Genomic DNA, 55,407 nt, shown 5'->3' on the forward strand with positions numbered 1-55,407 from the left:
CGGACGATCTGGCAGCCGGACGCCGTCAGCTCGGCGATCTGCTGGAGGGTCGCGCCGATGTCGGACGTACGGGTCGTCGTCATCGACTGCACCGACACCGGGGCCCCGCCCCCGACCGCCACCGGCCCGACCTGGATCCGCCGCGACCGGCGGCGCGGCGCGACGGGGCGGGCCGGCACCTCGGGAAGCCCCAGGGAAACGGCGGTCATCGCCTCACTCCCGGTTCCCGGTGACGGTCTCGCGCATGGCCCGCAGCGACTCCTTCAGGGAGCCCATGGTGGCGAGGACGGCGGTGGGCTCGTAACCGCAGTGCGCCATGCAGTTCGCGCAGCGCGGGTCCTTGCCCCGGCCGTACTTGTCCCAGTCGGTCTCCTCCACCAGCTCCCGGTACGTCGGCACGTACCCGTCGCTCATCAGATAGCAGGGGCGCTGCCAGCCGAAGAGCGAGTAGTTCGGGATCGCCCACGCCGTGCACGGGAAGTCGACCTTGCCCTCCAGGAAGTCCAGGAAGAGCGGGGAGTGGTTGAGCCGCCACTTCTTGCGGTTGCCGCCCGCGAAGGCCTTCTTGAACAGCTCGCGGGTCTGTTCGACGCCCAGGAAGTGCTCCTGGTCGGGTGCCTTCTCGTAGGCGTAGGCGGGCGAGATCATCATCTCGTCGACCTTGAGGTCGTCGTTGAGGTAGTTGAGCACCTCGACGACGGTCTGCGGGGTGTCGGTGTTGAAGAAGGTGGAGTTGGTCGTCACCCGGAAGCCCCGGCGTTTGGCCTCCTTGATGGCCTCCACCGCCTCGTCGAACACGCCCTCCTTCGCCACGGACTCGTCGTGCCGCTCGCGCAGCCCGTCGATGTGCACCGCGAAGGCGAAGTACGGCGAGGGGGTGAACTTGTCCATCTTCTTGCGCAGCAGCATGGCGTTGGTGCACAGGAAGACGTACTTCCGCTTCGCCACCAACTGCCGCACGATCTCGTCGATCTGGGGATGCATCAGGGGTTCGCCGCCGGCGATGGAGACCATCGGCGCGCCGGACTCCAGTACCGCGCCCACGGCCTGGGCGACCGGCATGCGCTGCTTGAGCACACCGGCGGGGTGCTGGATCTTGCCGCAGCCCTCGCACTTGAGGTTGCAGGCGAACAGTGGCTCAAGCTCGACGATGAGCGGGAACTTGTCCCGCTTGCGGAGCTTCTGTTCGGCCAGGTATGTAGCGACCTTGATGGATTGACGCAACGGCATGGCCATCTGGCTCACCTCCGAGGGAGCGACAAAGAACGGTGCCATTCGAAAAAAGCGGGAAGAACGGACCGGAGAACGCGGAAGGCCGTCATGCCGCCGCGCACTGTGCCGATCCGGACGAGTTCGTGTTCAGGGGCGTCCACGACCACCCGTACGGCCGCCACCGGGCGCCCGCCCGCGCGGTCGGCGGCCAGGAGCGTGGCCGCGGACTCCATGTCGACCGCGATCGCGCCGGTCGCGCCCAGGGCGGACCGTTCGGTGCCACGGACCACGTGGTCGGAGCCGGTGAGCGGACCGGTGTGGACCGTGCGCCCGGGCAGCAGGCGCGCGAGTTCCTTGACCAGCAGCTCGCTGCCCACGCACGGGACGGTCCCGCGCGGGTCCCGGGTCTCCTCGGCGACGACGAGGTCACCGGGGTGCATGCCGGGGACGAGTCCGGCGCAGAAGCCGGTGGCCAGCACGGCGGCCCCGGCCAGGGCGGGAACCGCCAGCCGGGCGGTGAGGCAGCGTTCCGCCGCCCTCGGGCCCATGCCCGTACGGACGACGGTGTACGGCCCGCCGGCACCGCCGCGGTCGCCGGTGCGCAGGGCGAGGTGCTCGATGCCGAGCGCGCAGGCGATCAGCAGCGGGGCCGAAGCGGGCTGGGTGGTCACATCAGGCTCCCTCGGCCCGCGAGGTCGCCTTCTCGGTCCGGGTGAGCAGCTTGCGCTCGAAGGGGTCGCCGTGCAGATACCGGCCGAGCGCGGTGAGCGGGAACACCTGCCGGTAGAGGTGGTAGTTGATGGAGAAGTCCCAGGGGAAGCCGGTGCCGGTGAAGTACGGCTCGTCCCAGGTGCCGTCCGGGCGCTGGGTCTCGGCCAGCCAGCGAACCCCGCGCTCGACGACCTTGGAGCCCGTCTCCCCCGCCGCGAGCAGCGCCATCAGCGCCCAGGCGGTCTGCGAGGCGGTGGAGGCGCCGCGACCGCTCCATTGCCCGGCGTCCCGGTAGGAGCGCAGATCCTCGCCCCAGCCGCCGTCGTCGTTCTGGACGCTCTCCAGCCAGCTCACCGCCCGCCGGATCGCCGGGTGGGAGCCGGGCAGGCCGGCCGCGGTGAGCGCGGGCACCACCGAGCCGGTGCCGTAGATGTAGTTGACGCCCCAGCGGCCGAACCACGAGCCGTCGGGCTCCTGTTCGGCCAGCAGCCACTCGATGCCGCGGCGGGTGCGCGGGTCGTTGGCGAGGCCCTCGGCGGCGAGCATCTCGACCACGTGCGCGGTGACGTCCGCGGACGGCGGGTCGATCACCTCGCCGAAGTCGCAGAAGGGCAGCCGGTTGGGGAACGGGCTGGTGTTGTCGACGTCGAAGGCCCCCCAGGCGCCGTTCTTCGACTGCATCCCGAGGTTCCAGCGCACCGCCCGCCCGATGGAGCGGTCCACGCGCTCGGGGTCGTGATGCCTGACCCGGCGCAGCGCGAGGGCGACCTCGGCGGTGTCGTCGATGTCCGGGTAGTTGTCGTTGTGGAACTCGAACGCCCAGCCGCCGGGCGGCAGATGGGGCCGCTTCACCGCCCAGTCGCCGGGACGGACGATCTCCTCGCCGAGCATCCAGTCGGCCGCTCTGACCAGTTGAGGATGGTCGACGGGCAGGCCCGCGTCGACCAGCGCGATGGTGGCGAGGCAGGTGTCCCACACCGGGGACTGGCAGGCCTCGATCATCCGGGCGCCGTCCTCGCGCCAGATGGCGAAACGGTCCAGCGAGGCGAGGCCCTCGCGCATGACGGGGTGCTGGAGATCGTAGCCGAGCAGGTGCAGGGCGATGATCGAGTACACGGCCGGGGGCTGGATGCCGCCCCAGCAGCCGTCGTTCTCCTGCCGCTCGATGATCCAGCGGGCGGCGGCGTTCATCGCGGCCTTGCGCAGTCGGCGGGGCGCGACCTTGCGCAGCTGGTGCAGCGCCTTGTCCAGTCGCTGGAAGGCGCCGTCCCAACTGGCCACCGGGGCGAGCGGTTTGGGCGGGTTGGGCTGGGCCGGGTCGGTGTGCAGCTCGTCCAGCGCGAAGGGCGCCGGGCGGACCGGGCGCTTGGCCGACACGATGGTGAGCGGCACGATGGTCTGCCGGGCCCAGCAACCGAAGTCGTAGATGTTCAGCGGCATCCAGGTCGGGAACCAGATGAGTTCCGGCGGCAGTTCGGGCAGGTCCTCCCACTTCCACCAGCCGAACAGGGCGAGCCAGATCCGGGTGAAGACCCGTGCCGCGGCGATGCCCCCGCGTTCGCGGACCCAGGCCGACGCCCGTGCCATGTGCGGGGCGTCGGGGGCGTCGCCGGCCAGGCGCAGGGCGACGTACGCCTCGATGGTGGCGGACAGGTCACCCGGTCCGCCGTAGAAGGTGGCCCAGGTGCCGTCCTCGCGCTGCTCGCCGCGGACGAACCGGGCGGCGGCCTCGGCGGTCGCCTCGTCGAGGATGCCCAGGAACTGACGGAGCAGCAGGTCCTCGGCGTCCATGGTGACGTTGGTCTCCAGGTCGCCCTTCCACCAGCCCTGCGCGTCCTGCCGGGCCAGCAGGAAGTCGGTGGCGCGTCTCGCCGCGTGGGCGGCGGCTTCTTGTACCCCGGCCGCCTCGGGGGTGGTGAGGGTGGTGTCGGTGTCGCTGGCCGCGGCAGCCCTGGACGGCAAGGTCGCCCCGGTGCTTCCGTCGGTCGTCGCTGTCATGGCTTCCCCTTCGTGCAGTCGTGCGAGTCGTGCTGCTGTGGGTCCGCCGTCGGCCGGTGTCCTGTGTCCCGGAGCCCCTCGGATGGAACCGAGGGCGCGGAGCGGACACCGGCCGGCGACTACGCGAGGTTCGTTGGGCCGATAGTGATCATCTCTTCCGTACGACGACGAAGTCGGCGAGTGCCGTGAAGGAGGCCCGCACCCGGTCGGGCATGTCGACGGTGTCGAGTGCTTCGAGGGCGACGGTGTACTGACGACGCGCCTCCTCCGCCGTCCACTCGCGTCCGCCGGCCTCCTCGATGAGGGCGGCGCGGGCCGCGAACTCCTCCTCGGAGAAGTTCTCGAAGTCGCTGCTCTTGGCGTCGGCGGCGAGGATCTCCGCGAGCTGCTCGGAGGCGGGGCCGCCGGCCGCGAGGGCGGCGACCACCGGCAGGGACTTCTTGCGCTGGCGCAGGTCGCTCCAGGTCTGCTTGCCGGTGGCCTCCGGGTCGCCCCAGATGCCGAGGAGGTCGTCGACGGCCTGGAAGGACAGGCCGAGGTGGTGGCCGTATCGTTCCAGCGCGTCGGCGGTGGCGTCGTCCGCGCCGCCGAGGACGGCGCCGATGGAGGAGGCGCAGGCGAGCAGAGCGCCGGTCTTGTTGCCCTCCATCTCCAGGCACTCCTCGACGCTGACACGGTCGCGGTGCTCGTAGGAGATGTCCTGCGCCTGGCCGTCGATCAGGGCGCGGGTGGCGACGGTCAGCCGGCGGGTGGCGCGGCCGGCCTCGACGGTGCCCAGCTCCAGCAGGACCTCGCCCGCGAGGGCGAACAGGGCGTCACCGACCAGGATGGCCTGGGCGGGCCCGTGCACCTTCCAGACGGTGTCGCGGTGCCGCCGCTGCTCGTCGCCGTCCATCAGGTCGTCGTGCAGCAGGGAGAAGTTGTGGACGAGTTCGACGGCGACCGCGCCGGGGATGCCGGTCTCGGGAGCGGCGCCGGTGACCTCGGCGGAGAGCAGGGCGAGCGCGGGGCGCACGGCCTTGCCGCCGTCGGCGTCGGCGGGGTTGCCCGCGGCGTCGATCCAGCCGAAGTGGTAGGCGGCGACGGTGTCCATGGGAGGCGCCAGGCGGTCGACGGCCGCACGCAGGACCGGTGTGGCCAGGGTCCGGCCGCGCTCCAGCAGCGCGGTCACCTCCACCGCGGCCCGTGGAGCGGGCGTCGAGGCCGGGGGCACAGTGGGCACAGTCTCTCCTCTTGTTGCGGTACCGGGGGTGCGGGGACCTGCCACGCGCTGATCCGGCATCAGGCCGCCTCCTCGAACGCGAAGAGTCGGCTCGGGCGGGGCCGGCCCAGGGCGTTCAGCACGGCGTCGGCCGCGCTCACCCCGCTGCGGACCGCACCCTCCATGGTCGCGGGCCACCCGGTGGCGGTCCACGCTCCGGCCAGGTACAGGCCGGGGGCCTCGGTGCGGGCGCCGGGCCGCAGCCGCCCGACGCCGGGGGTGGGGGCGAACGTTGCGGTGCGCTCCCGGGTCACGAAGAAGTCCCGCACTTCGGCCGCGCGGGTGGCCGGGATGAGCCGTTCCAGCTCGGCCAGATAGCGCTCACGAAGGTCGGCGACCGGCGTGTCGATCTCCTCTTGCGCGGCCGACTGGGACAGTGCGAGGTACTGGCCCTCCCGCAGTCCGGAGGCGTCGGTGCGGTCGAAGACCCACTGCACGGGCGTGCCGAGGGCCGCGAAGAAGGGCTTAGCGAGCACCTTGCGGTCGTAGACGACGTGGATGTTGAGGATCGGCGCGGTACCGATCTCCAGCAGTCGTCCGGGTTCCCGCAGGGCGCCGGGCGGCAGCAGGTCGTGGGTCTCGCGCTGGGGTACGGCGAGGACGACCGCGTCGGTGTGGAGTCGTTCACCGGGAACCTGAACGCTCCAGCCCCCGTTCTCGTTGTGGAGGACGGAGGTGACGCGTGTACGGACCTCGGTACGCACGCCCGCGGAGTCGAGCGCCTTGCGGGCCAGCCGGTCGTGCAGTTCGCCCAGCGGGACGCGGGCCCAGCCGATGTCGGCCGCGCCCGGGTCGGACAGCAGACCGGTCTTGAACACCATCGCGGCGAGCCCCAGCGAGGCGTCGCCCGCGACCGCGTTGAGGGTGGCGACCCCGACCAGGTCCCAGAGGGCCTCGATGGCGCGCGCGGACTGGCCGTGTGCGGCCAGCCAGCTGCCGAAGTCCTGTGTGTCCAGGGCCGGATCGGCGAGGTCGAGCCCCCTGAGCGCGAGCGCGGCCCGCCCGACGGCGGCTCGCTCGGCGAGCGAGAGGTGCGGATAGCGGGCCAGGCCGCGTGCCAGGTGAAGGGGGACGGGCAGCGGGTCGCGCCGCAGCCGGCCGAGCCGTCGGCCCTCGGGCTTGGCGACGTCGACGACGGGCACGTCCAGGCGGTCCTGCAGCGGTGCCAGCGCCGCGCCCTCGATCCGGTCGAGGAACCAGCGGTAGGCGGTGCAGCAGCGCAAGTACACGTGCTGGCCGTTGTCGACGGTCAGTTCGCCGCGCTGGAAGGAGAAGGCGAGGCCGCCCAGCCTGGGCCTGCCTTCGAGCAGCGTCACCCGGACGCCGGCGTCGGCGAGGGCGAGGGCCGCGGTGATGCCGGCGAGTCCGCCGCCGACCACCACGGCGCTGCGGCCCGCGGGCCGCGGGGTGCCAGCGTTCGCCCCCGGGGGGCGTGAGCCGTCGCTCATCGTGCGTCCTTCCGTGCGTGCCGAACGTGCTGGTTGAACGGTGCACGCCCGGCCGTCGCAGTCAGGGACGCCACGCCGCAGCGAAGGGTTGCCTGCCGTGTGCCGGCCGGTTCGGACGGGTGCATCAGACGCGCCTCCTGACGGACCGCCGGGAGACGTGCCGGGTGTCGAGGCCGGACAGGCCGCGCACGGCGACGTACGCCTTCTCGTGTCCGGGCAGTGAGACCCGGCCGCGCAGCACGGCCTCCGGGTCGCGCTCGATGCGGTCCAGCAGCCGGCGGTAGATGCCGGCCATGGCGGCCACGCAGGCGCCGCTGCGCCGGTCGAGCATCGGCAGCAGCCGGTAGCCCTCGGCGAAGAGGGCGCGGGCCCGCCGTACCTCGAAGTGCACCAGGCCCGCGAAGTCGGAGCCCTGGGGCGGAGTCGGCCCGTCGAACCCGGACGAGCAGCCGAACTTGGCGAGGTCGTCGGCGGGCAGGTAGGTACGGCCGCCCTCGGCGTCCTCGCGGACGTCGCGCAGGATGTTGGTGAGTTGCAGCGCGAGACCGAGCGTGTCGGCGTACTCGGACGCGCGTTCGGCGCCGCGCGCCCCCGGTTCGGTGCCGAACACGCCGAGCGAGAGGCGGCCGATGGCCCCGGCGACACACCGGCAGTAGACCTTCAGGTCGTCCCAGGTCTCGTAGGCCTCCCCGCGCACGTCCATCTGGACGCCGTCGATCAGTTCGTCCAGCCCTTCGAGCGGGATCGGGAAGACGCGGGCGGCGTGGGTGAGGGCGACGGCCACCGGGTCGGTGTCGTCCTCCTCGACGCCGCCCTCCCGGATCCGGGCGAGCAGCGCCCGGGTGTCCGCCAGCCGTGCCGCCTTGAGCTCGTCGGCCAGGTCACCGTCGCCGATGTCGTCCACGCGCCGGGAGAACGCGTACAGCGCCGACATGGCGCGGCGCTTGGACGTCGGCAGCAGCCGGATGCCGTACGCGAAGTTACGGGCCTGCTGCCCGGTGACGGCCTCGCAGTAGCTGTAGGCGGCGAGTACCGGTGCGGACACGTGCGGCGGAGAATCCACGGTCCGGATCACCCCTCTCCTCGCAGGATCACGCCCGCCTCACGCAGCAACTGGACCTTGCCGGGTTTGGGCGGGCCGGGAAGTACGTCGTATTCGGCGGCGGCGATCGCCCGGATCGCCGCCCTCCCCCCCGCCACGAACCCCGCGAGCAGCAGCTTCAACCTGCCGTGGACGCTACCCACCAGGGGGGCGCCTTCATTCAGCAGATCGCCGGCGCGTTGTGCCTCGTATGCAACCAGGGCGCGCACCGATGCGCCCGCGGTTTTCCGGGCGAGATCCGTTTCCCGCACGTGGAAGCGCTTCATGTCCTCGGCGGGCAGGTAGACGCGGTCGCGGCGGAGGTCCTCGGCGACGTCCTGGAGGTGTTCCACGATCTGCAGGGCCGTGCAGATCGCGTCGGACAGCCGGATCCGCTCGGGGGTGGAGGTTCCGGTGACGCCGAGGACGAGCCGGCCGACGGGGTTGGCCGAGAGTTCGCAGTAGGCGAGGAGGTCGTCGTAGGTCTCGTAGCGGGTGACGAGCTGGTCCTGGCGGTTGGCGGCGATCAGGCCGAGGAAGGGCTCGGGGGTGAGGCCGCGGCGGCGGACGGTGGGCCGCAGACGGCGCAGCAGCGGGTGGCGCGGGGTGCCGTCGAACACGCGGCGCAGGTCGGTCTCGAAGGCGTCGAGGAGGACCAGTCGGTCTTCGGCCTCGGTGGCCGACACGCCGAGCACGCGGGCGTCGGCGCCGCCGGGGGCGAGGTCGCCGTCGCCGATGTCGTCGACCAGGCGGGCGAATCCGTAGACGGCCATGAGGTCGTCGCGCCAGTCCTTGGGCAGGAAGAAGGGGGCCACGGGGAAGTTCTCGCTCGCGGCCTTGTCCAGTGTGGCGCGTTCCAGGTCCGGCGCTTCGGCGGCCGTCATCGGGCGCTGCCCGGGGCGGGGACGGCACATGCTGCGTTGAGCTGGGGAGTTTCCGTAGCCATTGCCGTCACATCTCCCGTTCTACACTGCCGACCCAATACACACTATTTCGGACACGCCGCCCGGCAATACGAGGGGCCGCCCCGTCCGAGGGTGTCGCGCATTATCGCCCCACTTGCCGCTTTCCGGCACCGGTACAGCTTACGTTGTACAACGCAGCAAGGATCGTCGGGGTGTCCCGCACATCACAACAACACACCGATTGGCTCCAAGATTCCTTGGAGAGACCGGAGTTGACGCTTCCTTTGCGGACGCGGGGCCCCGCCGGACGGTTTCCGGCGGGGCCCTGGCGCGAAATGGGCTACTTGCCCGTGAACTTCTCGTATTCCTTCAGGACCTCTTCGGTCGGTCCGTCCATACGCAACTCGCCGCGTTCCAGCCACAGCACACGGTTGCAGGTGTCGCGGATCGACTTGTTGTTGTGACTGACCAGAAAAACCGTTCCCGCCTCCTTGCGCAGTTCCCTGATGCGCTCCTCGGAGCGCTTCTGGAAGGAGCGGTCACCGGTGGCCAGCGCCTCGTCGATCATGAGGACGTCGTGATCCTTGGCCGCGGCGATGGAGAACCGCAGGCGCGCCGCCATACCGGAGGAGTAGGTGCGCATCGGCAGGGTGATGAAATCGCCCTTCTCGTTGATGCCGGAGAAGTCGACGATGGCCTGGTAGCGCTCCTTGACCTGTTCCCGGGACATCCCCATGGCGAGTCCGCCGAGGATGACGTTGCGCTCACCGGTGAGGTCGTTCATCAGGGCCGCGTTGACACCGAGCAGGGAGGGCTGGCCGTCGGTGTAGACCTTGCCCTTCTCGGCGGGCAGCAGCCCGGCGATGGCGCGCAGCAGGGTGGACTTGCCGGAGCCGTTGGAGCCGATGAGGCCGATCGCCTCGCCGCGGTAGGCCACGAAGGAGACACCGCGCACGGCGTGCACCTTGCGCACCCCGCGCTCCTCGCCCCGCTTCAGGATCCGGCTGAGGGCGGCCGTCGCGCTGCCCTTGCCCGTCTTGGCGCCGTTGACCCGGTAGACGATGTGGAGATCGTCCGCGATGACCGTCGGGCGGCGGTCCTGGTTGCTCTGCTCAGCCACGGCCGTACCGCTCCTCCGCCTTCCAGAAGTACACGAAGCCGCCGGCGAAGACGGCGACCGCCCAGAAGAGGGCGATGGCCCACACGTGCGGCGGCAGGTTCGAGGCGCCGTATCCGTCGATCAGCGCGAACCGCATCAGGTCCATGTAGACCGCGGCCGGGTTGACCTGGAGCGCCCGGACGATCCACTCGGGACGCCCTTCCAGCATCTTGCCGATCGAGAACATGACCCCGGAGGCGTACATCCACGTGCGCAGGATGAACGGCATCAGCTGCGCCAGGTCCGGCGTCTTGGCGCCCATGCGCGCCAGGATCAGCGCGAGCCCGGTGTTGAACAGGAACTGCAGCGCCAGCACCGGAAGGATCAGCAGCCAGGAGGCGCTCGGGTAGCTGCCGAACCCGATCACCACCAGGAACAGCACGACCATCGAGAACAGCAGCTGCTGGAGCTGCTGCAGCGAGAAGGAGACGGGCAGCGAGGCGCGCGGGAAGTGCAGGGCGCGCACCAGTCCGAGGTTGCCGGAGATCGCGCGGACACCCGACATGATCGAACTCTGCGTGAAGGTGAACACGAAGACGCCCGTGACCAGGAACGGGATGTACACGTCCTGGGACATACCCCGGCTGGCGTGCAGGATCAGCCCGAAGATGAAGTAGTAGACGGCCGCGTTCAGCAGCGGCGTGGCCACCTGCCAGAGCTGGCCCAGCTTGGCCTGGCTGTACTGCGCCGTCAGCTTCGCCTGGGAGAAGGCGAGGGTGAAGTGGCGCCGTCCCCACAGCTGCCGGACGTACTCCACGAGCGAGGGCCGGGCACCGCTCACGGAGAGCCCGTACCTGGCGGCGAGTTCGGCCGCCGTCAGTCTCTCGTCGGGCGACGGGGCGGTGGTCACCGCCACCGTGCCGTCGTGCGTGGTCTCACTCACAGGGGGAAACTCTCGTCTTCGGATCGTCTTCGGATTCGTCTGCCGCGCGGCCGCCGCGACGGCCGCGCGCGTGCGCGAGCTGTTCGACAGTCGCGACCTCTCGGGTCGAGCTTGTCAGATCACCGGAGGCCGGCCCAGTCGGGTGAGTCGCCACACGGTGCGCCACCGCATGGGCCGGCGGGGCCCGCACGGTGTCGCCCAGCCCTCCCTGAAGCCTCCGAACCACGCCCGCAGGGCCGGCCGGGAGGGGCGGCGCACCAGCGTGAGCAGCATCCATACCCCGAGGTAGACCGGGACCAGGAGGGCGGGCAGGTTGCGGCGGGCGAGCCAGACACGGTTGCGGGCGACCATGCGGTGGTAGACCGCGTGCCGCGAGGGAGCGGTCGTGGGGTGGTACAGCACCATGTCGGACCGGTAGTCGATCATCCAGCCCGCGTCGAGGGCCCGCCATGCCAGGTCGGTTTCCTCGTGGGCGTAGAAGAATGCGTCCGGAAGGCCGCCGACTTCCGCGAAGACGCGGGTGCGGACGGCGTTGGCGCCGCCGAGGAACGTGGTGACCCGGGAGGAGCGCATCGGGTCGGCGGCGCGCAGCCGCGGTACGTGCCGGCGCTGGGTCTCACCGGTCTCGGGGTCGGCGATGCGGAAGCTGATGATGCCGAGTTCCGGATCGGCCGCGAAGGCCTCGCGGCACAGCTCGGCGGTGTCGTGCCGGGCGAGCAGGCCGTCGTCGTCGAGGAACAGCAAGATGTCGACATCGCGGCCGCCGGGGCCGAAGGCCTCTATGCCCACGTTGCGACCACCGGGGATGCCCAGGTTCTCGGGCAGTTCCACGGTCCGCACGCCCTCGGGGACGTCCGGGACGGGCGAGCCGTTGCCGACGACGACCACCTCGACCCGGTCGCCGTCCTGCTTGGCGACGGAGTCGAGCAGGGCCCGCAGCTCCTCGGGCCGGTTGCCCATGGTGATGACGACGGCGCCGACGCGCGGGGCCGCGCTCATCGCAGCCTGCTGGAGGCGAGGATGGACACCAGGTGCAGCAGGGTCTGCAGCAGGGCGATGCCGGCGAGGACGGCGGTGCCGAGCCGGGTGAAGAACAGGTCGCCGCGCACCTGGTCCGCGATCGCGAGGACCACGATCAGCAGCGAGGCCTCGATGCCGAGGATGAGCCGGTGGAACTTGAGCGCGGCGGCGGCCCGGCGGGCCAGCGCCATACCGGAGGAGCGCGGCTCGGCGGCCGACTCCTGCACCGGCGGCTTGCCGGTCTGGTGGCGGGCGACGCCGACCAGGTCGGTCTCGGCCTTGATCAGGATGGCACCGAGCGCGGCGAGGGTACCGAGGAACGCCCACAGCCAGTCGACGCGGCCCCCGCCCCACAGGTCGGCGGCGCGCAGGCCGAGGCCGACCAGGACGGCGGCGTCGGTCAGATAGGCGCCGACCCGGTCCAGGTAGACCCCGGCCAGCGAGTACTGCTTGCGCCAGCGGGCGATCTCGCCGTCGACGCAGTCCAGCAGGAGGTACAGCTGGGTGGCGACCACCCCGAGCACGGCGCCCCAGATCCCCGGCACCAGCAGGGCCGGGGCCGCGAGCACGCCGCATATGGTCATCAGGTACGTGAGCTGGTTGGGCGTGACCTTGGTGTTCACCAGGTAGCGGTCGACGCGCAGGGACACCTCGCGCATGTAGAGGCGTCCCGCCCAGTGCTCACCGCTGCGCCGGTCCTTCACCCCCGCGGGGTGGACGACCGGACGGAGTTCAGCTACCGATGGCCTTGACATAGTCGGCGTAGATGTCCTTGATCTGGTTCGTCTTGAGGTCGAGGTGTTCGAGGATCGTGTAGCGGCCGGGCCTGGTCTCCGGGGCGAACTCCACGGCGCGGACGAACTCGTCCACGCTGAAGCCGATCTCCTCCGGCAGCACCGGGAGCCCGTGCCGGCGCAGCACCTCGGCCGTGTGGGCCGACTCCTCGTGCGCTCCGCGCAGATACATCGCGAAGGCCGCGCCGAGTCCGCACTGCTCGCCATGGGCGGCCGCCCGCTTGGGGAAGAGCAGGTCGAAGGCGTGGTTGATCTCGTGGCAGGAGCCGGAGGAGGGGCGGGAGTCGCCGGACACCGACATCGCGATACCGCTGAGCACCAGCGCCTCGGCCAGCACCTGGAGGAAGTCGTTGTCGCCGATGCCGCCGGGGTGCCGGAGCACCGCCTCGCCGGCCTGCCGGGCCATGGCGGCGGCCAGACCGTCGATCTTCTCGCCGTTGACCCGGTTGGCCAGCTCCCAGTCCGCGATCGCGTTGATGTTGGAGATGGCGTCGCCGATACCGGCGCGTACGTAGCGGGCCGGGGCCTCGCGGATCACGTCCAGGTCGATGACGACGGCGATCGGGTTCGGCACGCCGTAGGAGCCGCGGCCCGCGTCGTTGTCGAGGGTCGCGACCGGTGAGCACAGGCCGTCGTGCGCGAGGTTCGTGGGCACGGCGACCAGGGGCAGGCCGACCCGGGCCGCGGCGAACTTGGCGCAGTCGATGATCTTGCCACCGCCGAGGCCCACGACCGCGTCGTAGCGGCCGGACTTCATCTCGCCGGCCAGCCGGACCGCGTCGTCCAGGGTGCCGCCGCCGACCTCGTACCAGGTCGCCCCCGGCAGCGAGGGCGCCAGGCGCTCGCGCAGCCGGGCGCCGGAGCCGCCGCTGACGGCGACGGCCAGCCGGCCCGAGTGCGAGACCCGCTCGTCGGCGAGGACGCCCGCCAGGTCGTCCAGGGCGCCCGCGCGGATGTCGACGACGACCGGCGTGGGGATCAGCCGGGTCAGTACTGGCATGCGATCTCCCGGCCGCGTGCGAGGTCGTCGTGGTTGTCGATCTCGACCCAGCTGACCTCGCCGATCGGCGCCACGTCCACCTTGAAGCCGCGGTTGACCAGCTCCTGGTAGCCGTCCTCGTAGTACAGCTGCGGGTCGCGCTCGAACGTCGTCCGCAGCGCGTCGCCCAGCTCCTCGGCCGCCTCGCCCTCGATCAGCGTGACGCCGATGTACTCGCCCGTCGCCTCGGCCGGGTCCATCAGCTTGGTGATCCGCTGGACGCCCTTGTCCGGGTCGACGACGACCTTCATCTCCTCGTCGGCGAGGGACTTCACGGTGTCCAGCGCCAGGATGATCCGCTTGCCCTCGCCGCGCGCGGCCAGCAGCGTCTTCTCCACCGACACCGGGTGCACGGTGTCACCGTTGGCGAGGATCACGCCGTCCTTCAGCGCGTCACGCCCGCACCACAGGGAGTAGGCGTTGTTCCACTCCTCGGCCTTGTCGTTGTCGATCAGCGTGAGCTTCACGCCGTACTTCTGCTCCAGGGCCGCCTTGCGCTCGTACACCGCCTCCTTGCGGTACCCGACGATGACCGCGACCTCGGTCAGGCCCACCTCGGCGAAGTTGCCCAGGGTGAGGTCCAGCACGGTGAGCGAGTCCTCCGCGCCCTCGGGACCCACCGGCACCAGAGCCTTGGGCAGAGTGTCGGTGTAGGGACGCAGACGCCGCCCGGCGCCGGCCGCCAGCACGAGGCCGATCATGCGGTTTCTCCTTCATCGTGTACGGCGGGTGCCCCAGCGGACACCCAGAAGCGGATGCTCTCTGCGAGCACCAGCGCGGCGACGGCCACGGCGAGAACCGTGAGCGCGACCTTGAACTGAGAAGCGGTGAGCAACGCGGCGAGGACGGCGATCAGCAGCGTCCGCCCCTCGTGCCCTCCGATGGCGCGCACCAGCCAGGCCGGGGGCGCTCCGGCGTTGCCGCGGATGCGGTACACCGTGTCGTAGTGATGGTAGGCGACGGCGGCCACCAGGCCGAAAGCCGCAGGAAGGGCACCGTTTACCCCGGCTTTGCCGGCCAGGGCGAGGACGGTGCCGTACTCGGCGGCCCGGAAGAAGGGCGGCACGAGCCAGTCGAGGGCGCCCTTGAGGGGGCGGGCGACGGCCAGGGCCGAGGTCAGGACGTACACCAGGGCGCCGATGACCGGCAGCACTCCGCCGAAGCCGGTCAGGGCCGAGCAGGCCACGACCGCGGCGCCGCCCAGCAGCGCCACCACGGGCACGGCCAGGCCGGGCAGGCCCCGGCCGGCGACGCGCCGGACCGCCTCGGCCAGCGGACCGGAGTCGGCGAGGTCGGCGAGGGCCTCGGCGGCCCGGTCGGTGCGCCGCGCCCTGCGGGTCAGCGACCGCAGCACCCGGCCCGCGGTGGTGTAGGTGGCGGCGAAGGCGCAGCCGACGAGCAGCGCGTAGAAGGTGATCCGCGGGGTCGTGACCGCGGTGAGGACCGCGATCATCGCCCAGCGCTCGCCGATCGGCAGCACGATCATGCGGCGCACCCAGACCGTCCAGCCGACGCTGTCGAGCTTGTCGGAGAGCGCGGCGGTGGGGCTGGTGTTGGCCGTGGCGTCGTGGTTGGCCTCGTTGAAGGAGAAGTCGACCACGTGCCGGCAGGTCTGCAGGATCATCGCGCCGAGCGCCAGGGCCCACACGTCGTCGCCGCCGCGGGCGGCGCCGAGGGCGAGGCCCGCGTAGTAGGCGTACTCCTTGGCGCGGTCGAAGGTGGCGTCCAGCCAGGCGCCGAGCGTGGAGTACTTCAGGGCGTAGCGGGCGAGCTGGCCGTCGGTGCAGTCCAGCACGAAGGAGGCGATCAGCAGCACGCCGGCCGCGACGAAGCCGCCGCGGGTGCCGGTGGCCGCGCAGCCGGCCGCGATCAGCGCGGTGAGTAGCGAGGCCGTGGTGACCTGGTTCGGGGTCAGGCCGCGGCGGGCGCACCAGCGGGCGAGGTAGCGCGAGTAGGGGCTGATGAAGAACGTGGTGAAGAACCCGTCGCGCCCCTTGACGGCCGACTTCAGGCGGACGGCCTCCTCGTCCACGGCGGCGGCGGACTGCCGGGCCTCGTTGCGGGCCTGGGGGTCGGCGGGGACGGCGGCGACCAGGCTGCCCAGCTCGGGCCGGTGCACGTCGTCGCCGTCGGCGTCCAGGGCGGTGACGACCCGGTCGGCCAGGCTGTCCACGGCCAGTGCCGTGCCGCCGCCCTCGGAGGTCTCCCGGGCCAGCGCGCGGGTCAGCGCCTGCCGGGCGGCCGGCTGGGCGGTGACGGCGCCGGGGACGGCGGCGAGCGGGAAGCGCGGGTCGGTCAGGCCGAGGCGCAGGGCGTGCAGATGGCCGACGAAGCGGGCGTCCACCAGGGCCACGCGGTCGGCGGCGGGGACGGCGGCGAGCAGGGTCTCGGTCGCGGTGGCGTCCGCCGCCATCCGGACGTCGAAGCCGAGCGAGCGCAGATCGTTCTCGAGCGACGATCCGGGGACCGGCAGGCCGGTGACGATGGCGGTCGGCAACCGAACTCACTCCCTGGGTGCCGGCGCGCGGGCACCGGTCTTCGTGCGTGGTGGGGCGCCCCTGCCTGCGGCACCCGGGCGGCATGTCGGCAGAGGCTATCGGATGGTTCGAGGGCGGTGTTCACCGCCCGTTCACGGGCCGGTCCACGACGGCTGCCCCGGCCTTTGCCGCGATCATCATCGGTGATCGCGGGCCCGGCGGACAAACCCGGGGAGCAGACCCGGGCAACCGGGACACCGCCGGGGCCGCGCATAGGGTGGACGACCATGACGTGGTTGATCACCGGCGGAGCCGGTTACATCGGGGCGCACGTGGCGCGGGCCATGGCGGGGGCCGGGGAGAGCGTCGTGGCGCTGGACGACCTGTCGGCCGCCGTGCCCGCCCGGCTGCCGGCCGGGATCCCGCTCGTCGAGGGCTCGACGCTGGACGGGGGCCTGCTGAAGCGGGTCCTCGCCGAGTACGGCGTGACGGGTGTGGTGCACCTCGCGGCGCGCAAGCAGGTCGCGGAGTCGGTGGCGCAGCCCATCCGCTACTACCGGGAGAACGTCGGCGGTCTGGGCACGCTGCTGGACGCGGTCGCCGAGGCGGGCGTCGGCCGGCTGGTGTTCTCCTCGTCGGCGGCCGTGTACGGCAACCCGGACGTGGACCTGATCACCGAGGACACCCCGTGCGCGCCGGTGAATCCCTACGGCGAGACGAAGCTGGCCGGGGAGTGGCTGGTGCGGGCGGCGGGCCGGGCGCACGGGATCTCGACGGTGTGCCTGCGCTACTTCAACGTCGCGGGCGCCGCCGGGCCGGAACTCGCGGACACCGGGGTGTTCAACATCGTGCCGATGGTCTTCGACCGGCTGACCCGTGACGAGGCCCCGCGGATCTTCGGCGACGACTATCCGACGCCGGACGGCACCTGCGTCCGGGACTACATCCACGTGGCCGACCTCGCCGAGGCACATCTGGCGGCGGCCCGGCGCCTGGCCGCGGGGGACCTGTCCGGGGATCTGACGCTGAACATCGGCCGGGGCGAGGGTGTCTCGGTGCGGGAGCTCATCGAGGTCGTCGGCGAGGTCACCGGGGACCGCAGGGCGCCCGTGGTGGAGGGGCGCCGCCCGGGTGACGCCCCGCGCGCGGTCGCCTCGGCAAAGCGGGCCGCCGAGGAGCTGGGCTGGCGGGCCCGGCGCGGGGTGCGGGAGATGGTCGACTCGGCGTGGCAGGGCTGGCGCGCGCACCACGGCGGGTAGCCCGGCGCCATGACGGGCAGGCGTCGGCAGGGCGCTGACCTGCGGATCGTTTGCGCAGGTCAGGGCATATGACAACGGTGTTCAGTGCCGCGTTGCCGGATACCCCCCGCCCGTAGTTCACTGGCTGCCTGAGGCACCGGAAAGGGTGGTAGTCATGGGGGCAGGGCACGACCACGGGCACTCGCACGCGCCGCCCGGGGGTACGGCCACGGCGGCGTACCGGGGCCGGCTGCGGATCACGCTCGGCATCACGCTCGCGGTCATGGTGGTCGAGGTCGTCGGCGGACTGGTCGCGGACTCGCTCGCACTGATCGCGGACGCGGCGCACATGGCGACCGACGCGGTGGGCCTCGGCATGGCCCTGCTGGCGATCCACTTCGCCAACCGCCCGGCGAGCACCAACCGCACCTTCGGCCACGCCCGCGCCGAGATCCTGGCCGCGCTCGCCAACTGTCTGCTGCTGCTCGGGGTCGGCGGGTACGTCCTCGTCGAGGCGGTGGAGCGGTTCGTCACGCCCGCGGACACCCGGGGCGGCCAGATGATCGTGTTCGGTCTGATCGGTCTGGTCGCCAACATGGTCTCGCTGACCCTGCTGATGCGCGGGCAGAAGGAGAGTCTGAACGTGCGCGGCGCCTTCCTGGAGGTGGCCGCGGACGCGCTCGGTTCGTTGGCGGTACTGGTCTCGGCGGTGGTGATCCTCGCCACGGGCTGGCAGCCGGCCGACCCCATCGCCTCGCTGGTGATCGGGCTGATGATCGTCCCGAGGACCCTCAAGCTGCTGCGCGAGACGTTGGACGTGCTGCTGGAGGCGGCCCCCAAGGACGTCGACATGGCGCAGGTCCGGGCGCACATCCTGGCGCTGGACGGCGTGGAGGACGTCCACGACCTGCACGCCTGGACGATCACCTCCGGGATGCCCGTGCTGTCCGCGCACGTGGTGGTCACCTCCGAGGTACTGAACGCCATCGGCAACGAGAAGATGCTGCACGAGTTGCAGGGCTGTCTCGGCGACCACTTCGACGTGGAGCACTGCACCTTCCAGCTGGAGCCCGGGGGGCACGCGGAGCACGAGGCGAGGTTGTGCCACTGACCGTACGCACAGGCGTTCGGTACCGCCCGGCGGTTCCCGGTCGCGAATGCCGGGCACGATGATCTACCGGGTCCCCCAGCCGGTGCCGCGCCGCGCGCAGACGTGCCGGGAAGTGCCGGGAGTGCCGGATTCGTACGGCAGACTTGGGGTGCGAAGACCGAGGCGAAGGATGGGTATGCCGATCACACCTGGCACCGCGACGCACAGCACGTCGAACGGCACCGCAGAGGCGATTTTGCTGGAACTGGTCGACGAGAAGGGTGTGACGATCGGGACGGCGGAGAAGCTCTCCGCCCACCAGCCGCCGGGACGGCTGCACCGCGCGTTCTCGGTGTTCCTCTTCGACGAGCAGGGGCGGCTGCTGCTCCAGCAGCGGGCCCTCGGCAAGTACCACTCCCCCGGCGTGTGGTCCAACACCTGTTGCGGGCACCCCTACCCGGGCGAGGCGCCGTTCGCGGCGGCGGCCCGGCGCACCTTCGAGGAGCTGGGGGTGTCCCCCTCGCTGCTGGCGGCGGCCGGCACCGTCCGGTACAACCACCCGGACCCGGCCTCGGGCCTGGTGGAGCAGGAGTACAACCACCTGTTCATCGGCCTGGTGCAGACGACGCCGGCGCCGGACGAGGACGAGGTCGCCTCGACCGCCTTCGTGACCGCCGCCGAGCTGGCCGAGCGGCACGCCCGGGACCCGTTCTCGGCCTGGTTCATGACCGTGCTGGACGCGGCCCGCCCGGCCGTCCGCGAACTGACCGGACCGTCCGCCGGCTGGTAGGACCCAGGGCCGCTCTTCCGGATCCTGCCGGGGTCGGCTCCGCTCGGGCAGGCCATGCGGTGCCCCCTGTCCCGGCCGGCCTGAACCGAAGGAAGGAACCTGGGGCCTGTCGTCACATCCACGTCGTCGCCCGGGGCAGACGGGAACGTGACGACGGGGCCCCAGGTCCTGTCGCGCGTCAGACGCGAATCGTCGGACAGGGCCTAGGCGAGGGTGGCGGGCTTGAGCGGCAGGGCGGCCCAGATCACCTTGCCGCCCCCTGCCGTGTGCTCCACGTCGATCACCCCGCCCGCCTCGCGGGCCACCTCGCGGACCAGGAGCAGTCCTCGGCCGCCCGTCTGGCCGTGGTCGGCCTCCAGGGCGGTCGGGCGGTAGGGGTGGTTGTCCTCCACGGACACCCGAACCCACTCGGCCCCGACGGCCACCTCGACGGCCAGCGTCGGCGACAGCAGCGCCGCGTGCCTGACCGCGTTGGTGACCAGCTCGGAGACGATCAGCAACAGTCCGTGCACCAGATCGTCGGACACCGGGACGCCCTGGCGCAGCAGCAGGTCGCGTACCGCGCGCCGTGCCTGCGGGACCGATACGTCCACGGCGGGCGCGGTGAAGCGCCAGACTCCTTCGTACGGCAGTGGGCCGGGCGCCCGCTCGGCGCCCCCCGCTGGGCGTGGGCCGTCCCCACGCCCGTGGTCGTCCATCGTCCGGTCGCCACCCTCGCGCTCGATTGTCACCACACGTCGAGTGTTGGTAACGATCCGCCGCGGCCCGTCGCACTGAACAGAAGTCAGCGGGTATCGAACGGTTTCTGACCGAGTGCGTATGACATGGGCACGTGTGGGACTGTTTCCTGTCCTCCGGACGCCGGTTCGCGAACTCTTCGGGTTGTACGGGTTCCGGCCGGCCGAGGCGTCCGCGGTGACCTGGGGCGGACCGGGCCGACGGCCGGGCTGCCGCTACGATCCGGCGCATGGAGCCTCAGCTGTCGCATCGGGTCGCCGACTCCGTCGCCACCGTGGTCATCCGTCATCCGGCCAAGCGCAACGCCATGACGGCCGCGATGTGGCGCGCGCTGCCGCCGCTGCTGGACCGGTTCGCGCGCGACCGGGACGTGCGGGCGCTGGTGCTGACCGGCGAGGGCGGGACGTTCTGCGCGGGCGCGGACATCGGCACGCTCCGGGAGTCGCCGCACCAGGCGCAGGCGCTCGCGGTGGCGGCCGAGGAGGCTCTCGCCGCGTTCCCGAAGCCGACCCTCGCCGCGGTGCGCGGACACTGCGTCGGCGGCGGGGCGCAGCTCGCGGCGGCCTGCGATCTGCGACTGGCGCAGGAGGGCGCGCTGTTCGGGGTGACCCCGGCGCGGCTGGGCATCGTCTACCCGGCGTCCTCCACCCGGCGGCTGGTGTCGCTGGTGGGGCCGGCCACGGCCAAGTACCTGCTGTTCACCGCCGAGTTGATCGACGCCGGGCGGGCGTTGCGCACCGGACTCGTGGACGAGGTGCTGCCGGAGGGCGACCTGGACAAGCGGGTCGCCGAACTGACCGGGATCCTGGCGTCCCGCTCCCAGCTCACCCAGGCCGCCGCCAAGGAGTTCGCGAACGGCCGGACCGACCGGGACGAGCACTGGGCGGAGCAGGCGCGCGGCGGCGGCGACACCGCGGAGGGGGTCGCCGCGTTCCTGGAGCGCAGGCAGCCGCGCTTCACCTGGAGCGTGCCTACGACAGGATGAAGCGGCTGCGCCCGCGCAGTTCGGCAACCACGTGCGCGGGAGCCTTCCGCGGGGAGCCGGCGTCGTAGGGCGGCTGCGGGTCGTACTCGGTGGCGAGCTGGACGGCCTGGGCGTAGTCGTCGCCGGCGATCCGGCCCAGCAGGGTGAGGCCCATGTCGATGCCGGCGGAGACCCCGGCCGCGGTGACGTACTTGCCGTCGGTCACGACCCGTTCGCCCGTCGGCAGCGCGCCGTGGCGCTCCAGCTCGTCCAGGGCCAGCCAGTGCGAGGTGGCGCGCCGGCCGGTGAGCAGGCCGGCGGCGGCCAGCAGCAGGGAGCCGGTGCACACGGACGTGGTCCAGGTGCTGGTGGCGTCGGCGGCACGCAGCCAGTCCAGCAGCGGGGCGTGTTCCATCAGGCCCTGCTGCCCGGGGCCGCCCGGTACGACGACGATGTCCGGGGACGGCACCTCGGCGAGCGGCAGGTCGGCGGTGATGGCGAGGCTGCCGGTGTCCGCGCGGACCGGCCCGCTCTCCTCGGCGACGAACACCGTCCGGGCGTCCGGCAGCCGGCCGAGGGACTCGTAGGGGCCCACGACGTCGAGGGCGGTGAAACGGTCGAACAGGACGAAGGCGATCTGCATGCCGTGCTCCTTGGTCGCAAGGGTGGGCGAGGGTCAGGTGACGGGTGCCGGACGGAACCGGCGCCGGTACTCGGCCGGAGCGGCGCCGAGCGCGCGCACGAAGGCCCGGCGCATGGCCTCCGGGGTGCCGTAGCCGCTGGCGCGGGATATCTCCTCGACGCCGTCGGCGGTGTCCTCCAGCAGGCGGCGGGCGTGTTCGAGGCGGACCCGGTCGACGTAACGGCCGGGGGTCGTGCCGGTCTCGGCCTGGAAGGCGCGGGTGAAGTGACGTGGTGACAGGGCGGCGCGGGCGGCCAGCGCCTCGACACCGAGGTCGGCCTCCGGATGCTCGGTGATCCACTGCTGGACGTCGCGCAGGGGTGCGCGCCGTGCCGTCTGGGCGGCCAGCTGGGCGCTGAACTGGGCCTGGTTGCCGGGTCTGCGCAGGAACACCACGAGATGGCGGGCGATGGTCAGCGCGGTGTCCCGGCCGAGGTCCTCCTCGACCAGCGCCAGCGCGAGATCGATGCCCGCGGTGACCCCGGCCGAGGTGGCCACCGTGCCGTCCCGGACGAAGATCGGGTCGGGGTCGACCCGCACGGCGGGATGGTCCCGGGCCAGCTCCTCGCAGTAGGCCCAGTGCGTCGTGGCCCGGCGGCCGTCCAGGAGACCGGCACGGGCGAGCAGGACCGCCCCGGTGCAGACGGCGACCAGGCGCCGGGCGCGCGGGCCGTGCACCCGCAGCCAGTCCACCAGCCGCGGGTCGTGGTCGCGGGTGCCCTCGCCGCCGGGCACCACCAGGGTGTGCGGGACGGCCGCGTCCTCCAGGGAGCCGTCCGGTACGAGGGTCAGCCCGCTGGTGGTGCGTACCGGGCGGCCTGCCGGGGACGCCGTGCGGATGCGGTAGGAGCCGGGGGTGTGCCGCTCGGCTCCGGCGAAGACCTCCAGGGGGCCGGTGACGTCGAGGCTCTGGACGCCGTCGAACAGGGCGATCAGGACGGTTTGCTTCGCCATGCCCCCGATTCTGGGCGGCCCCGGGCATGGCCGCAACGACGGATTTCCCACCTTTTCCGCCATGGCGGTTCAGGTCCTCGCGCGCAGGTACCCGGGCCGCGCCCGGTCACCGTGGCCCGGCGGGCGGGAGACGGCACCGCGTCGTGTGCCCGGGGCCCGGCGCCCCGCCGCGTGCCGCCCTGACGCCCGGTTGTCGGCGTCACCTGCCACAATTGCCGCGCAACCTCAGTGGAGAAGGCGGTACGGGATCGTGACGACACCCGGGTCCATCGAAGTAGGGTCCATCGAAAGCAGGATCGCCGAGGAGCTCGGCGTACGGGAGCGGCAGGTGAAGGCCGCGGTGGAGCTGCTCGACGGCGGTTCGACGGTGCCCTTCATCGCCCGCTACCGCAAGGAAGCGACCGAGATGCTCGACGACGCGCAACTGCGCACGCTCGAGGAACGGCTCCGCTATCTGCGGGAGCTGGAGGAGCGGCGGTCCGCGATCCTGGAGTCGGTGCGCGAGCAGGGCAAGCTGACCGGGGAGCTGGAGGCGCGGATCCGCGGGGCCGAGACCAAGGCGCGGCTGGAGGACGTCTACCTCCCCTACAAGCCCAAGCGGCGCACCAAGGCGCAGATCGCTCGCGAGGCCGGTCTCGGACCGCTCGCGGAGGGCCTGCTGGGCGATCCGTCCGTCGAACCGCTCGCGGCCGCCGCCGCGTTCGTGGACGCCGACAAGGGTGTCGCCGATCCGCAGGCCGCGTTGGACGGTGCGCGGGCGATCCTGACCGAGCGGTTCTCCGAGGACGCCGACCTGATCGGCGAGGTGCGCGAGCGCATGTGGGTGCGCGGGCGGCTGGCCGCCAAGGTGCGGGAGGGCAAGGAGGAGGCGGGCGCCAAGTTCGCCGACTACTTCGACTTCGCCGAGCCGTTCACCGAGCTGCCCTCGCACCGGATCCTGGCGATGCTGCGCGGCGAGAAGGAGGAGGTCCTGGATCTCGTCCTGGAGCCCGAGGAGCCGGCCGACACCCCGTCGGCGCCGTCCTCGTACGAGGCGATCATCGCCCGGCGTTTCCAGATCGCCGACCGGGGCCGCCCGGGCGACAAGTGGCTCCTCGACACGGTCCGCTGGGCCTGGCGCACCCGCATCCTCGTCCACCTCGGCATCGACCTGCGGCTGAGGCTGCGCACGGCGGCCGAGGACGAGGCGGTGAACGTCTTCGCCGCGAACCTGCGCGATCTGCTGCTGGCGGCGCCCGCCGGCACGCGCGCGACACTGGGGCTCGACCCCGGGTTCCGCACCGGTGTGAAGGTCGCCGTGGTCGACGCCACCGGCAAGGTCGTCGCCACGGACGTGATCTACCCGCACGTCCCGGCCAACAAGTGGGACCAGGCGATCGCCACACTGGCGCGGCTCGCCAAGGAGCACGCGGTCGAGCTGATCGCGATCGGCAACGGCACCGCCTCCCGCGAGACCGACAAGCTCGCCGGTGAACTCATCACCCGGCATCCGGAGTTGAAGCTCACCAAGGTGATGGTGTCCGAGGCGGGCGCGTCGGTGTACTCGGCGTCGCAGTACGCCTCGCAGGAACTGCCGGACATGGACGTCTCGTTGCGCGGCGCGGTGTCCATCGCCCGGCGGCTGCAGGACCCGCTGGCCGAGCTGGTGAAGATCGACCCGAAGTCGATCGGGGTCGGCCAGTACCAGCACGACCTGTCCGAGGTGAAGCTGTCCCGTTCGCTGGACACGGTCGTGGAGGACTGTGTGAACGGCGTCGGCGTGGACGTCAACACCGCCTCGGTGCCGTTGCTTTCGCGGGTGTCCGGCATCTCCGCGGGCCTCGCCGAGAACATCGTCGCGCACCGGGACGCCAACGGCCCGTTCCGCTCGCGCTCGCAGCTGAAGAAGGTCGCGCGGCTCGGCCCGAAGGCGTTCGAGCAGTGCGCGGGCTTCCTGCGCATCCGCGGCGGTGACGACCCGCTGGACGCCTCCAGCGTGCACCCCGAGGCCTACCCGGTGGTGCGCCGGATGGTGAAGACCACCGGCCAGGAGGTGGCCTCCCTCGTCGGCAACACCGGCGTGCTGCGCTCACTGCGGGCCGCCGACTTCGTCGACGACACCTTCGGTCTGCCGACCGTCTCCGACATCCTCGGGGAACTGGAGAAGCCGGGCCGCGACCCGCGCCCGGCCTTCAAGACGGCCACGTTCAAGGAGGGTGTGGAGAAGATCTCCGACCTGTCCGCCGGGATGGTCCTGGAGGGGGTGGTCACGAACGTGGCGGCCTTCGGCGCGTTCGTGGACATCGGCGTCCACCAGGACGGTTTGGTGCACGTGTCGGCGATGTCGAAGACGTTCGTCAAGGACCCGCGGGACGTCGCCAAGCCGGGTGACATCGTCAAGGTGAAGGTGCTCGACGTGGACATCCCGCGCAAGCGGATCGCGCTCACGCTGCGCCTGGACGACGAGGCCGCCCCCCAGGGGCAGGGCGGCGGCCGGCAGCAGCGCGGTGGAGGCGGCACCCGGCCGCCCCAGCAGCGCCAGGGCCGCCAGGACGGTCAGGGCGGTCAGGGCGGTTCGGGCCGGGAGCAGGGCGGCCGGCGACAGGGCGGCCAGGGGCAGCGGCAGGGGCGTGGCGGCGCCGACCGGGGCGGACGGCAGGCGCCGGCTCCGGCCAACGGGGCGATGGCGGACGCGCTGCGCCGCGCGGGGCTGCTGGACCCGAAGAAGCGCTGAGCGGAAGGGACACCGCCGCAAAAGAGGCGGCCGGAGACGCGGGTGCGTCTGTGGCCGCCTCTTCCGCGCGCGGGGACGGCGGCGCCCCGCGGGCGGGGCTGGGCGCGAGCGCCGCGCTAGCGGAGCGGGATGTCGGCGCCGTGTTCCGCCTCGGGGCGGGGGCCGTGGATGCGCCGGTCGGCCTCGGCGATGGCGAGGTCGTCGATGCTCGCCTCGCGGCGGCTCATCAGACCGTGCTCGTCGAACTCCCACAGCTCGTTGCCGTAGCTGCGCCACCACTGGCCCGCCGCGTCCCGGCACTCGTACTGGAAGCGGACGGCGATCCGGTTCCCGTCGAACGCCCAGAGGCTCTTGCGCAGCGCGTAGTCCCGCTCGCGCGCCCACTTCCGGGTCAGGAAGGCGACGATCTCCTCTCGGCCGGCGACGAAGGTGTCCCGGTTGCGCCAGACCGAGTCCGGCGTGTACGCCGACGCCACCCGCTCGGGGTCACGGGTGTTCCACGCGTCCTCGGCGGCCTGGACCTTCCGCAGGGCGCTCTCCCGGGTGAACGGTGGAAACGGCGGGCGGTCTTCGGGCACGGCGGCCTCCTCAAGTCGAGAACGTACGTTCTCCATCGGTGCGCCCTAAAGTAGGGAACGATCGTTCTCGACGTCAAGGAGGGCCGATGCCCGCGCCGATCACCGAGGAGCGCAACCGCCTGGACCGGGAGGCCCTGCTCGACGCGGCGGAGCGGCTGTTCTACGCGCGAGGCGTCCAGGCCGTCGGCATGGACGAGGTCCGCGCGGCCTGCGGCCTGCCGCTCAAGCGGATCTACCGGTTCTTCCCGGCGAAGGAGGACCTGGTCGTGGCGGTGCTCCGCCGCCGTGACCGCCGCTGGAGAGGAGAGCTGGCCGCTCATGTCGAAGCGGTCCCGGATCCCCGGGACCGCGTGCTGGCGCTCTTCGACTGGCTCGCCGAGTGGTTCGCGCGGCCGGGGTTCCGCGGCTGCGCCTGGATCAACGCCTACGGCGAACTCGGCTCGTCGTCGGAGGCGGTGCTGGCCGAAGTCCGCGCGCACAAGCGGGCGTTCCACGACCAGATAGCCGTGTGGAGCCGGGCCGCCGGGGTGCTGGCGGCCGAGCCGGTCTGTCTGCTCGCCGAAGGCGCCATCGTGACCGCCGCCATCAGCGGCGACCCGGCCCCGGCCGCACACGCCCGCAGGGCCGCCGCCACGCTGCTCGGGGCGCCCTGACCGCCTGACGCCGTGGTGCGCTGAACGCCGTGATCCCGGGCGCCCTGGTTCTCCGGCGCACCGGTCGTCGGCAGGGATCCGGTGCCTAGCGCTCCGTCACCTTGCCCGCCGCCACCTCCAGGCGCCGGGTGAGCCGGACCGCGTCCAGCATGCGCCGGTCGTGGGTGACCAGCAGCAGGGTGCCCTCGTAGGCGTCGAGAGCCGACTCCAGCTGCTCGATGGCCGGCAGGTCGAGGTGGTTCGTCGGCTCGTCCAGAACCAGGAGGTTGACGCCCCGGCCCTGGAGCAGCGCGAGCGCGGCGCGGGTGCGCTCGCCCGGGGAGAGGGTCGCCGCCGGACGCAGCACATGTTCCGCTTTCAGGCCGAACTTGGCGAGCAGCGTGCGGACCTCGGCCGGTTCGGTGTCGGGGACGGCCGCGCGAAAGGCCTCGAACAGCGCCTCCGGGCCGTGGAAGAGCCCCCGGGCCTGGTCGACCTCGCCGACCAGGACGCCCGAGCCGAGGGCGGCGTGCCCGAAGTCCAGCGGTACGCGGCCGAGCAGCGCGCCGAGCAGGGTGGACTTCCCGGCGCCGTTGGCTCCGGTGACGGCCACCCGGTCGGCCCAGTCGATCTGCAGGGACACGGGCCCGAAGGTGAAGTCGCCGCGCCGGACCTCGGCGTCCCGCAGGGTCGCCACGACCGCGCCCGAGCGGGGGGCCGACGCGATCTCCATCCGAAGCTCCCACTCCTTGCGGGGCTCCTCCACCGTCTCCAGGCGCTCGATCATGCGCTGGGTCTGCCGGGCCTTGGCGGCCTGCTTCTCGCTGGCCTCGCTGCGGAACTTGCGGCCGATCTTGTCGTTGTCGTTGCCGGCCTTGCGGCGGGCGTTCTTCACGCCCTTGTCCATCCAGGTTCGCTGCATCTGGGCGCGGTCCTGCAGCGCGGCCCGCTTGTCGGCGTACTCCTCGTAGTCCTCGCGAGCGTGCCGGCGAGCCACGTCCCGCTCCTCCAGGTAGGCCTCGTAGCCGCCGCCGTAGAGGTTGATCTGCCGCTGGGCGAGGTCGAGTTCGAGGACCTTGGTGACGGTGCGGGCGAGGAACTCACGGTCGTGGCTGACGACGACCGTGCCCGCGCGCAGACCGGTGACGAAGCGTTCCAGGCGCTCCAGGCCGTCGAGGTCGAGGTCGTTGGTCGGCTCGTCGAGCAGGAAGACGTCGTAGCGGGACAACAGCAGGGAGGCGAGTCCGGCGCGGGCGGCCTGGCCACCGGACAGGGAGGTCATGGGCCGGCCCAGGTCCACGGCGAGACCGAGGGAGTCGGCGACCTCCTCCGCCCGCTCGTCGAGGTCGGCGCCGCCGAGGCCGAGCCAGCGCTCCAGCGCGGTCGCGTAGGCGTCGTCGGCGCCGGGCGCGCCGTCGACCAGCGCCTGGGTGGCCTCGTCCATCACGCGCTGCGCCTCGGCGACGCCGGTGCGGCGGGCCAGGAACTCACCGACGGTCTCCCCCGGCCTGCGATCGGGCTCCTGCGGCAGGTGGCCGACGGTCGCGGTCGGCGGGGACAGCCGCAGTTCGCCCTGCTCGGGCGAGGCCAGCCCGGCGAGCAGGCGGAGCAGGGTGGACTTGCCCGCCCCGTTGGACCCGACCAGCCCGATCACGTCACCGGGGGCGACGACGAGGTCGAGCCCGGCGAAGAGGGAGCGGTCGCCGTGCCCGGCGGCGAGGTTCTTGGCAACGAGGGTGGCAGTCATCAGGACGCCGATTTTAATGGCCGCGGACCGGCGCTCGCCTCCACGGCCGGACCGTCGCCGTGGGAACACCTCCGGGCGGGAAGGACCTATCGTGCTCGCGTGGACAGCGAGCCGAGTGACGAAGTGATCGTGGTCGGGGGCGGGGTCGCCGGGCTGACGACGGCCCTGGTGCTGGCCGAGTCCGGACGGCGGGTGCGGGTGTGGGCGCGGGAGTCCCCCGAGCGTACGACCTCGGCGGTCGCCGGCGGCCTGTGGTGGCCGTACCGCATCGAACCGGAGCCACTGGTCGGCGCCTGGGCGCTGGAATCACTGGCGGTGTACGAGGAGCTGGCGGCGCGGCCGCGGGAGACGGGCGTCCGGCTGGTCGACGGTGTCCATCAGGGAGCCCGGCTGGACGAGCTGGGCGCGTGGGCGGGCCAGGTGCCGGGGCTGCGGGCGGTGGCCGGCGGGCTGGCGGCGCGGTTGCCCGTGATCGACATGCCGGCGCATCTGGCGTGGCTGCGGGAGCGGCTGGTGAGGGCGGGGGTGACGGTGGAGGAGCGTGAGGTGACCGATCTGACCGCGGTGCCCGCCGCGGTGGTGGTCAACTGCACCGCCCTCGGGGCGCGTTCGCTGGTGCCGGATCCGAGGGTGCGTCCGGTGCGCGGTCAACTGGTCGTGGTGGCGAACCCGGGCGTCACCACCTGGTACACCTCCGTCGACCACTCCTCGGCGGCGTCCGTCTACTTCATCCCGCAGCCGGGCGGACTTCTGCTCGGTGGTACGGCCGAGGAGGACGACTGGTCCCTGGAGCCCGACCCGGAGACCGCCGCGGCGATCGTCGCCCGCTGCGCGGTGGTCCGGCCGGAGATAGCCGGGGCGCGGGTGCTCGCCCACCGGGTGGGGCTACGGCCGGCCCGCGACGCGGTACGGCTGGAACGGCAGCCCCTCCCCGACGGCCGGCTGCTCGTACACAACTACGGCCACGGCGGCGCCGGAATCACCGTGGCCTGGGGCTGCGCCAGAGAGACGGCACGCTTGACCCTCCCACCCGGTTGAGGCGCCCCGGCGCCGGCCCGCTGTGGCGCCCTGGCCGGGAGACGAGCCGACCGGGCCGTAGCCCGCCGGGGCGCCTCCCGGGCGGGCGTCAGCCGGACCGGGAGGCTGTCGGCCGACGCTTTCGCCCGGCCCGGCCCGCCGACCGATGCCTCGGAAGGCCTGAACGCCCTGCCGACCGTTGCCCCGGCCGGAACGGACACCGTCGGCCGGAGCAGCGCCCCGCCCGGACGCCCACCGGCCGGAGCAGCGCCCGGCCCGGGCGCTCCCCGTGTCACCCGGCCGGAACGTGCAGGGCCGGAGCCTGGGGGTGGAGGCCGGTGAAGGGGGTGGGGGCGAGGGGGGTGCGGGCGTGGGCGGAGGTGGCGTCGGCGAAGGCTGTCGTGCCGCCTACCAGGGGGAGCCGCGCGCGGGTGCCGGACAGGGCGACGGTGAGGGTCGGCCGGGTGGACGGCGGGTCGATGAGGTCCTTGTCCGTGCCGGCGACGATCAAAGCCAGCCGGTGCCCCTTGGGGACGACGTGGTCGGTGGCCGCGAGGTCGAGGGTCATCGTGTAGGCCTTGCCGGGGGTGAGCGGGACGCCCTTGCCGAGGGAGGCGGCGTGACCGAGGTCGCCCCAGCCGCGGCTGAACACCGTGTAGTCGACGGCTGCCGTCTTGGCCCTGGTCTCCTTGAAGCAGGCGCTGTCCCCGGCCGTGCTCGCACCCCAGCAGGTGCGGTCGGTGAGCGTCGTGATGCCCTCGGCGCTGTCGGCGTAGTCCCGGATGGTGGCGGGGCCGAGGTCCACCAGGACGGCCGTCAGGTGCGCCGAGGCCGTGGTCGGGGTGGCGGTGACGGTCACCTCGGAGGAACCCGACAGCCGCAGGTCGCGGGTGAGCGGTGCCGTGAGGAAGCCGGCCTTCTCCGGGGTGGACGTGGTGAGGTGGGCCGCCCAGTCGGTCTCGCTCAGCTGCGGGTCGTCGGTGAGGGTCTCGGTGCCGCGGGCGGGACGCAGGCCGAGGGTGCCGACGCCAGCCCGGGCGCCGGACGCGGGGTGCAGGGTGGTGACGCGGGTGCCCTGCGGCGGCCAAGTCCGGGAGGTCACCCACTGGTCGGGGTGGCGTTCGACGTCGGCGGCCGGCTCGCGGTCGATGCCGTTGTCGTAGCCGAGGAGTTCGTGGTCGAACCAGCGGTGCAGGGTGTCGACCCAGGCTCCGCGCCGGTAGTCGAACGGGTCGACGTGCCCGGTCTGGGACAGCCAGATCTTGCGCTGGACGCCGTGCCGCGCGAGGGCGTCCCACCACTGGCCGAAGTTCTTGGTGCGCACGTTGAGGTCCTGCATGCCGTGCACGACGAACACGCTGGCGCGCACCTTGGCCGCGTCCTTGACGTAGTCCCGTTCGGTCCACAGCGGGGTCCAGTCGCCACTGCGCGGGCTGCCGTCGGCGAGCCTTCGCTGCACTGCGGCGCAGTGGGCCTGCGCGTCCGCGCTCTCGACGTAGCCGGCCAGTTCGTCGGGGCCGCCGTCGTAGAGCGGCGCTCCCTGCGCGAAGTAGTAGTCGTACCAGGAGGAGATGGCGCTGATCGGGACGATGGTCTTCAGGCCCTTGACGCCGGTGGCGGCGACGCCGTTGGCGATCGTGCCGTCCCAGCTCTTGCCGATCATACCGGTGCGGCCGTTGGTCCAGCCGGCCTTGACCGGTGTGCCGCCGGTGCGGCTGGTGTACGCCCTGGCGCGGCCGTTCAGCCAGTCGACGACGGCCTTCGCGGACCGGATGTCGGAGCGGCCACCGACGTCGACGCAGCCGTCGGAACGGTTGGTGCCCGTGAGGTCGACGCCGACGACGGCATAGCCGCGCGGCACGAAGTAGTTGTCGTAGAACAGCGGCATCCGGACGATGCGGCCGCTCGCGTCGTACGTCTTGAGCTGGCTCTCGTTGCCGCGCCCGCAGCAGGAGTAGTAGGGGCTGGCGTCCATGATGACCGGTACCTTGCGGCCCTCCCGGGCCGGTTCGGCGGGCCGGACGATGTCGGCGGCGACGCGGTCGCTCCTGCCGTCGCCGTCCCCGTCCAGGCCGGTGTCCACCCAGACGGACTCGCGGACGGCGTCGGCGTAGGAGTAGACGGGCCGGCTCTCGCGCGGGGGCGCGGCGTGTGCGGCGACCGGGGTGAGGAAGAGCGCCGTCAGGATGGCGACGGCCGCTGTCGCGAGCGTTCTCCAGATCGTGAAGCGCGTGCGTGTCGGCATGCGCGGACGGTACTCCGGTCAACTCCCGGGCAAAAGAGGGCAGCTGGGTGACGCGAGGGCTCTCGTGACGGCCGAATGGCGATCGTGTGACAGGAGGGGTCATGGACAGGTCAGGGGTCACAGGGACTGAATAGGCTCCGAACAGACTTCCTGTCCCGACGACTTGGAGCTGACGTGCACCGCAGAATCATCGCGCCGGGGGCACTCGCGGCGGCCTCCCTCCTGCTGGCGATCCCGGCATCGGCCGCGAGCTACTCCCCGGGCGCGCCGGGAATCGGCGACCCCTACTACCCGTACTACGGCAACGGCGGCTACGACGTCTCGCACTACGACCTGAGGCTGCAGTACCAGCCGAAGACGGACGAGTTGCAGGGCACGGCGACGATCCTGGCGACGGCCACCCAGGACCTGTCCAGCTTCGACCTGGACTTCCTGCTGGACGTCGGCGAGGTGCGGGTCGACGGCGCCAAGGCGGCGTTCACCACGTCCGGCCAGCACGAACTGGTCGTCACCCCGAAGAAGCCGATCGCGAAGGGCACCTCGGTGACGGTGGTCGTCCGCTACAGCGGGGTGCCGTCGACGAAGAGCGCGTACGGCTTCACCACCTGGCATCGCACGCCGGACGGCGCGATCGCGGCCGACGAGCCCGAGTCCGCCTGGTGGTGGTACCCGAGCAACGACCATCCGAGCGACAAGGCGACCTACGACGTGTCCGTGGCCGTGCCGGACGGCACCCAGGCCATCTCCAACGGCACCCTGCGGTCCACCAGCTCCAAGCTCGGCTGGACCCGCTACAACTGGCGGCAGGACAAGCCCCAGGCGACCTATCTGACCACGCTCGCCGTGGGCCGGTTCGACATCACCACCGGCACCTCCGAGGGGGGTGTGCCCGTCGTCAACGCCTACAGCAAGGATCTCGGCGAGAACGACGGCGCCGCACGGGCGAGCGTGGAGCGCACCGGTGAACTGGTGGACTGGCTGAGCGGCTACTTCGGGCCGTATCCGTTCGGCTCGGCCGGCGGGTATGTGCCGAACACCACCACCGGGTACGCGCTGGAGACCCAGACCCGGATCTACTACAGCCCCAAGCAGTTCGCGAGCGGCTCCAACACCTCGGTGGTCGTGCACGAGCTGGCCCACCAGTGGTACGGCGACGACGTGTCGCTGAAGCGCTGGAAGGACATCTGGATCAACGAGGGCTTCGCGCGGTACGCGCAGTGGCTGTGGTCCGAGCACGAGGGCGAGGGCACCGCCCAGGAACTCGCCGACTACGTCTACGCCTCGCATCCGGCCGACGACCCGTTCTGGACCGTCGCGCCCGGAGACCCCGGGGCGGACGGCCAGTTCGACGCCGCGGTGTACGACCGGGGCGCGGCCGCCATCCAGGCGCTGCGCGACGAGATCGGCGACGACGCGTTCTTCGCCGTGCTGAAGGGCTGGCCGCGGGAGCACGCGTACGGCAACGCCTCGGTGGCCGACTTCCAGCGGTACGCGGAGCAGGTGTCCGGCAAGCCGCTGGCCGCGCTGTTCGACACCTGGCTGTTCCAGCCGTCGAAGCCGACCGCGGCGGCCGCCCGGTCCCTGGTGAAGTCGGTCGAGGTCGCGCGGCCGAAGTCGTGGAAGAAGATCGAGGCCACGAACGACGTCCACGGGGACTGATCGGGCGGCCACCGGCTGCGAGCCGGCCTCCGGGACGGCCCGGCCGGCCGTTCACCGGGGCGCCGCGGCCGACCGCTCCAGGAGATCGTCCCGGCCTATCGCCTCCGCGCGGGAGGCCGGGACGGTGCACGCGTGGGCGCCCGCGACCGCGCCGTAGCGGGCGCAGGTCCCGGGCGGCTCACCGCCCAGCCACCCGTACAGGAACGCGGCGGCGAAGGCGTCGCCCGCGCCGTTGGAGTCGACCACCGGCGCGGGTGGGGCGACCGCCGGTGTCCGGGTCAGCTCGCCGCCGACCAGCAGATGCGCTCCCCGGGCTCCGTCCGTGGCGACGACCGCCTCGGCGCGGCCGCGTGCGGCGATGCGCCGCATGGTCCGCTCGGGGTCGGTCAGGGCCGCGGCCGACAGGAAGACGATGTCGGCCGCGTACGCGAACGGCTCGTGGTAGGGGTTCTCGCCGTCCCAGTCGTGCAGGTCGGTGGAGAGCGGCACACCCGTCTCGCGCAGGACCGGCAGGGCGTGGGAGCAGGGCTGGGTGATGGTCACGTGTACGTGCCGGGCGGCGCCGGCCAGGGCGCGCAGGGTGTCCTCGGGGAAGCGGTCGTCGGGGTGGGCGCGGCTGCTGTCGTACAGGGAGAGCCGGCGGCCGTCCGGGCCGACGAGGTTGACCGCGCGCCTGGTGCCGGCGGGCTGCGGCAGCGCGGTGAGCGCGACGCCGTGCTCGCGGTGCAGGGCGCGCACGAGGTCGCCCTCGGGGTCGTCGCCGAGCAGGTCGAGATGGTGGGTGTCCAGGCCGAGCGCGGTCAGGCCCAGGGCGACGAAGTCGCCGGTCTGCCCGGCCCGGGTGCGGATCCCGGAGTCGATCATGTAGCTGTCGGCGTACGGCAGGGGCAGTTCGGGGACCTTGATGATCGTGTCCACGCCCGCTCCGCCCAGCACCAGGACATCGATCCGCCCGGTCATCCGCCCTCCCCTGTGCCCACGGCTCCCCGCTTCACCGGTCCCACCGGCGGCCACCGCCGCCCACGCGGCGGTGGCGCCACCCCGGACGCGGTCGGTCCCGGGATGACGCCACCGTAGGCGATGCCACCGACAGTGGCCGCGTGTTTTCCTTCCGGCCGCTACCCGGCGAGCCCGGAGGGCTCGCGCTCGGCGTTCCGCGTCACCCGGCGGCGCACGCCGAACCAGCCGGCGACCAGCATGACGGCGATGACCGGGATGAGCAGCAGGGTCTTGCGGCCGACCTCGGGGTCGTTCCACATCATGCCCAGGCAGACCATGAGGAAGGCGATCGTGGCGATCTCGGTGACCGGGCTGAACTTCAGCTGGAAGTGCGGCCGGGTCACCAGGCCCTCGCGGGCACGGCGGACGAAGACCAGGTGGCAGACCATGATGATCACCCAGGTGCTGATGATGCCGAGGGAGGCGACGTTCAGCACGATCTCGAAGGCCTGGCTCGGCACCAGGTAGTTCAGGCCGACACCGAGCACGCAGACCGCGCAGGTCAGCAGGATGCCGCCGTAGGGGACCTGGCTGCGGTTCATACGGCCGGTGAACTTCGGCGCGGAGCCGGCCATGGCCATGGAGCGCAGGATGCGGCCGGTGGAGTACAGGCCGGAGTTGAGCGAGGACATGGCGGCGGTCAGCACCACCAGGTTCATCACGTCGCCGGCCGCCGGGATGCCGATCTTCGACAGGACCGTGACGAACGGGCTCTGGTCGGCGGAGTACACCGCGCCGGGCAGCAGCAGGGCGAGCAGCACGACGGAGCCGACGTAGAACACGCCGACGCGCCACATGATCGAGTTCACCGCGCGCGGGACGACCTTCTCCGGCTCGGCGGTCTCGCCGGCGGCCACGCCGACCAGCTCCAGGGCGGCGTACGCGAAGATCACGCCCTGCATGACGAGGACGACCGGCATCATGCCGTGCGGGAAGAAACCGCCGTGATCGCTGATCACGCTCAGGCCGGGCTTGGTGCCGTCGACGTGATGCTGGGTGGCGAGGAGGAAGATGCCGATGAGCATGAAGCTCACCAGGGTGGCGACCTTGATGATCGCGAACCAGAACTCCATCTCGCCGAAGATCTTCACCGAGATCAGGTTCACGGCGAGGACCACCGCGAGGGCGATCAGCGCCAGCACCCACTGCGGGATGGAGGTGAACATGCTCCAGTAGTGCGTGTACAGCGCGATCGCGGTGATGTCGGCGATGCCCGTGGTCGACCAGTTCAGGAAGTACATCCACCCGGCGACGTAGGCGCCCTTCTCGCCGAGGAACTCGCGCGCGTAGCTCACGAAGGAGCCGGACGAGGGCCGGTACAGGACCAGCTCGCCGAGGGCGCGGACGACGAAGAAGGCGAAGACGCCGCAGACCAGGTAGGCCAGGGCGAGCGCCGGGCCCGCGTTGTGCAGGCGGCCGCCGGCGCCCAGGAAGAGGCCGGTGCCGATGGCGCCGCCGATGGCGATCATGTTGACGTGGCGGGCCTTGAGGTCCTTGCTGTAGCCGGCGTCGCCCGCGTCGGCGGGCGTGCGCGCCACCTCGGGTCGGTCGGTGGCCTGTGCCGAGTCAACGGCTTCCTTGGTGCTCACGGGTGGTCCACTTCCTGGTGCGCCCAGGCCTCGTGGGCCCGGGATCCGTGCAGGTCTTGGCCCGCACCACCCTTGGTGTTTCGCGGTACAGACCAAGGCAGCAGTTTCCCAAGAGTTCGCCGGTTATGCGGTGGCCCACGTCACACAGCGTTACTTCTCACACGGTCCGTGCGGAACGCACACGAGATCCACGAGGTTTCACAGCATTGGTGGGACAGCGATACTGCTGCACATGACGACCGACGCCGGGCAGCCGCCCCTCACCATCGACGAGCTGGCCGCCCGGGCGGGTGTCACGGTCCGCACGGTCCGCTTCTACGGCAGCAAGGGCCTGCTGCCGCCCCCGGAGATCGGCCCGCGCCGGGTGGGGCACTACGGGCCCGGGCACGTGGCGCGGCTGGCGCTGATCGAGGAGTTGCGGCGGCAGGGCATGACCCTGGCGGCGATCGAGCGGTATCTGCGGCAGCTGCCGCCGGATCTCACCCCGGACGACCTGGCCATCCATCGCGCCGTCGTCGCGTCCTGGGCGCCGGAGGCGGTGGAGACGGTCTCGCGCGGGGAACTCGACCGGCGGGCGGGGCGGCCCCTGAGCGACGAGGACGTGGAGCGGCTGACGGCGATGAACGTCGTCGTACCGCAGGCGGGTGACGCGTTCCGGATGGACGCCGGGCTGCTCCGGCTCGGCGTCCAGCTGCTGGACGTGGCGCTGTCACAGGAGGCGATCCTCGCGGCGCGCAAGGTGCTCGTCGAGCACTCGCGCGCCGCGGCTCACGAGCTGTCCCAGCTCTTCCGCGGCGAGGTGGCGGAGCGTGACGCCCGGGATGTGAGGTCCCTGTCGGCACATATGCACCCCTTGGTGGTGCAGGCTCTGCTGACCACCTTCCAGCGCTCGCTGCGGGAAGAGCTGAGCGGGTGGCTCAGCGACTCAGGAACGGGCTGAGTCGCTGAACGGCTCCCCCTTGCCCCCCTGCTCCCCCGTATTCGTCTTCTCCGCCTTGGCCACGAGCAGCGCGGGCGGGGTGAAGCGGTCCCCGTAGCGCTCGGCGAGTTCCCGCGCGCGGGCCACGAATCCGGGCAGGCCGCCCTCGTAGCCGTTGATGTACTGGAGCACGCCGCCGGTCCAGCCGGGGAAGCCGATGCCGAGGATCGAGCCGATGTTGGCGTCGGCGACCGAGGTCAGCACGCCCTCCTCCAGCAGGCGCACGGTGTCGAGCGCCTCGGCGAAGAGCATCCGCTCCTGCATGTCGCGGAACGGGATCCGGTGCCCCTCGCGGGTGAAGTGCTCGCGCAGTCCGGGCCACAGGCCGGCCCGCTTGCCGTCCTCCGTGTAGTCGTAGAAGCCGGCGCCGCCGCTGCGGCCGGTGCGGCCGAACTCGTCGACCATGCGGTCGATGACGGCCTCCGCCGGGTGCGCGACCCAGGTGCCGCCCGCCTCCTCCACGGACCGCCGGGTCTCATGCCGGATCTTGCGCGGCAGGGTGAGCGTCAGCTCGTCCATCAGGGAGAGCACCTTGGCCGGGTAGCCGGCCTGGGCCGCGGCCTGCTCGACGGAGGCGGGCTCGATGCCCTCGCCGACCATGGCGACGCCCTCGTTGATGAAATGGCCGATCACCCGGGAGGTGAAGAAGCCCCGCGAGTCGTTGACAACGATCGGCGTCTTGTTGATCTGCCGGACCAGGTCGAAGGCCCGGGCGAGGGCCTCGTCGCCGGTGCGCTCGCCCTTGATGATCTCCACCAGCGGCATCTTGTCGACGGGTGAAAAGAAGTGCAGCCCGATGAAGTCGGCCTGGCGCTCCACGCCCTCGGCGAGTGTGGTGATGGGCAGGGTGGAGGTGTTGGAGCACAGCAGCGCGTCCGGGGCGACCACCGACTCGATCTCCTGGAACACCTTGTGTTTGAGGGAGGTGTCCTCGAAGACGGCCTCGATGACCGCGTCGCAGCCCGCAAGGTCGGCCGCCTCGGCGGTGGGCGTGATGCGGGCGAGCAGCGCGTCGGCCTTGTCCTGGCTGGTGCGGCCCTTGGCGACGGCCTTGGCGCACAGCTTCTCGGAGTACGCCTTGCCCTTGAGGGCCGACTCCAGGGAGACGTCCTTGAGGACGACGTCGAGCCCCGCGCGGGCGCACGAGTACGCGATGCCGGCGCCCATCATGCCGGCGCCGAGGACCGCGACCTTGCGGACCTTGCGCGGCTCGATGCCCTGGGGGCGGTTGGCCCCGGAGTTGACCGCCTGCAGGTCGAAGAAGAAGGCCTGGATCATGTTCTTCGAGGTCTGCCCGGCGGCCAGCTCCACGAAGTAGCGGGCCTCGATGACCTGGGCGGTCTCGAAGTCGACCTGGGACCCCTCGACGGCCGCGGCCAGGATGTTGCGCGGCGCGGGGTAGGGCGCGCCACCGGTCTGCTTGCGCAGGGAGGCCGGGAAGGCGGGCAGGTTGGCGGCGAACTTCGGGTTGGCCGGGGTGCCGCCGGGGATGCGGTAGCCGGGCTCGTCCCAGGGCTGCCGGGACTCGGGGTGGGCGTCGATGAAGGCACGGGCCTTGGCGAGCAGTTCCTCCTGGGTGGCGGCGACCTCGTGCACGAGGCCGTTCTCCCGGGCGCGGCGCGCGTTGTACTGCTGCCCCTGGAGCAGCACCTTCAACAGCGCGTCCGCGATGCCCAGCAGCCGTACCGTACGGACGACTCCACCGCCGCCGGGGAGCAGTCCGAGGGTGACCTCGGGGCAGCCGATCTTCGTGCCGGCCGTGTCCAGGGCGACCCGGTGGTGACAGGCCAGGGCCAGCTCGAATCCGCCGCCGAGGGCCGCGCCGTTGATCGCGGCGACGACCGGCTTGCCGAGGGTCTCGATGCGGCGCAGGTTCCGCTTGATGGCGAGACCGCCGTCGAACAGTTCCCGGGCGGTCTCGGGGGTGACCCGGATCAGGTCGCGCAGGTCGCCGCCGGCGAAGAAGGTCTTCTTCGCGGAGGTGAGGATGACGCCGCGCACGGAGTCCCGCTCGGCCTCCAGCCGGTCGGTGATCGCGGCGAGGGAGTCGCGGAACGCCTGGTTCATGGTGTTCGCGGACTGGTTCGGGTCGTCCAGGACGAGGGTGACGACACCGGTGTCGTCCTGTTCCCAGCGGATGGTGGTGCTCTCGGTCATGACAGTCGTCTCCGTTGAAGTCGCTTGGTCCCGCTGGGGGTTCAGATGCGCTCGATGATCGTGGCGATGCCCATGCCGCCGCCCACGCAGAGTGTGGCGAGGCCGTAGCGCTTGTCCTGGCGCTCGAGTTCGTCGACGAGCGTGCCGAGGATCATGGCGCCGGTCGCGCCGAGCGGGTGCCCGAGGGCGATGGCACCGCCGTTGACGTTGACCTTGTCCAGGGACAGGCCCATGTCCCTCACGAAGCGGAGCACGACCGCGGCGAACGCCTCGTTGATCTCGACCAGGTCGATGTCGTCGATGGTGAGGCCGGCCTTGGCGAGGGCCTTGCGGGTGGCGGGGGCGGGGCCGGTGAGCATGATGGTCGGCTCGGATCCGGAGACGGCCGCGGAGAGGATGCGCGCGCGGGGGGTGAGGCCGTAGCGCTCGCCGACCTCCTTGGAGCCGATCGCGACGAGAGAGGCGCCGTCCACGATGCCGGAGGAGTTGCCCGCGTGGTGGACGTGGTCGATGCGCTCCACCCAGTGGTACTTCTGGAGCGCCACGGCGTCGAAGCCGCCCAGTTCGCCGATGTCCGCGAACGACGGCTTGAGCTTCGCGAGGGAGTCGGCGGTGGTGCCGGGGCGCGGGTGCTCGTCGTGGTCGAGGACGACCAGGCCGGCGCGGTCCTTGACGGGGACCACCGAGCGTTCGAAGCGGCCCTCCTTCATGGCGTTGGCGGCGCGCTCCTGGGACAGGGCCGCGTACTCGTCGACGTCGCGGCGGGAGAAGCCCTCGATGGTGGCGATGAGGTCGGCGCCGATGCCCTGCGGCACGAAGTTGACGTCGAGGTTGGTCATCGGGTCGTTGAACCAGGCGCCGCCGTCGGAGGCCATCGGGACGCGGGACATGGACTCGACGCCGCCCGCGAGGACCAGGTCCTCCCAGCCCGAGCGGACCTTGGCCGCTGCCAGGTTGACGGCCTCCAGACCGGAGGCACAGAAGCGGTTCTCCTGCACGCCCGCGACCGTGTCCGGCAGTCCGGCGGCGATCGCGGCGATCCTGGCGATGTCGGAGCCCTGGTCGCCGACCGGCCCGACGACGCCGAGCACGATGTCGTCGATGGCAGCCGGGTCGAGGCCCGGGAAGCGGTCGCGGATCTCGTGGATGAGGCCGACGACGAGGTCGATGGGCTTGGTGCCGTGCAGGGCGCCGCTGGCCTTGCCGCGGCCGCGCGGGGTGCGGATCGCGTCGTAGACGTACGCTTCGGTGCTCACTGGTGTGCCTTTCGGGAGGGTGGGCCGAGCGGGTGGGCCGGGTCAGTCGCGGTCGGCGACGGGGTCGTCGTTCACCCGGTCCGGTATGCCCCAGTCCCGCGCCACCGCCTCGGTGTCGGCGCCGGGCCGGGCCGGGCCGGTGCGGACGGCGGTCGGGGTGGCGGAGAAGCGGGGGGCGGGGGCCGGCTGGGTGATTCCGGCGTGGTCGGTGAAGGTGCCGCGGGCGGCCAGGTGCGGGTGGTGCGGGGCCTCGCGCAGGGACAGCACGGGGGCCACGCACGCGTCGGAGCCCTCGAAGACGGCCGTCCACTCGGCGCGGGTGCGGGACTTGAAGCGGGCGGCGACGCGTTCGCGCACTTCGCCCCAGCGGGTGCGGTCCCCCCGGGCCGGGGCGAGGTCGTCCAGGCCGAGCAGGCGCAGGAACTCCTCGTAGAACTGCCGTTCCAGGGCGCCGACCGCCATGTATCCGCCGTCGGCGGTCTCGTAGGTGCCGTAGTAGGGGCAGCCGCCGTCGAAGAGGTTGGCACCGCGCCGGTCCTGCCAGCCGCCCGCGGCGAGCATGCCGTGGATCATCGCGGACAGATGGGCGGTGCCGTCGACGATGGCGGCGTCGACGACCTGCCCGGTGCCGGTCGCGCGCGCGTGGTGCAGGGCCGCGAGGACGCCGACGACCAGGTAGAGGGAGCCGCCCGCGTAGTCGCCGAGCAGGTTGGCGGGGACGGCCGGGGGCTCGTCCGGGCGGCCGATCATGCCGAGTGTGCCGGTGAGCGCGATGTACGCCACGTCGTGGCCGGCGCGGGGCGCGAGCGGGCCGTCCTGGCCCCAGCCGGTTATGCGGCCATAGACCAGACGGGGGTTGCGGGCGTGGCACTCCTCGGGTCCGACGCCGAGCCGCTCGGCGACGCCGGGGCGGTTGCCCTCGATCAGGATGTCGGCCCGCTCGACGAGGTCCAGGACGCGGGCGGGGCCGTACGGTGCCTTCAGGTCGATCACGACCGAGCGCTTGTTGCGGTTGGTGACGTCGTAGGCGGGATCGATCGCCAGCCCCGGGCCGCCCGGCCGGTCCACCCGGACCACGTCGGCGCCCAGGTCGGCCAGGAGCATGGCGGCGAACGGGCCCGGTCCGATGCCGGCGAGCTCCACCACGCGCACACCGTGGAGCGGGCCGGTGCCCGGCGTCGTCGGCGTCTGTGCCGTCGTCATGTCTCCAGCTCCCAGCCTGTGTGACACTACTGATGTAACACCGGTGATGCTAAGAACACGTTCCACCGGACACAAGACCTGAACGAGCAAGCGCTTAGCCAAGTGCCCGGAGTGTGGATGATCACCCGAGTGGGTGAGGGGAGCCCCGTCCGGCGGCTCGGGCGCCGCGCACCGCCGTGGCGGCCGACGCCGAAGCGCGCGCTTTCTCCCGCTTCTCCGGGATGTTCCTCGCTACGGCCACCACTGCCTCCGGGCTGGTCGTCGGGCTCCGCGTTCCTCACGCTAGCCTCGGCCACCGACAGCGGCGCGGGCTCCACGACCAAGGGGTGTCATGAGCAGGCTAAAAACAACGGACCGTCCCTACGACCTCGTGCTCTTCGGCGCGACGGGCTTCGTCGGCACGCTGACGGCGGAGTACCTCGCCGCGCACGCGCCGAGCGGGCTGCGCTGGGCGGTCGCGGGCCGCGACGAGGGCAGGCTGGAGCGGCTGCGCGAGCGCCTGCCCGGCGGCGCGGACATCGGCGTCCTGCGGGCCGACGTGGCCGAACCGGCCTCCCTGCGCGCACTCGCCGAGCACGCGCGCGTGGTGGCCACGACCGTGGGGCCGTACGTGCTCCACGGCGAGGACCTGGTCGCGGCCTGCGCGGACACCGGCGCCGACTATCTGGATCTCACCGGTGAACCGGAGTTCGTGGACCTGATGTACGTCCGGTACGACGCACGCGCGCGTGAGACGGGCGCACGCCTGGTGCACGCGTGCGGCTTCGACTCGGTCCCGCACGATCTGGGTGCCTATTTCACCGTCCGGAACCTGCCGGAGGGCGTACCACTGACGGTGGACGCGTACGTCACCGCCGACGCGGCCTTCTCGGGCGGCACCCTCGCCTCGGCACTGAACCAGGCCGCCCGCGGCCGCCGCATGCTGGCCGCCGCGCGGGAACGCGCCCGGCACGAACCGCGCCTGATGGGACGCAGGGTGAGCGCCCCCGCGGGCGCCCCGCGGTTCGCCGGGGAGGTCGGCGCGTGGGCGCTGCCGCTGCCGACCATCGATCCGCAGATCGTGCGCCGCTCGGCCCAGGCCCTGGAACGCTACGGCCCGGACTTCCGCTACCGCCACTATGCCGCGGTACGCCGTCTGCCGATCGCCCTCGGCTCGGTCGCCGCCCTCGGCGCCGGGGCGGCCGCCGTCCAACTGCCCCCCGTGCGGCGCTGGTTGTCGGACCGGCTCAAGCCAGGTGACGGTCCGAGCGCGGAGAAGCGGGCGAAGAGCTGGTTCACGGTGCGCTTCGTCGGCGAGGGCGGCGGGCGGCGCGTGTTCACCGAGGTGGCGGGTGGCGATCCGGGGTACGACGAGACGGCGAAGATGTTCGCCGAGGCGGCTCTCAGCCTGGCCTTCGACGATCTCCCGCCGACGGCCGGTCAGGTCACCACGGCCCAGGCCATGGGAGACGCCCTGACCGAGCGGTTGCGCGCCGCTGGGATCACCTTCCGGGTGGCGGCGGCCCGCTGACGGTCCGCGCCGGTCCGACGCCCCGCGGCCCATCCGGATGAGACGATGGCGGCCAGGCCCGAGAAGCCCAAGGAGGCGACACAGACGTGAAGTTCGTGCTCGAGGTGACCGTGGACGAGGGTGCGGTGGAACAGGACCGGGTCGGGGAGCTGGAGCGCATCCTGCGGTACTGGGGCGGCAACCTGCGCCACTACGCTCTCGAACCCGGCGACGGTTCGGCCGTCTACGACTCGGCGTATCAGGAGGTCGGCGCCTGGCGCGTCGTCGCATCCTGAGACCCGCCGGCCACAGAGCGCGTCGCCTCCCGCAGCGCCCGGCGGCACAGGGCGTCCGCCCTGCGCGTGGTCTCCGGCAGCCGGTAGCGCGGGGTCAGCGCCAGCGTGTGCGCGACGGCGTTGTACAGGCCCACCCGGTGGCCGACCGAGACGAACACCGGTTTGACGCCGTCCCGGGTGCGCAGCGCGCGCCCGACCTCCTCGTCCCCGGCGAGCAGCGGCGCCCAAGCGCCGCGCGCCGGGGCCGGGTCGGCGTAGGCGAAGGTGAACGGGTTCTTCGCGACGCCGATGGTCGGCAGACCGGTGAGGACGCCCAGGTGGGCGGCGAGCCCGAAGCGGCGCGGATGGGCGAGGCCGTAGCCGTCGCAGACCACCAGGCCGGGCGGGCACGGCAGGGCGTCGAGGGCGGCCCGTACGGTGGGGATCTCGCGGAAGGCGAGGAGTCCGGGCACATAGGGGAACGACACCCGGCCGACGGCCGTCGCCTCGGCGACGACGTCCAGGGTCGCGGCGTCGAGGACGACGGCCGCCGCGGCCACCAGGTCCCGCGCGTCGTCGTAGGCGACGTCGACGCCGGTGACACGGCCCGTCCCGGGCGGCGGTCCCGGCTCGTCCCGCACCACCCGCCCGCGCAGTTCGTCCTGGACGGCGCGGGCCTCTTCCTCGGTCGCGGGCCAGCCCGCCGGTACGCCTACGGTCGTCATGGTGAGCACGACTGTACGGTCCCGCGCACGGATGCCCGAGCCGGGGGTAGGCTCGCGATCATGTTCGTACTGGAGCTGAACTACACCGCCCCGCTCGACGCCGTGGACGCCCTGTTGCCGGATCACGTGGCGTGGCTGGAGGAGCAGTACGACAAGGGTTTCTTTCTGGCGTCCGGGCGCAAGGAGCCCCGCGACGGCGGAGTGATCCTCGCCGTCGCGGGGGACCGTGCCCGCATCGAGGAGATCGTCGCGGGTGACCCGTTCGCCGTCGCCGGCGTCTGCACCTACCGCGTCACGGAGTTCATCGTCACGAAGACGGCACCGGACCTGGCGCGCCACCGGCAGACACTGGGCTGAGGCCCGCGGGCCGCCCGTCCGGTCAGCCCTTCTTGTTCAGCGCGCGCTGCAACTCGTCCTTGTTCATGTGCGAACGGCCTTCGATGCCGCGCTGCCTGGCCTCGTTGTACAACTGGTCGCGGGTCGGGCCCTGCGAGCCGACGCGGTTGCCCGACCGCTGGCCGCCGCGCTTGCTCGACGACATGTCCTGCGTCGAGGTGCGGCTGGCGGTCCTGGACTCGCCGGAGCGTGCGCGTTCCTTGTTGACCGTCCGCGCGGCGATCTCCTTGGCGCGTCCGGCGCTCTCGCCCCGGTCCTGCGCGCTCTCCTTGATGTGCTCGTACTGGCGCTCGCGCTTGGGGCTGGAACCGGCTGGCATGATCGCTCCCTTCCTCGTCCCCCGCTGTCCTATGTGAGGTTGGGAGACGAGTACCCGGCTTCCCGCCGCTTACATCCGCGTCCGTTGTCGCGTCGCTCGACCGCCGGACAGCGGGGCCGCGCGGTCGCCTCGCGCGCTCGCGCCGGGTTCAGCGTTCCAGGCGGGCGACCCTCCCCCGCTCGCCGGCCGCCCAGCAGCTCAGATCGGCGGTGCAGGTGACGGTGTCGTAGGAGCCGGTGTCGATGGTCCGCCAGGTGTGACCGCCGTCGGAGGTGAGGTCGGTGCCGGTGGGTCCGACGGCGAGCGCGGCCGTTCGGCTGTGCGGCAGCCAGGCCGCGCCGGAGCGGTAGGCGGGCGGCGGCGTGGTGGCGGGCCGCCAGGTGCGGCCCCCGTCGGTGGTGACGGCGGCGGCGAGCGGGGAGGGCCGGTCGGAGCGGTAGTCGCCGCCGACGGCGACGCCGTGGGTGCGGTCGCGGAAGGCGAGCGCGAAGACGCCCTTGGCCGGGTCGGCCGCCGGCACGGGTGTCGCCGCGGCCGTCCAGGTCAGTCCGCGGTCGGCCGAGTGCAGCACGCGCGCGTGGGCGCCGCCGCCGGTGGCCAGCCAGACGTCCCTCGGACCGGCGGTGACCAGGCACTGGCCGCTGGCCGCGAACCCCGCCTCGCCGTCCAGGGCGGGCGGCATGCCGTCGGAGGGCAGCACCCGCCAGGAGCGGCCGCCGTCGCCGGTGGACAGGATGCGGAACCTTCCGTCCACGGGGTCGCTCAGGGCGAGGCCGTGGCGGCGGTCGAAGAACGCCAGGCAGTCGTAGAACGCCTTCGGGTCGGGGTTGCGGAAGGACTCCGTCCAGGTCGAGCCGCCGTCGTCGGTGCGGTAGACCCGGGAGTCCTCGCCCTCTCCGATGGCCAGCACCACCGCGCGGCGCGCGTCGAAGGCCTGCACGTCCCGGAACTCGAGCCCCGCGGCCTCCGGCGGAGAGACGTTCCGCCAGGTCGTTCCGCCGTTGGTGGTGCGCAGCACGGTGCCGCCGGTGCCGGCCAGCCAGGCGGTGCGCCGGTTTACGGCCGCGAGCCCCCGGAAGCGGACCTGCGGGGTGCCGGGGTCCTTCGCCTCCCAGTGCGCGTGCGCCGGTCGCGGGGCCCCCTGCGGAAGCGGGCCGGCCTCGGCGGCCGGGACCGTCAGCACGGCGAGTGCCGCCCCGCAGGCCACCCCCGCCGCCGTCAGCCTGCCCGTCCGTCCCCCGCGTCGCGTGCTCCCCAAGCGCCTCATGGCGGGCGAAGCTAGCCGATGGCCGTCGCAGCGTCCAGAGGGCCCCATCCTCCGTCCCTTGCGGCGCGCGGGGAACATCCGTCACTGGCCACGCATGGAGGCGGTGACCGAGGTCACTAGTTGTTCGTGTGCACGCGTCGGCCGATTCCGTCGTCTCTTCCAGTGCCGGGTGGCGCACATCCGGGCGTAGTCCAGCCGTCACGAGGGAGCAAGGCGTTGTCCACCGTCATCGAGCAGCTCGTAGAGGCCCGCCTCGTCGCCGCCGCACCCCGTATGCCGAGCATCCCCGCCACGCTGTGCTACGACCGGCGCGATCCCTTCGCCGTCCGCATGACCTTCCCGGCGCCGGCCACCCTGGAGGGCGTCGAGGTCTGCTGGACCTTCTCCCGGGAGCTGCTGACCGCCGGTCTCCAGGACGCCGAGGGCCAGGGGGACGTCCGGGTACGGCCGTACGGGTACGACCGGACGGTCCTGGAGTTCCACGCGCCCGAGGGCACCGCGGTCGTGCATGTGCGCTCCGGCGAGATACGGCGGTTCCTCGCGGCGACCGGCGAGCTGGTGCCGGTCGGCCACGAGCACCTCCAGCTGGACCTGGACGACGGCCTGGCCGAGCTGATGCGGGACGCCTGCTGAGCGCGAACGCGCGCCTCGGGGGCCGTTAATCGCGTTGACAGGCCGATGGCCCCCTCCTACGGTGTATATCGGTTCTGTTGCCGTCGATTGGAGAAGGACGTTGCTCGTCTGAGGTCTTGAGGCATCGCGTCGCACCGGTGAGGTGTGCGCGGCGTACGACCTCGGCGTCCGAGCCGTCCCCCGGCACAGGCCTTCTCCCGTGGCCTCCCAGTGCCCAGACCTTCGGTTTCCGCCTCGCGGTGTCTCGACACGCGTCCACCCGCACCCGCACCCTTCGCGAGGCACCCATGTCAGCTTCCCTCACCTGCACGTCCCTGTCCTTCGCCTGGCCCGACGGCACCGCCGTCTTCGACGGGCTCGACATCGCCTTCGGCCCCGGCAGGACCGGGCTCGTCGGCGTCAACGGGTCCGGTAAGTCGACCCTGTTGAAGCTGCTGGCCGGCGAACTCGCCCCGGCCGACGGCACGGTCAAGGTCAGCGGCGAGATCGGCTGTCTCCCGCAGAACGTCACCCTCGACACCACGCTCCGCGTCGACGAGGCGCTCGGCATCGCCGGCCGGCGGGCCGCGCTGCACGCCATCGAGTCGGGCGACGTGGCCGAGGAGCACTTCGAGACGCTCGGCGACGACTGGGACGTCGAGGAGCGCGCCCTGGTCACCCTGGGCGAACTCGGCCTCGGCCACATCGGTCTGGACCGTACCGTCGGCGAGGTGTCCGGCGGCGAGTCGGTGCTGCTGCGGCTCGCCGCCCTGCTGCTGCGCCGCCCGGACGTCCTGCTGCTCGACGAACCGACGAACAACCTCGACCTGTACGCGCGCCGCCGGCTGTACCAGGCCGTCGCGTCCTGGCCGGGCGTGCTGGTCGTGGTCAGCCACGACCGGGAACTGCTCGACCTGGTCGACCAGATCGCGGAGCTGCGCTCGGGCGAGGTCACCTGGTACGGCGGCAACTTCTCGGCCTACGAGGCGGCCCTCGCCGTCGAACAGGACGCCGCCGAGCGGATGATGCGTGTGGCCGAGGCCGATCTGCGCAAGCAGAAACGCGAACTGGCCGACGCCCAGGTCAAACTGGCCCGCCGCAAGCGGTACGGACAGAAGATGTACGAACAGAAGCGCGAGCCGAAGATCGTCATGGGGAACCGCAAACGCGCGGCCCAGGAGTCCGCCGGCAAGCACCGCATCCTGCACGAGGAGCGGCTCGCCGAGGCCAGGGAACGACTGGACGAGGCGGCGGAGGCGGTACGGGACGACGACGAGATCCGGGTCGACCTGCCGTACACGGCCGTACCGCCCGGCCGTCAGGTCCTCACCCTGCGGAACCTGACGATGGCCTACGGGGCTCGCGTCGAGGGCGTCGTCGATCTGCGCGGCCCGGAGCGGATCGCGCTGATCGGCCGCAACGGCGCCGGCAAGACGACGCTGCTGCGGACCGTCGCCGGCGAACTGGAGCCGGTGTCGGGCGAGGCGTCGACACACGTCCCGTCGCGGTTCCTGCCCCAGCGGCTGGACGTCCTCGACGACCGTCTGTCGGTGGTCGAGAACGTGGCCCGGTTCGCGCCGGGCGCCACCAACAACCGGATCCGGGCCCGACTGGCCCGCTTCCTGTTCCGGGGGGCGCGTGCCGACCGGACGGCGGCGACGCTCTCCGGCGGCGAGCGCTTCCGGGCGGCCCTGGCCGCGCTGATGCTCGCCGAGCCGGCCCCTCAGCTGCTGCTGCTCGACGAGCCGACCAACAACCTGGATATCGCCAGCGTCCGGCAGCTGACCTCGGCTCTGGAGTCGTACGAGGGCGCGCTGCTCGTGGCCAGTCACGACCTGCCGTTCCTGAAGTCGGTCGGGATCACCCGCTGGCTGCTGATGGAGGAGGGAGAACTGAGGGAGATCGCCCCCGAGGACGCCGAGGGCCCCGAAGACGTCGACTCCCCCGCCTGAGGGGGCCGGGGCCGACGTATCGAGCGGGCCACAGCCTGGTCACGGGGGGTTTTGTCCGGGGCCGGGCGCCCTGCATGATGGCGGACCGGTGCCGCACCGCCGGCACCTCGGAACCGTCCCGACCGACACGAAAGGCCCCTCGTGCCCAGCAAGAAGGCCCTCGTCCGCCGCCCCGGCCCCCGCCTCGCCGATGGCCTGGTGACACACATCGAGCGGGAGCGGGTCGACGTCGGGCTCGCCACGGAGCAGTGGGAGGCCTACGTCGAGGCGCTGAACGCGCACGGCTGGGAGACCGTCGAGGTCGAACCGGCCGACGACTGCCCGGACTCGGTGTTCGTCGAGGACACCGTCGTCATGTACCGGAACGTGGCGTTGATCACCCGGCCCGGGGCCGAGTCCCGGCGGGCGGAGACGGCCGGTGTGGAGGAGGCGGTGGCCCGCCTCGGCTGCTCGGTGAACTGGATCTGGGAGCCGGGGACGCTGGAGGGCGGTGACGTCCTCAAGGTGGGCGACACGGTCTACGTCGGCCGGGGCGGGCGGACCAACGCGGCCGGCGTGCAGCAGCTGCGGGCCGCGTTCGAGCCGCTCGGGGCCCGTGTGGTGGCCGTACCGGTGAGCAAGGTGCTGCACCTGAAGTCGGCGGTGACCGCACTGCCGGACGGCACGGTGATCGGGCACATCCCGAAGGTCGACCGGCCCTCGCTGTTCCCGGGCTTCCTGGCGGTGCCGGAGGAGCCCGGCTCGCATGTGGTGGTGCTCGGCGGCGGCAAGCTGTTGATGGCCGCGAGCGCCCCGAAGACCGCGGAGCTGCTGACCGACCTCGGGCACGACGTGGTCACGGTGGACATCGGCGAGTTCGAGAAACTCGAGGGCTGTGTGACCTGTCTCTCGGTGCGTCTGCGGGAGCTGTACGCCTGACCGGGTTCGCGCCTCACCCGGTCAGCCCCGGGACCTGGGGTGCGGGGCCGCTCGGCGTATCCCGGCAACACGCCCCGGACTGGCGAGGGGACACCTGCTGATCAGCGATCTTTACGGCGGTCTTAACCTACGGCTTCGTAACCTACGGATTCGTAGCCTACGATCTCGTAGTCTCCCGGCACCGCTCGCCGGGCCATCTCTCCCTCCCCCCGTTCGGCGTCCCCCTGGAGTTTCCGTGACGATCACTTCCCCTCACCTCGGCAGCCCGTCCGCCTGGACCGACGCGCGGCTGCTGTTCGCGCTGGAGGAAGTGGTCGAGACGGAACTGAACCGGCACCTGAAGGTCGCCAAGGACTGGATGCCCCACGAGTACGTCCCGTGGAGCGACGGACGCAACTTCCCCGGCATCTTCGAGGACGGCGAGGCCTGGGGCAAGGAGCAGTCCAAGGTGACGGAGGTCGGCCGCATCGCCCTCGTGGTCAACCTGCTCACCGAGGACAACCTGCCGAGCTACCACCACGAGATCGCCTCGCTCTTCGGCCGCGACGGCGCCTGGGGCACCTGGGTGCACCGCTGGACGGCCGAGGAGGGCCGGCACGGCATCGTGATGCGCGACTACCTGCTCACCTCGCGCGCGGTGGACCCGGACAAGCTGGAGCAGTTCCGGATGTCGCACATGAGCGAGGGCTTCGAGTCCGACAACCGGCACTCGGTGCTGCACTCGGTCGCCTATGTCGCCTTCCAGGAGCTGGCCACCCGTATCTCGCACCGCAACACCGGCCACCAGTCCGGCGACCCGGTCTGCGACCGCATGCTGGCGCGCATCGCGACCGACGAGAACCTCCACATGGTCTTCTACCGCAACCTGCTGAAGGCCGCCTTCGAACTCGCCCCCGATCTGACCATGCAGGCGGTCCGTGACGTCGTGGTCGACTTCCGTATGCCCGGTCACGGCATCCCCGGCTTCGAGCGGGCCGCCGCGCAGATGGCCATCGGCGAGGTCTACAACCTGCGCATCCACCACGACGACGTCCTGCAGCCGGTGCTGCGCTTCCTGAAGATCGAGGAGATCGACGGCCTCGGACCGCAGGGGTGCAAGGCGCAGGAGGAACTCGGCCTGTACCTGGGCGGCCTGGACGCCGAGGCCGCCAAGTTCGACGAGCGGCTGGCCGCCCGCAAGGCCCGCATGGCGGCGCGCGCCGGCGGCTGACCACCGCGCCGGTCGTCGTAGGGGCGGGAATTCAGCGGGAGACGCGCCGCAGGGCCAGGCGTTCCTTCTCGGACAGTCCGCCCCAGACGCCGAAGCGCTCGTCATTGGCGAGCGCGTAGTCCAGACAGGCCGGGCGCAGCTCGCACATCGCACAGATGCGCTTCGCCTCGCGCACCGAGCTGCCGGGCTCGGGGAAGAAGAAGTCCGGCCCGGTCTGCGCGCACAGGGCCTGCGCCTGCCAGGTGTCGTCGGCCGGGGTGATGGTTTCGAAGTGCATGGCCAGGATCGTGCCGTGGGGCGAAAAACGTTCGATCAACGCGCGGTCAACGCCGTCGCCCCGGGCCCCCGGCCGCCCCGATGATGCTCCCGCGGCACCGGTCCGCGCACGGCGGCGCGCGGGCGCGGCGGGAAAACCGCGGCGCGGTGCTCCGGCGGCGCGTGTCGGTGGGCGGTGCCAGACTCTGCAGTGCAGAGGACGGGACCCCTTGCGAGGAGGGCGAAGATGCTCACCACCCGTTTCGTCGACGGCGCCCCGAACTGGATCGACGTCGGTACGCCCGACATCGACGCCGCCGGCTCCTTCTATGGCTCGCTCTTCGGCTGGCGGTTCCGGTCGGCGGGGCCGGACGCCGGGGGGTACGGGTTCTTCCAGCTGGACGGCAGGACCGTGGCGGGCGCTATGCGGACCGGCCCAGGGCAGGGGCCGCCCGCGTGGACGGTGTACTTCCGCAGCGAGGACGCGCGGGCCACCGCCGAGGCGGCCGAACAGGCGCGGGGGAGCGTGCTCTTTCCGCCCACGGACGTGATGGGCGAGGGCCGCATGGCGGTCCTCGCCGACCGGGCGGGTGTGCCGTTCGGGATCTGGCAGCCCGGGATGACCGAGGGCGTGGACGCGGCGGGCGAACCGGGCGCGCTGCGCTGGGTCGAGCTGTACACCCCGGACGTCGCGGCGGCCGCCGCGTTCTACCACCGGGTGCTCGGCCTGGAGACGTCGGCCGGGCGCCCCGGTGGGACGTACACCTGTGTCAATCCGGCCGGTGCCGGCGAGGACGCCGTGTTCGGCGGCATGGTGCCGCTGGCCGACGCCCCGGACGAGGCGGACGCCTACTGGCTGCCGTACATCGAGGTCGAGGACACCGACGCCGTGGTCGAGCGGGCCCGGCGGCTCGGCGGGACGGTGCGAGCGCCCGCGGTGACCGTGGCGGGTGTGGGGCGCGTGGCGAAGCTCGCGGATCCGAACGGGGCGCGGTTCGCCGTGATCAAGAGCGAGGTGCCGGGGCCCTGAGGGGTGCCTTGAGGACGGTCATGGGTGGGTCAGGCGGAGGACCGGTGTACCAAGTGGGTCGGGAGGATCACCGCCGGGGCCGGTTCCCGGGTGGGGCCGGCCAGTAGCAGACGGGCCATCAGCCGGCCCATCTTCTCAATGTCCTGACGCACCGTCGTCAGCGGTGGGTCGCTCTGCTCGGCGACGGGCACCATGTCGTCGAAGCCGATGACGGCCACGTCCTCGGGCACCCGCCGGCCCCGCTCGCGCAGCACCCGCAGGGCGCCCAGCGCGGTGAGGTCGTTCGCGGCGAACACGGCGTCCACGTCCGGACAGCGCTCCAGCAGCGCACGCATCGCGCGTTCCCCGCCCGCCGGGGTGAAGTCGCTCTCCTCGACCAGCCGGGGATCGCTCTCGCCCGACACCTCCCGCATGACGTCCCGGTACCCGTCGAGCCGGTCCACCGCCGAGGTCTGGTCCAGGGCCCCGGTGATGTGCGCGACGCGCCGGCGGCCGAGGCCCACCAGATGCCGTACGGCCGTACGCGCCCCGCCCCGGTTGTCGCAGTCGACATACACCGCGTCCGTGATCCCCTCGGGGGAGGAGTCGCCCCAGCCGGGCCGCCCGCCGAACACCGTGGGCACACCGGCGGCCCGGATGAGTGCGGGCAGCGGGTCGTCCAGGTGCAGGGAGAAGACGAGCGCGCCGTCGACGTGCCCCCCGGCCAGATAGCGGGCCACGCGCGCGTGGTCGTCGCGGCCCTCGGTGAGCAGCAGGACGAGCTGGTTGTCGTGGGCGGTGAGCTCCTTGCTGATGCCACGCAGCTGGAGCGCGAAGAAGGGGTCGGTGAAGACCCGGGTCTCGGGCTCGGCGATGACGACCGCGACGGCGTCGTGCCGCTTGGTGACGAGGCTGCGCGCCGCCTGGTTGGGGACGTATCCGAGTTCCGCCACGGCCTGGCGGACCCGCTCGGCCAGGGACTCCCGCACCCCGTCCCCGCCGTTGACCACCCGGGACACGGTGGCCCGGGACACGCCGGCTCGCGCGGCCACGGCCTCCAGCGTGGGACGCGACACTGCCTCGGTCACTTCGGGACTCCTCATCGGCGGCTGCGGGCCAGGATATCCGGGAGCCGGACACACCGCCCAAGACCCCGGAACGCGCGTGCGCCACCGGGGCAGGGCCCTTCTTGCGGATCAGGCCGGCCGGGACCGGGGGCGCCGCATGGCCCACCCGGCAAGGCCGGAAAGAGATGCCCTAGGAGGTCGCCTCGCGTCGCGCGCGGCTCGGCTGGACCCGCTTCGGCTCACCGGGCATCTTCGGGTACTCCGGCGGATACGGCAGGTCGCCCATCCCGTGGTCGTGTTCGTCGCGGCGGGCCAGCTCCAGCAGCGCGTCCAGGGAGTAGGCGTGGTCGTCCATGTCCGCGTGTACGTCCCCGAGTTCGGCGAAGCGGGCCGGCATGGTGGCGATGTCGAAGTCGGTCGGGTGCGCGACGCCGACCTCTTCCCAGCGCAGCGGCGCCGAGACGGGGGCGTTCGGCCGGGGGCGTACCGAGTACGCGGAGGCGATGGTGCGGTCGCGAGCCGTCTGATTGTAATCGAGGAAGATGCGGCGCCCGCGTTCCTCCTTCCACCACTTGATGGTCACGTGCTCCGGCATCCGGCGTTCCATCTCCCGGCCGACCGCGATCGCCGCGCGCCGCACCTGGGTGAAGGTCCAGCGCGGTTCGACGGGGACGAAGACGTGCAGGCCCCGGCCGCCGGAGGTCTTGGGCCAGCCGCGCAGACCGCCGAACTCCTCCAGTACGGCGCGTAGTTCATGGGCGGCGCGGACGGCGTCGGCGTAGTCGGTGCCGGGCTGCGGATCGAGGTCGATGCGCAGCTCGTCGGGGTGGTCGACATCGGTGGCGCGCACCGGCCAGGGATGGAAGGTGAGGGTGCCGTACTGCGCCGCCCACACCACCGCGGCCTCTTCGGTCGGGCACATCTCGTCCGCGCTGCGCCCGCTGGGGAAGGTGATGTGCGCGGTGGGGATCCAGTCGGGCATGCCCTTGGGCGCCCGCTTCTGGTAGAACCACTCGCCGCCGACGCCGTCCGGGTAGCGCTCCAGCGTGGTGGGGCGGTCGCGCAGGGCGCGCAGGATGCCGGGCGCGACGGCGGCGTAGTACCGGGCGACGTCCAGCTTGGTGAATCCGCGCTCCGGGAAGAAGACCTTGTCCGGGCTGGACAGCCGTACGGTCCGGCCGCCGACCTCCAGTTCCACCGCATCGCCCATGCGGCAACGGTAGGCGCACCCCGCACGGCTCGCACACCGGGCGGCGGCGGGCCGGGGCGAGCAGAATCGGACCATGGATCTGCCGGTGATGCCGCCCGTGAAGCCCATGCTCGCCAAGTCGGTGGCGGAGATTCCGCCCGGCATGCACTACGAGGCGAAGTGGGACGGATTCCGCTCGATCGTGTTCCGGGACGGGGCCGACATCGAGCTGGGCAGTCGTACGGGCAAGCCGCTGACCAGGTATTTCCCCGAGCTGGTGGCGGCGCTGCGGGAGCGGGTGCCCGAGCGGTGCGTCCTGGACGGGGAGATCGTGATCGCGCGGAACGGCCGGCTGGACTTCGACGCGCTGACCGAGCGCATCCACCCCGCGGCCTCCCGGGTGCGGACGCTGGCCGAGCGGACCCCGGCGTCGTTCGTCGCCTTCGACCTGCTGGCGCTGGACGACCGGCGGCTGGTCGACGTGCCCCTGACCGAGCGGCGGCCGCTGCTGGAGGAGGCTCTCGCCCGGGCGACCCCGCCGGTGCACGTGGCGCCCGCGACCACCGACATCGGTGTGGCCCGGCGGTGGTTCGAGCGGTTCGAGGGCGCCGGGCTCGACGGTGTCGTCGCCAAGCCGCTCACGCTGCGCTACCGGCAGGACGAGCGGGCCATGTTCAAGATCAAGCACGAGCGGACGGCGGACGTCGTCGTGGCCGGGTACCGCCTCCACAAGAGCGGCCCGGTGGTCGGCTCGCTGCTGCTCGGGCTGTACGACGAGCGCGGCGCGCTGCAGCACGTCGGCGTGGCGGCCGCCTTCCCGATGAAACGCCGGGCCGAACTGATCGAGGAACTGGAGCCGCTGCGGATGGACGACGTGACCGGGCACCCGTGGGCGGCCTGGTCGGACGAGGCCGCCCACGAGTCGGCCCGGCTGCCGGGGGCGCCGAGCCGCTGGTCGGGCAAGAAGGACCTGTCCTGGGTGCCGCTGCGGCCCGAGCGGGTGGCCGAGGTGGCCTACGACCACATGGAGAACGGCCAGCGGTTCCGGCACACGGCCCGTTTCCGCCGCTGGCGCCCGGACCGTACGGCGGAGAGCTGCACGTACACCCAGCTGGAGGAGCCGGTGCGCTACGACCTGGCGGAGATCCTCGGCGAGAAGGGCACCGCCGGGTGAGCGCCGGCCCCGCCGGCCTCCCCCGTTCCCCGCTGCCCCGGCTCACGGGCGCGCGGTGACCGCCCGGCTCACGGCTGCATCAGGATCTTCACGGCGCCGTCCTGCTTGCGCTGGAACATCTCGTAGGCGTGCGGCGCCTCGGCGAGCGGCACCCGGTGCGTGGCGAAGTCCTGGACGCCGAGGGGGTCCTCGTCGGTGAGGTAGGGCATGATGTCGTCGCTCCAGCGGCGCACGTTGGCCTGGCCCATGCGCATCTGGATCTGCTTGTCGAACAGGGTGAGCATCGGCAGCGGGTCGGCCATGCCGCCGTAGACACCGCTCAGGGAGATCGT

The 55,407-nt window shown here is 72.3% G+C and carries 52 protein-coding genes (1 of these 52 only partly in view); 18 read left to right on the top strand and 34 right to left on the bottom strand.

Annotated features, from left to right (window positions below):
* From ACIBA9_RS18320 to ACIBA9_RS18395, 16 genes are all read right to left on the bottom strand, one after another.
* A partial coding sequence (locus ACIBA9_RS18320; RefSeq protein ID WP_399364131.1) for a flavodoxin-dependent (E)-4-hydroxy-3-methylbut-2-enyl-diphosphate synthase occupies positions 1-209 on the bottom strand: 209 nt, incomplete at its 3' end.
* A gap of 4 nt (positions 210-213) precedes the next feature.
* Complete coding sequence (gene hpnH, locus ACIBA9_RS18325) at positions 214-1,236, bottom strand: adenosyl-hopene transferase HpnH (RefSeq protein ID WP_362162788.1); 1,023 nt, start codon at positions 1,234-1,236, stop codon at positions 214-216.
* Positions 1,237-1,241: 5 nt separating this feature from the next.
* Positions 1,242-1,883 carry a 1-hydroxy-2-methyl-2-butenyl 4-diphosphate reductase gene (locus ACIBA9_RS18330; protein ID WP_399364134.1) on the bottom strand — a complete coding sequence of 214 codons (642 nt, stop codon included), beginning with the start codon at positions 1,881-1,883 and terminating at the stop codon, positions 1,242-1,244.
* 1 nt (position 1,884) lies between these two features.
* On the bottom strand, positions 1,885-3,921 hold the full coding sequence (shc, locus tag ACIBA9_RS18335) for a squalene--hopene cyclase (RefSeq protein WP_399364136.1): 2,037 nt from the start codon (positions 3,919-3,921) through the stop codon (positions 1,885-1,887).
* 148 nt (positions 3,922-4,069) lie between these two features.
* The gene (locus tag ACIBA9_RS18340; RefSeq protein WP_362162782.1) at positions 4,070-5,203 is read right to left on the bottom strand and encodes a polyprenyl synthetase family protein; all 1,134 of its coding nucleotides are present in this window, start codon (positions 5,201-5,203) and stop codon (positions 4,070-4,072) included.
* Positions 5,203-6,630, bottom strand: a complete 1,428-nt coding sequence (gene hpnE, locus ACIBA9_RS18345; RefSeq protein ID WP_399364138.1) for a hydroxysqualene dehydroxylase HpnE — start codon at positions 6,628-6,630, stop codon at positions 5,203-5,205. Before hpnE ends, ACIBA9_RS18340 begins: the two co-directional genes overlap by 1 nt.
* Positions 6,627-6,755, bottom strand: coding sequence for a DUF6380 family protein (locus tag ACIBA9_RS18350; RefSeq protein ID WP_362162778.1), 129 nt, complete (start codon positions 6,753-6,755; stop codon positions 6,627-6,629). The genes hpnE and ACIBA9_RS18350 overlap by 4 nt, the downstream gene beginning before the upstream one ends.
* Positions 6,755-7,705: a presqualene diphosphate synthase HpnD gene (gene hpnD, locus ACIBA9_RS18355; protein WP_399364140.1), complete on the bottom strand. Its 951-nt coding sequence runs from the start codon at positions 7,703-7,705 to the stop codon at positions 6,755-6,757. The genes ACIBA9_RS18350 and hpnD overlap by 1 nt, the downstream gene beginning before the upstream one ends.
* Positions 7,702-8,595: a squalene synthase HpnC gene (gene hpnC, locus ACIBA9_RS18360; RefSeq protein WP_399364142.1), complete on the bottom strand. Its 894-nt coding sequence runs from the start codon at positions 8,593-8,595 to the stop codon at positions 7,702-7,704. The genes hpnD and hpnC overlap by 4 nt, the downstream gene beginning before the upstream one ends.
* Positions 8,596-8,956: 361 nt before the next feature.
* Positions 8,957-9,736 (bottom strand): ABC transporter ATP-binding protein, encoded by a 780-nt coding sequence (locus ACIBA9_RS18365; RefSeq protein ID WP_362162772.1) that lies wholly within the window; start codon positions 9,734-9,736, stop codon positions 8,957-8,959.
* Positions 9,729-10,658 (bottom strand): ABC transporter permease, encoded by a 930-nt coding sequence (locus tag ACIBA9_RS18370; RefSeq protein WP_399364145.1) that lies wholly within the window; start codon positions 10,656-10,658, stop codon positions 9,729-9,731. Before ACIBA9_RS18370 ends, ACIBA9_RS18365 begins: the two co-directional genes overlap by 8 nt.
* Before the next feature lie 114 nt (positions 10,659-10,772).
* Entirely contained in the window at positions 10,773-11,657 is an 885-nt protein-coding gene (locus ACIBA9_RS18375; protein WP_362162768.1) for a glycosyltransferase, read from the bottom strand.
* Positions 11,654-12,433 carry a CDP-alcohol phosphatidyltransferase family protein gene (locus ACIBA9_RS18380; protein WP_362162766.1) on the bottom strand — a complete coding sequence of 260 codons (780 nt, stop codon included), beginning with the start codon at positions 12,431-12,433 and terminating at the stop codon, positions 11,654-11,656. Before ACIBA9_RS18380 ends, ACIBA9_RS18375 begins: the two co-directional genes overlap by 4 nt.
* On the bottom strand, positions 12,411-13,472 hold the full coding sequence (locus ACIBA9_RS18385) for an iron-containing alcohol dehydrogenase family protein (RefSeq protein WP_399364147.1): 1,062 nt from the start codon (positions 13,470-13,472) through the stop codon (positions 12,411-12,413). Before ACIBA9_RS18385 ends, ACIBA9_RS18380 begins: the two co-directional genes overlap by 23 nt.
* Entirely contained in the window at positions 13,460-14,212 is a 753-nt protein-coding gene (locus ACIBA9_RS18390) for a sugar phosphate nucleotidyltransferase (RefSeq protein WP_399364149.1), read from the bottom strand. Before ACIBA9_RS18390 ends, ACIBA9_RS18385 begins: the two co-directional genes overlap by 13 nt.
* Complete coding sequence (locus tag ACIBA9_RS18395; protein WP_399364151.1) at positions 14,209-16,008, bottom strand: DUF5941 domain-containing protein; 1,800 nt, start codon at positions 16,006-16,008, stop codon at positions 14,209-14,211. Before ACIBA9_RS18395 ends, ACIBA9_RS18390 begins: the two co-directional genes overlap by 4 nt.
* A 267-nt stretch (positions 16,009-16,275) precedes the next feature.
* Between ACIBA9_RS18395 and galE the strand changes: the two genes are divergently transcribed.
* From galE to idi, 3 genes are all read left to right on the top strand, one after another.
* Positions 16,276-17,247, top strand: a complete 972-nt coding sequence (gene galE / locus ACIBA9_RS18400; RefSeq protein WP_399364153.1) for a UDP-glucose 4-epimerase GalE — start codon at positions 16,276-16,278, stop codon at positions 17,245-17,247.
* A 154-nt stretch (positions 17,248-17,401) separates the two neighbouring features.
* Positions 17,402-18,337, top strand: coding sequence for a cation diffusion facilitator family transporter (locus ACIBA9_RS18405; RefSeq protein ID WP_362162756.1), 936 nt, complete (start codon positions 17,402-17,404; stop codon positions 18,335-18,337).
* A gap of 175 nt (positions 18,338-18,512) precedes the next feature.
* Positions 18,513-19,106 (top strand): isopentenyl-diphosphate Delta-isomerase, encoded by a 594-nt coding sequence (gene idi / locus ACIBA9_RS18410; protein WP_399364155.1) that lies wholly within the window; start codon positions 18,513-18,515, stop codon positions 19,104-19,106.
* A gap of 203 nt (positions 19,107-19,309) precedes the next feature.
* Here the strand turns inward: idi and ACIBA9_RS18415 are convergent, their stop codons facing one another.
* Positions 19,310-19,804: an ATP-binding protein gene (locus ACIBA9_RS18415; RefSeq protein ID WP_362162792.1), complete on the bottom strand. Its 495-nt coding sequence runs from the start codon at positions 19,802-19,804 to the stop codon at positions 19,310-19,312.
* A 269-nt stretch (positions 19,805-20,073) separates the two neighbouring features.
* On the opposite strand from ACIBA9_RS18415, the gene ACIBA9_RS18420 reads away from it, so the two are divergent.
* Positions 20,074-20,829: an enoyl-CoA hydratase/isomerase family protein gene (locus ACIBA9_RS18420; protein WP_399364157.1), complete on the top strand. Its 756-nt coding sequence runs from the start codon at positions 20,074-20,076 to the stop codon at positions 20,827-20,829.
* On the opposite strand, the gene ACIBA9_RS18425 is transcribed toward ACIBA9_RS18420, so the two are convergent.
* Both ACIBA9_RS18425 and ACIBA9_RS18430 read right to left on the bottom strand, forming a co-directional pair.
* On the bottom strand, positions 20,816-21,451 hold the full coding sequence (locus ACIBA9_RS18425; protein ID WP_399364159.1) for a DJ-1/PfpI family protein: 636 nt from the start codon (positions 21,449-21,451) through the stop codon (positions 20,816-20,818). The two genes, ACIBA9_RS18420 and ACIBA9_RS18425, sit on opposite strands and share 14 nt — an antisense overlap.
* A 33-nt stretch (positions 21,452-21,484) precedes the next feature.
* The gene (locus ACIBA9_RS18430; RefSeq protein ID WP_399364161.1) at positions 21,485-22,444 is read right to left on the bottom strand and encodes a GlxA family transcriptional regulator; all 960 of its coding nucleotides are present in this window, start codon (positions 22,442-22,444) and stop codon (positions 21,485-21,487) included.
* Positions 22,445-22,694: 250 nt separating this feature from the next.
* Between ACIBA9_RS18430 and ACIBA9_RS18435 the strand changes: the two genes are divergently transcribed.
* On the top strand, positions 22,695-25,157 hold the full coding sequence (locus tag ACIBA9_RS18435; protein WP_399364163.1) for a Tex family protein: 2,463 nt from the start codon (positions 22,695-22,697) through the stop codon (positions 25,155-25,157).
* Positions 25,158-25,273: 116 nt separating this feature from the next.
* On the opposite strand, the gene ACIBA9_RS18440 is transcribed toward ACIBA9_RS18435, so the two are convergent.
* Positions 25,274-25,735: a nuclear transport factor 2 family protein gene (locus ACIBA9_RS18440; protein ID WP_399364165.1), complete on the bottom strand. Its 462-nt coding sequence runs from the start codon at positions 25,733-25,735 to the stop codon at positions 25,274-25,276.
* A gap of 86 nt (positions 25,736-25,821) precedes the next feature.
* Here ACIBA9_RS18440 and ACIBA9_RS18445 point away from each other — a divergent pair, with 86 nt between their 5' ends.
* Complete coding sequence (locus ACIBA9_RS18445; protein ID WP_399364167.1) at positions 25,822-26,388, top strand: TetR/AcrR family transcriptional regulator; 567 nt, start codon at positions 25,822-25,824, stop codon at positions 26,386-26,388.
* Between the two features lie 85 nt (positions 26,389-26,473).
* Here ACIBA9_RS18445 and ACIBA9_RS18450 read toward each other — a convergent pair whose 3' ends face one another.
* On the bottom strand, positions 26,474-28,114 hold the full coding sequence (locus ACIBA9_RS18450) for an ABC-F family ATP-binding cassette domain-containing protein (protein ID WP_362162740.1): 1,641 nt from the start codon (positions 28,112-28,114) through the stop codon (positions 26,474-26,476).
* A gap of 123 nt (positions 28,115-28,237) precedes the next feature.
* Here ACIBA9_RS18450 and ACIBA9_RS18455 point away from each other — a divergent pair, with 123 nt between their 5' ends.
* The gene (locus ACIBA9_RS18455; RefSeq protein ID WP_399364607.1) at positions 28,238-29,152 is read left to right on the top strand and encodes an FAD-dependent oxidoreductase; all 915 of its coding nucleotides are present in this window, start codon (positions 28,238-28,240) and stop codon (positions 29,150-29,152) included.
* A gap of 271 nt (positions 29,153-29,423) precedes the next feature.
* Here the strand turns inward: ACIBA9_RS18455 and ACIBA9_RS18460 are convergent, their stop codons facing one another.
* A complete protein-coding gene (locus ACIBA9_RS18460; RefSeq protein ID WP_399364169.1) occupies positions 29,424-31,376 on the bottom strand; it encodes a Xaa-Pro dipeptidyl-peptidase in 1,953 nt (650 codons plus the stop codon).
* A 174-nt stretch (positions 31,377-31,550) separates the two neighbouring features.
* Here ACIBA9_RS18460 and ACIBA9_RS18465 point away from each other — a divergent pair, with 174 nt between their 5' ends.
* Positions 31,551-33,035: a M1 family metallopeptidase gene (locus ACIBA9_RS18465; RefSeq protein WP_399364171.1), complete on the top strand. Its 1,485-nt coding sequence runs from the start codon at positions 31,551-31,553 to the stop codon at positions 33,033-33,035.
* A 51-nt stretch (positions 33,036-33,086) separates the two neighbouring features.
* Here ACIBA9_RS18465 and ACIBA9_RS18470 read toward each other — a convergent pair whose 3' ends face one another.
* Both ACIBA9_RS18470 and ACIBA9_RS18475 read right to left on the bottom strand, forming a co-directional pair.
* On the bottom strand, positions 33,087-33,995 hold the full coding sequence (locus tag ACIBA9_RS18470) for a PfkB family carbohydrate kinase (protein WP_399364173.1): 909 nt from the start codon (positions 33,993-33,995) through the stop codon (positions 33,087-33,089).
* Between the two features lie 158 nt (positions 33,996-34,153).
* Positions 34,154-35,623 (bottom strand): amino acid permease, encoded by a 1,470-nt coding sequence (locus tag ACIBA9_RS18475; protein WP_399364175.1) that lies wholly within the window; start codon positions 35,621-35,623, stop codon positions 34,154-34,156.
* A 232-nt stretch (positions 35,624-35,855) separates the two neighbouring features.
* On the opposite strand from ACIBA9_RS18475, the gene ACIBA9_RS18480 reads away from it, so the two are divergent.
* Positions 35,856-36,563 (top strand): MerR family transcriptional regulator, encoded by a 708-nt coding sequence (locus tag ACIBA9_RS18480; RefSeq protein ID WP_362162728.1) that lies wholly within the window; start codon positions 35,856-35,858, stop codon positions 36,561-36,563.
* On the opposite strand, the gene ACIBA9_RS18485 is transcribed toward ACIBA9_RS18480, so the two are convergent.
* Genes ACIBA9_RS18485 through ACIBA9_RS18495 form a run of 3 tightly spaced genes read right to left on the bottom strand, consistent with a single transcriptional unit; the run spans position 36,549 to position 41,218 of the window.
* Positions 36,549-38,759 (bottom strand): 3-hydroxyacyl-CoA dehydrogenase NAD-binding domain-containing protein, encoded by a 2,211-nt coding sequence (locus ACIBA9_RS18485; protein ID WP_399364177.1) that lies wholly within the window; start codon positions 38,757-38,759, stop codon positions 36,549-36,551. The two genes, ACIBA9_RS18480 and ACIBA9_RS18485, sit on opposite strands and share 15 nt — an antisense overlap.
* A gap of 41 nt (positions 38,760-38,800) precedes the next feature.
* Positions 38,801-40,015 carry an acetyl-CoA C-acetyltransferase gene (locus tag ACIBA9_RS18490; protein ID WP_362162724.1) on the bottom strand — a complete coding sequence of 405 codons (1,215 nt, stop codon included), beginning with the start codon at positions 40,013-40,015 and terminating at the stop codon, positions 38,801-38,803.
* A gap of 42 nt (positions 40,016-40,057) precedes the next feature.
* Positions 40,058-41,218 carry a CaiB/BaiF CoA transferase family protein gene (locus ACIBA9_RS18495; RefSeq protein WP_399364179.1) on the bottom strand — a complete coding sequence of 387 codons (1,161 nt, stop codon included), beginning with the start codon at positions 41,216-41,218 and terminating at the stop codon, positions 40,058-40,060.
* Positions 41,219-41,549: 331 nt separating this feature from the next.
* On the opposite strand from ACIBA9_RS18495, the gene ACIBA9_RS18500 reads away from it, so the two are divergent.
* Together ACIBA9_RS18500 and ACIBA9_RS18505 are read left to right on the top strand one after the other, a co-directional pair.
* Positions 41,550-42,728 (top strand): saccharopine dehydrogenase family protein, encoded by a 1,179-nt coding sequence (locus tag ACIBA9_RS18500; RefSeq protein WP_399364181.1) that lies wholly within the window; start codon positions 41,550-41,552, stop codon positions 42,726-42,728.
* Positions 42,729-42,814: 86 nt separating this feature from the next.
* Entirely contained in the window at positions 42,815-43,003 is a 189-nt protein-coding gene (locus ACIBA9_RS18505; RefSeq protein ID WP_399364183.1) for a hypothetical protein, read from the top strand.
* Here the strand turns inward: ACIBA9_RS18505 and ACIBA9_RS18510 are convergent.
* The gene (locus tag ACIBA9_RS18510) at positions 42,967-43,707 is read right to left on the bottom strand and encodes an endonuclease V (RefSeq protein WP_399364185.1); all 741 of its coding nucleotides are present in this window, start codon (positions 43,705-43,707) and stop codon (positions 42,967-42,969) included. The two genes, ACIBA9_RS18505 and ACIBA9_RS18510, sit on opposite strands and share 37 nt — an antisense overlap.
* A gap of 60 nt (positions 43,708-43,767) precedes the next feature.
* Between ACIBA9_RS18510 and ACIBA9_RS18515 the strand changes: the two genes are divergently transcribed.
* On the top strand, positions 43,768-44,064 hold the full coding sequence (locus ACIBA9_RS18515; protein ID WP_399364187.1) for a YciI family protein: 297 nt from the start codon (positions 43,768-43,770) through the stop codon (positions 44,062-44,064).
* Between the two features lie 22 nt (positions 44,065-44,086).
* Here ACIBA9_RS18515 and ACIBA9_RS18520 read toward each other — a convergent pair whose 3' ends face one another.
* Both ACIBA9_RS18520 and ACIBA9_RS18525 read right to left on the bottom strand, forming a co-directional pair.
* Positions 44,087-44,422, bottom strand: a complete 336-nt coding sequence (locus ACIBA9_RS18520; protein WP_399364189.1) for a plasmid stabilization protein — start codon at positions 44,420-44,422, stop codon at positions 44,087-44,089.
* Between the two features lie 148 nt (positions 44,423-44,570).
* Positions 44,571-45,689 (bottom strand): WD40/YVTN/BNR-like repeat-containing protein, encoded by a 1,119-nt coding sequence (locus tag ACIBA9_RS18525; RefSeq protein ID WP_399364191.1) that lies wholly within the window; start codon positions 45,687-45,689, stop codon positions 44,571-44,573.
* 216 nt (positions 45,690-45,905) lie between these two features.
* Here ACIBA9_RS18525 and ACIBA9_RS18530 point away from each other — a divergent pair, with 216 nt between their 5' ends.
* The 4 genes from ACIBA9_RS18530 (at position 45,906) to ACIBA9_RS18545 (ending at position 50,381) form a co-directional block, all read left to right on the top strand.
* Entirely contained in the window at positions 45,906-46,322 is a 417-nt protein-coding gene (locus ACIBA9_RS18530) for an SsgA family sporulation/cell division regulator (protein WP_362162710.1), read from the top strand.
* Between the two features lie 287 nt (positions 46,323-46,609).
* Positions 46,610-48,253 carry an ABC-F family ATP-binding cassette domain-containing protein gene (locus ACIBA9_RS18535; RefSeq protein ID WP_399364193.1) on the top strand — a complete coding sequence of 548 codons (1,644 nt, stop codon included), beginning with the start codon at positions 46,610-46,612 and terminating at the stop codon, positions 48,251-48,253.
* A gap of 141 nt (positions 48,254-48,394) precedes the next feature.
* The gene (ddaH, locus tag ACIBA9_RS18540) at positions 48,395-49,171 is read left to right on the top strand and encodes a dimethylargininase (RefSeq protein ID WP_399364195.1); all 777 of its coding nucleotides are present in this window, start codon (positions 48,395-48,397) and stop codon (positions 49,169-49,171) included.
* 235 nt (positions 49,172-49,406) lie between these two features.
* Entirely contained in the window at positions 49,407-50,381 is a 975-nt protein-coding gene (locus tag ACIBA9_RS18545) for an acyl-ACP desaturase (protein WP_399364197.1), read from the top strand.
* Between the two features lie 31 nt (positions 50,382-50,412).
* On the opposite strand, the gene ACIBA9_RS18550 is transcribed toward ACIBA9_RS18545, so the two are convergent.
* A complete protein-coding gene (locus ACIBA9_RS18550) occupies positions 50,413-50,658 on the bottom strand; it encodes a WhiB family transcriptional regulator (RefSeq protein ID WP_362162702.1) in 246 nt (81 codons plus the stop codon).
* A gap of 225 nt (positions 50,659-50,883) precedes the next feature.
* Here ACIBA9_RS18550 and ACIBA9_RS18555 point away from each other — a divergent pair, with 225 nt between their 5' ends.
* Positions 50,884-51,666, top strand: a complete 783-nt coding sequence (locus ACIBA9_RS18555; protein ID WP_399364200.1) for a VOC family protein — start codon at positions 50,884-50,886, stop codon at positions 51,664-51,666.
* A gap of 29 nt (positions 51,667-51,695) precedes the next feature.
* On the opposite strand, the gene ACIBA9_RS18560 is transcribed toward ACIBA9_RS18555, so the two are convergent.
* Both ACIBA9_RS18560 and ligD read right to left on the bottom strand, forming a co-directional pair.
* Complete coding sequence (locus tag ACIBA9_RS18560; RefSeq protein ID WP_399364202.1) at positions 51,696-52,733, bottom strand: LacI family DNA-binding transcriptional regulator; 1,038 nt, start codon at positions 52,731-52,733, stop codon at positions 51,696-51,698.
* A 169-nt stretch (positions 52,734-52,902) separates the two neighbouring features.
* On the bottom strand, positions 52,903-53,922 hold the full coding sequence (gene ligD / locus ACIBA9_RS18565; protein WP_362162697.1) for a non-homologous end-joining DNA ligase: 1,020 nt from the start codon (positions 53,920-53,922) through the stop codon (positions 52,903-52,905).
* A gap of 73 nt (positions 53,923-53,995) precedes the next feature.
* On the opposite strand from ligD, the gene ACIBA9_RS18570 reads away from it, so the two are divergent.
* Positions 53,996-55,075 carry an ATP-dependent DNA ligase gene (locus tag ACIBA9_RS18570; RefSeq protein ID WP_399364204.1) on the top strand — a complete coding sequence of 360 codons (1,080 nt, stop codon included), beginning with the start codon at positions 53,996-53,998 and terminating at the stop codon, positions 55,073-55,075.
* A gap of 68 nt (positions 55,076-55,143) precedes the next feature.
* On the opposite strand, the gene ACIBA9_RS18575 is transcribed toward ACIBA9_RS18570, so the two are convergent.
* Positions 55,144-55,407 carry the end of a zinc-dependent alcohol dehydrogenase gene (locus tag ACIBA9_RS18575; RefSeq protein ID WP_399364206.1) on the bottom strand. It continues 927 nt past the right edge of the window, so the window shows 264 of its 1,191 coding nt (coding positions 928-1,191); its start codon lies off the right edge, out of view — the gene reads right to left on this strand; it ends in the stop codon at positions 55,144-55,146.

The sequence above is a fragment of the Streptomyces sp. NPDC051452 genome, assembly GCF_044454765.1.
Lineage (GTDB): Bacteria > Actinomycetota > Actinomycetes > Streptomycetales > Streptomycetaceae > Streptomyces.

What these genes read in the sequence shown, in the direction of transcription:
- ACIBA9_RS18525 (WP_399364191.1), bottom strand. Translation starts at nt 45,689, where the DNA reads ATGAGGCGCTTGGGGAGCACGCGACGCGGGGGACGGACGGGCAGGCTG.
- ACIBA9_RS18425 (WP_399364159.1), bottom strand. Translation starts at nt 21,451, where the DNA reads ATGCAGATCGCCTTCGTCCTGTTCGACCGTTTCACCGCCCTCGACGTC.
- hpnE (WP_399364138.1), bottom strand. Translation starts at nt 6,630, where the DNA reads ATGAGCGACGGCTCACGCCCCCCGGGGGCGAACGCTGGCACCCCGCGG.
- ligD (WP_362162697.1), bottom strand. Translation starts at nt 53,922, where the DNA reads ATGGGCGATGCGGTGGAACTGGAGGTCGGCGGCCGGACCGTACGGCTG.
- ACIBA9_RS18380 (WP_362162766.1), bottom strand. Translation starts at nt 12,433, where the DNA reads ATGTCAAGGCCATCGGTAGCTGAACTCCGTCCGGTCGTCCACCCCGCG.
- galE (WP_399364153.1), top strand. Translation starts at nt 16,276, where the DNA reads ATGACGTGGTTGATCACCGGCGGAGCCGGTTACATCGGGGCGCACGTG.
- ACIBA9_RS18495 (WP_399364179.1), bottom strand. Translation starts at nt 41,218, where the DNA reads ATGACGACGGCACAGACGCCGACGACGCCGGGCACCGGCCCGCTCCAC.
- ACIBA9_RS18520 (WP_399364189.1), bottom strand. Translation starts at nt 44,422, where the DNA reads ATGCCAGCCGGTTCCAGCCCCAAGCGCGAGCGCCAGTACGAGCACATC.
- ACIBA9_RS18340 (WP_362162782.1), bottom strand. Translation starts at nt 5,203, where the DNA reads ATGCCGGATCAGCGCGTGGCAGGTCCCCGCACCCCCGGTACCGCAACA.
- ACIBA9_RS18445 (WP_399364167.1), top strand. Translation starts at nt 25,822, where the DNA reads ATGCCCGCGCCGATCACCGAGGAGCGCAACCGCCTGGACCGGGAGGCC.
- ACIBA9_RS18480 (WP_362162728.1), top strand. Translation starts at nt 35,856, where the DNA reads ATGACGACCGACGCCGGGCAGCCGCCCCTCACCATCGACGAGCTGGCC.
- ACIBA9_RS18450 (WP_362162740.1), bottom strand. Translation starts at nt 28,114, where the DNA reads ATGACTGCCACCCTCGTTGCCAAGAACCTCGCCGCCGGGCACGGCGAC.
- ACIBA9_RS18535 (WP_399364193.1), top strand. Translation starts at nt 46,610, where the DNA reads ATGTCAGCTTCCCTCACCTGCACGTCCCTGTCCTTCGCCTGGCCCGAC.
- ACIBA9_RS18515 (WP_399364187.1), top strand. Translation starts at nt 43,768, where the DNA reads ATGTTCGTACTGGAGCTGAACTACACCGCCCCGCTCGACGCCGTGGAC.
- ACIBA9_RS18405 (WP_362162756.1), top strand. Translation starts at nt 17,402, where the DNA reads ATGGGGGCAGGGCACGACCACGGGCACTCGCACGCGCCGCCCGGGGGT.
- ACIBA9_RS18385 (WP_399364147.1), bottom strand. Translation starts at nt 13,472, where the DNA reads ATGCCAGTACTGACCCGGCTGATCCCCACGCCGGTCGTCGTCGACATC.
- ACIBA9_RS18570 (WP_399364204.1), top strand. Translation starts at nt 53,996, where the DNA reads ATGGATCTGCCGGTGATGCCGCCCGTGAAGCCCATGCTCGCCAAGTCG.
- idi (WP_399364155.1), top strand. Translation starts at nt 18,513, where the DNA reads ATGCCGATCACACCTGGCACCGCGACGCACAGCACGTCGAACGGCACC.
- ACIBA9_RS18555 (WP_399364200.1), top strand. Translation starts at nt 50,884, where the DNA reads ATGCTCACCACCCGTTTCGTCGACGGCGCCCCGAACTGGATCGACGTC.
- ACIBA9_RS18375 (WP_362162768.1), bottom strand. Translation starts at nt 11,657, where the DNA reads ATGAGCGCGGCCCCGCGCGTCGGCGCCGTCGTCATCACCATGGGCAAC.
- ACIBA9_RS18420 (WP_399364157.1), top strand. Translation starts at nt 20,074, where the DNA reads ATGGAGCCTCAGCTGTCGCATCGGGTCGCCGACTCCGTCGCCACCGTG.
- ACIBA9_RS18430 (WP_399364161.1), bottom strand. Translation starts at nt 22,444, where the DNA reads ATGGCGAAGCAAACCGTCCTGATCGCCCTGTTCGACGGCGTCCAGAGC.
- ACIBA9_RS18550 (WP_362162702.1), bottom strand. Translation starts at nt 50,658, where the DNA reads ATGCACTTCGAAACCATCACCCCGGCCGACGACACCTGGCAGGCGCAG.
- ACIBA9_RS18460 (WP_399364169.1), bottom strand. Translation starts at nt 31,376, where the DNA reads ATGCCGACACGCACGCGCTTCACGATCTGGAGAACGCTCGCGACAGCG.
- ACIBA9_RS18415 (WP_362162792.1), bottom strand. Translation starts at nt 19,804, where the DNA reads ATGGACGACCACGGGCGTGGGGACGGCCCACGCCCAGCGGGGGGCGCC.
- hpnH (WP_362162788.1), bottom strand. Translation starts at nt 1,236, where the DNA reads ATGGCCATGCCGTTGCGTCAATCCATCAAGGTCGCTACATACCTGGCC.
- ACIBA9_RS18390 (WP_399364149.1), bottom strand. Translation starts at nt 14,212, where the DNA reads ATGATCGGCCTCGTGCTGGCGGCCGGCGCCGGGCGGCGTCTGCGTCCC.
- ACIBA9_RS18500 (WP_399364181.1), top strand. Translation starts at nt 41,550, where the DNA reads ATGAGCAGGCTAAAAACAACGGACCGTCCCTACGACCTCGTGCTCTTC.
- shc (WP_399364136.1), bottom strand. Translation starts at nt 3,921, where the DNA reads ATGACAGCGACGACCGACGGAAGCACCGGGGCGACCTTGCCGTCCAGG.
- ACIBA9_RS18510 (WP_399364185.1), bottom strand. Translation starts at nt 43,707, where the DNA reads ATGACGACCGTAGGCGTACCGGCGGGCTGGCCCGCGACCGAGGAAGAG.
- ACIBA9_RS18350 (WP_362162778.1), bottom strand. Translation starts at nt 6,755, where the DNA reads ATGCACCCGTCCGAACCGGCCGGCACACGGCAGGCAACCCTTCGCTGC.
- hpnC (WP_399364142.1), bottom strand. Translation starts at nt 8,595, where the DNA reads ATGACGGCCGCCGAAGCGCCGGACCTGGAACGCGCCACACTGGACAAG.
- ACIBA9_RS18485 (WP_399364177.1), bottom strand. Translation starts at nt 38,759, where the DNA reads ATGACCGAGAGCACCACCATCCGCTGGGAACAGGACGACACCGGTGTC.
- ACIBA9_RS18470 (WP_399364173.1), bottom strand. Translation starts at nt 33,995, where the DNA reads ATGACCGGGCGGATCGATGTCCTGGTGCTGGGCGGAGCGGGCGTGGAC.